Below are 57671 nucleotides of genomic sequence, written 5' to 3'. Positions count from 1 at the left end.
AGATGATCGGGCTCAACATCTTCCAGACCTCGGTATTCATCCTGTTCATCTCGGCCGGCAAGATCATCGGCGGTTCGACACCGATTCTGCGCAAGGGTGTGGAGCTTTACTCCAACCCGCTGCCGCACGTACTGATCCTCACCGCGATTGTCGTCGGCGTCGCCACCACTGCCGTCGGCCTGGCGCTGGCGATGCGCATCAAGGAAGCCTACGGCACAATCGAGGATGACCTGATCCACGACGACGAACCCGCGGCCGAAGACGAGGGCAATCGATGACGCTTGTCGAGCTGATGCCGTTCAGCGTGCTCGTGCCGCTGATCGCCGCACCCCTATGTGCGCTTCTGCCGGGACGCATCCTGCCGTGGCTGCTGGCCTTGGCCTCGGCGATCGCGAGTACGGTGATTGCCGCCCTGGTACTGCCGCAGGCCATCGACGGCCCGCTGTCGTATGCCTTCGGCAACTGGCCGCCGCCGATCGGTATCGAGTACCGCGTCGACAGCGCCAATGCCTTCGTCGCCCTGCTGGTCAGTGGCCTGGCGGTGCTGGCCACGCTATGGGGCCGCAAGAGCGTCAACGAGGAACTGGACCAGCCGCAGGGCGTGTTCTACAGCCTGTTTTTGCTCGCCCTGGCCGGCCTGATGGGCATCACGCTCACCGGTGATGCCTTCAACGTCTTCGTCTTTCTCGAGATCTCCTCGCTGTCGACCTACGCGCTGATTGCCCACGGCCCCGACCGGCGCGCCCTGCTGGCCTCGTTCCGTTACCTGATCATGGGCACCGTCGGCGCCACCTTCTTTTTGATCGGCGTCGGCTTCCTCTACATCATGACCGGCACGCTCAACATGGCCGACCTGGCCGAGCGCCTGCCCGAAGTCGCCGACACGCGCACGGTCCACGTCGCCCTGGCATTCATCATCGTCGGCATGGGCCTGAAGCTGGCCATGCTGCCGTTGCACCTTTGGCTGCCCAACGCCTACACCTACGCACCCAATTTCATCAGCGTATTCATTGCCGGCACGGCCACCAAGGTGGCGCTGTACGTGATGATCCGCATGATCTACACGGTCTTCGGCGCCGATTACAGCTATGCCGTGCTACCACTGACTGCCGTGTTCCTGGCACTCGCCCTGGCCGGCATGTTCATCGGCGCCTGGACGGCCATTTTCCAGGCCAATCTCAAGCGCATGCTGGCGTGGTCGTCGATTTCCCAGGTCGGCTACATGCTGCTCGGGCTCGCCCTGGGCACGGTGGCGGGGCTGACGGCCACTTTCCTGCACCTGTTCAACCATGCGCTGATCAAGGCCGCGCTGTTCATGGCCGTGGGCACGGTCGCCTGGCGGGTCGGGTCGGTCCGGATCGAGGCTTTTCGCGGCCTGGGCCGGCAGATGCCCTGGACAATGACCGCCTTCGCCCTGGCCGGGCTGTCGATCATCGGCATTCCGACCACCGCCGGATTCATCAGCAAGTGGTATCTGATCCTGGCGGCCATGGACGCGGGCCAGCCGTGGCTGGTGGCGCTGATCGTGATCAGCTCCCTGATGGCCGTGGTCTACGTCTGGCGCGTGATCGAGGCGGCCTGGTTCCAGTCGCGTCCGGCTGACGCCGAAACGGTTCGCGAAGCGCCATTGTCACTGCTCGTGCCGCTGTGGCTGATGGTCGGGCTCAACTTCTGGTTCGGGCTCGACACGCGCCTGCCGGTCGCCGGCGCCACGGCCGCCGCCGAAGCCCTGTTCGGGCCGACGGGGGTCACGCCGTGAGCCCGTTGACTGTCATCCTGATTCCGTTCGCCGGTGCCATCGCCATCGCGCTCGCCGCCGGCCAGCCACGACTGCGCGATACGCTCGGCTGGATCGCGGCGATTGCCTTCTTCATCGGCGTCGTGCAGCAAATCGGTCCCGTGCTCGACGGGGCCGGACGCGAACAGCTGCTCTGGACCATCCTGCCGGGCCTGGACCTGATGCTGCGCGTCGAGCCCCTGGGCCTGATTTTTGCCCTGGTGGCCTCGACGCTGTGGCTGGCGGCCACGCTCTACGCCCAGAGCTACATGAAGGCGATGAACTACCCGCACCTGGGGCGGTTCTTCGCTTGCTACGCCCTGGCCCTGGGCGCGACCGCCGGCGTGGCCTTTGCCGACAACCTGATCACGCTTTTCATCTTCTACGAGATCCTCACGATCTCGACCTATCCGCTGGTCACGCACTCGGGCAATGCCGATGCGCGGCGCGGTGGACGCATCTATCTCGGCTATCTTCTGACCTCCTCGATCGGCCTGCTGCTGGTCGCCATCCTGTGGACATACTTCGCCACCGGCACCGTGCAGTTCACCGAAGGCGGCATCCTCGCCGGCCACGTGGACGAAACCTGGCTGCCACTGCTGGCCGGCCTGTTCTTCTTCGGCATCGGCAAGGCCGCACTGATGCCCATGCATCGCTGGCTGCCGGCGGCGATGGTTGCGCCGGCGCCGGTCAGCGCCCTGCTGCACGCCGTGGCGGTGGTCAAGGCCGGCGTGTTCACGGTGCTCAAGGTCGCCGTCTACGTCTTCGGCATCGACCTGCTGGCCGAGACCGGAAGTGGCATCTGGATCTCCTGGTTCGCGGCTTTCACCATCATCGCCGCCTCACTGGTGGCGCTGACCCTCACCGACCTGAAGGCCCGGCTGGCCTACTCGACCGTCGCGCAGTTAAGCTACGTGGTGATCGGCGCCATGGTGGCCACCCCGCTGGCCATCATCGGCGCGGTCATGCACCTGGCGATGCATGCCGTGGCAAAGATCACACTGTTCTTCGGCGCCGGTGCCATCCAGGTGGCCCACAACCGCAAGACCATTCCCGAACTCGACGGTCTCGGGCGCGTCATGCCCTGGACCTTCGGCGCTTTCACCGTCGGCACGCTGAGCATCATCGGCCTGCCGCTGTTCGGTGGCATGTGGTCGAAATGGTACCTGTTGCTCGGCGCGCTGGAGACCCATCAGCTCGTCCTCGTCGCGGCGCTGCTGCTATCCTCACTGCTGAACATTCTGTACCTGCTGATCATCCCCATCCGGGCGTTCTTCGCTCCGGCAGCCGAAGGCGTTCCCACTGAGGGCATTCACGAGGCACCGTTGCCCCAGCTCATCGCCATGACGGTCTGCGCCGCCGGCTGCATCGCGCTGTTCTTCTGGCCCGACCCCCTGTTCCATCTCGCCGGGATGCTAGTGCAATGATCGAGAGACTCCGCAAACATGCCCCATGGCTGCTGATCGGCGCCTGCGCCGTGCTGGCCGTCGTTGGCCTGTTCTTCCGGGCCGACTCCGGCCCCGAATCCTGGCCGCTGTTCTACCCGATCCTGGGCAGCCTGGCCGTCATCGTCCCGGTGGCGCTGGTTCGGCTGCTTGCGCCCGTTCTGCGCATGGGCGGGGAAGATAAGCATGCCGATTGAGATGGCCCCGGTCGGAATCCTGCTTCTGGGGGCCTTGATCGCCGCCGTCGTACCCGCGCGCATCGCCGCGCTGACCACGCTGATCACACCCCTGGCCGCGGCCTGGGCAGCCCTGACACTGCTCAAGCCGGGCAGCACCGCGACATGGTCGATCATGGCCTACCAGCTCGAACCGGTTCGCGCCGACCACTTCAGCCTGGTCATGGTCGGTTTGTTCCTGTTCGCCGCGCTGGCTGCGGCCCTTTACGGCCTCGGCATTCGCGATCGCCTGCAACATGCCTCACTGCTGCTCTACATCGCCGGCGGCACGGGCGCGGTGCTGGCCGGTGACATGATTTCATTTTTCGTGTTTTTCGAACTCATCGGGCTGGGCGGAACCCTGCTTGTGCTGGCCGCGCGCACGCCCGAAGCGAGCGCCGCGGCAGTGCGCTACCTCGTCTTCCAGGTCACTGCCGGACTGACCCTGCTCGCCGGCATTCTCACCGTTGCATCGAGCAGCGGTGACTGGTCCTTCCGGGCCATGGATCTACAGGAATCGGGCGCCTGGCTGATGATGCTGGCTTTCGGCATCAAGGCCGGCATTCCCCTATTGCACGGCTGGATCGTCGATGCCTACCCCAAGGCGTCGCTCATCGGCCTGGCGGTGCTCGTGGCCGTGACCACCAAGGTGGGCATATACGGCCTGGCACACGTTTTCGCGGGGGAAGGCATTCTGGTCGGCGTCGGCACGGTCATGGCGCTCTGGCCCCTGTTCTATACGCTGGTCGAGAACGACCTCAAGCGTGTCGTCGCTTACGCCATGTTGGTTCAACTCGGCCTGATGGTTGCCGGTGTCGGCGTCGGTTCCGCCATCGCCCTCGACGGGGTGGCCATGCACATCGTCATGGACGTCCTGTTCAAGATGACCCTGTTCATGGCCCTGGGCGTGGTTCTCCTGCGGGTGGGCACCACGCGCGCCGACCGGCTCGGCGGACTGTGGCGGCACATGCCGCTGACCACGACCTTCGTGGCCGTGGCCGTGGCCGCCAACGTCGCCCTGCCGCTGACCGGCGGCTTCATCAGCAAGAAGACGCTGCTGGCCGGCATCGAGTACGGCGAGGTACCGGTCGTGGTCTGGGCCGTGCTGGTCAGCCTGTCGGCGATGGGCACGCTGTATGCCGGCGTACGCGTTCTGTGGGAGGGCTTCCTGAAACCACCGGGTTCGAGGCAGCCGGCAAGCATTGACGATGCACCGGCGCCGATGGCCGCGGCAATGGGGCTACTCGTTGTCGCCCTGCTACTGACCGGCACGGTTCCCGGACTGACCGACTGGCTACGCCCGCAGGCCAGCGACTACACGCCGCTTTACGCCGGCAAGATCATCGGCCATATGCAGATGCTGTTGTTCTCCCTGGCCGCCTACGTGCTGCTGGTGCGGGCCGGCTTTGGACTGCCGCGGTCACGACCGGCGACCTGGCTTGACGCTGAGTGGCTCTACCGCCGCGCCCTTCCGACGATCGCCGGGGTCGCACGCAGGGCGCTGATCTCGCTGCGCAACCGGGCACTGCAGATCATCGGAAGAATGTCCACACCCGGGCATGGTCGCGTCTCGGCCACGCTGGAACGAAGCTGGCCGATCGGCTTGATGGGCCTCTGGGCCGCCGCGCTGCTGGCCGCATTGCTGTTGTTCGGGATTCGATCGGCCTGACGGCCTGGACGCTCAGTCATCACGTTTTCGCTGGCGATGAACGACCCGGTACTCGACGTCGACCAGGCCGTCGTCGCGTCTTCGCTTGCCGGTCACACCCAGCCAGCGGCGCACGGTGAGCACGACGAAGCCGATGATCGCCGCGCCAGCGGCAATGGCCAGAAAGATGACGCCCACGAAAAAGCTCAGGGCGAGAACGCCGATTCCCAGAAGAACCAGCCCCAGCCGGGCCAGCGGGCTCGCCGGCGGCTGGTAGAATCGTTGCCATGGATCTTGCATGTATTTTCAGACCCCGTGAATGAACCAGTGTTCCTTTGCCCTTCCGACGATCTGACCGAAGGCCAGTACCGCGAATTCCAGATCGAGCAGGATGAGCAACCCGTGTGGTTGATCGTCACCCGGCAGGCCGGTCAGCCGCGTGGATGGCTCAATCTCTGTCCCCACCAGGGACGACCACTCAACTTCGCTCCGGATCGCTTTCTCACCGACGAGGACAATCGCCTCGTCTGTGCCCATCACGGCGCCGTGTTCGATCCCGCCAGCGGCGTATGCGTATCCGGTCCCTGCCAGAATGCCACCCTGCGCGATATCGCGCTGGACGAGTCTGACGGCCGGATTCTCGTCACTTTTCCAGCATAACAGCCGACACCATCGGACGCCGTCCGCTGCCCGCGCGGCAGTTTTCAGATCCCTCCCGGGAAGCCTCTAAAAGACGAGGTTGAGTCCCGCCAGCATCACGACCATGTACAGAACGCTCATGATGCCCCCGACGCGCACGAAGTCCTTCACCTTGTAGCCACCGGGCCCCATAATCAAGGCATTGACCGGATGCGTGGGCAGGATGAACGCATTGGACGTGGCCAGTGCGATCAGCAGCGCGTAGACCGCCGGATTGCCACCGGTGGCCAGCGCGATATTGATGGCAATCGGCACCAGCAGCACCGTGGCGCCGACGTTGGACATGACCAGTGTAAACAGGGTAGCCATGATGCCAAGCACGATCTGCACTACGAGCTTCGGAACGTCACCAAGCAGACCCAGCACCTGCTCGGCAAGCCAGGCCGCGGTCCCGGTCACTTCCATGGCGATGCCCAGCGGGATCAGTCCGGCCATCAGAAAGACAGTCTTCCAGCTCACCGCCCGGTAGGCCTCATCCATGCTCAGAACGCCGGTAAGCACCATGCCGATGGCGCCGGCCATCAGGGCGATGGACAGGTTGAAATCCGTAAAGAGAATCAGGAACAGGCTCAGCCCGAAAAAACTGACCGCATGGATGACCTTCTGCGGCCGCTGCTCTTCCTTGGGAATATCGGTGGCAACGATGAAGTCCTTGTCGCGCGCCAGGCTGGCCAGGTCGCGCCAGGTCGAGTGACTGACCAGACAGTCACCCACCTGCAAGACTTGCTCACGCAGGTCGTGCGCGATGATCTCGTTGCGGCGGTTGATGGCCAGCACCGAAATACCGAAGCGCGAGCGCAGACGTGCCTCGCCGATGGTCTCGCCGACCAGCCGCGAGCCCGGCGGAATGACCACCTCCGAAATCCCCGCGCGGGTCGGATTGAACAGGCTGCCGAAGGTTCTCAGCCGGGGCTGCAGCCGCAGGTTGTTCGCCAGGGCGAACTCACCGACCTGTTCGCGGGTTCCCATCACGCCCAGCACCGTACCCACCCAGATCATTTCGCCGGCCGGCGGCGCCAGGCGGGGCTGGTCGGTGTTCTGAATGGCGAGCATCAACGGTGCCCCTTCAAGGTTTTCCGCTTCCGCAATCCGCATGCCAACCAATGGCGAATCCACCGTCACCAACATCTCGTAGATGTCGCCCTCGATGCCGTAGACTTCCTTGAAATAGCTCTTCGTGCGTCCCGGCGCAGCCGGTCGCTTTTCTTCCCTTTTCGGCAGCAACGCCGCTCCGGCGACCAGAAAGTAAAGCAGCGTCATGGCCAACAGTGCCAGGCCGACGAGGGTCACGTCGAACAACTCGAACGGTTGCATCGACTCGGCCCCCGGCGGCAGGGAACGATTGGACGTCTCGATGAGATCGTTGAGCAGGATCAGCGGCGACGAGCCGACCATGGTCAAGGTGCCGCCGACGATGGCTGCGAAGCCCATCGGCATGAGCAGGCGTGAAAGCGGCATGTCCAGTCGCGCCGAGATGCGGCTGACCACCGGCATGAACAGCGCCGTTGCGCCGACGTTCTGCATGAAACCGGAAGTCACCCCAACCGTCGCCGACAACATCGAGCGAATGCGCGACTCCGAGGGCCCGCCCAGCTTGACGATGAACGAGGAGACCAGGTTCATCACGCCGGTCCGATCGAGACCGGCGCCGAGGATCATCACGGCGATGATGGCGATAACGGCGTTGGAAGCAAAACCGGAGAAAAGCTGATCGCCCGGAACCAGTTCGAGCAGACCGACCAGCACCAGGATGCAGATGGCGGCAACATCCAGACGAACGAGCTCGGTAACGAAAAGCGTGATCGTCAAACCCAGCAGCACCAGCACCAGAATCATGTCGCCGCTGAGAGTCAGGCCGCTTTCCATTCCGTTTGCGCTTTGGGTCCGTCTTTGATTACTGAGAATTTCCTGCCCGTTAACCTTACCCGAAGGCCGGAAGGATTGCGCGAATTTTCAGCACATTGGCGCCGTCCGTAGCGAACACCGGAAACGCCAGGACGTCATTCGTCGCGGCTGCGCAAGGAATCGGCCTGCTCGCGCAACTCGGCTGCGCGATCCGGATTACCGAGCGCTTCATGGGTATCTGCCAGCGAGTCCATGGCCTGGATGCGTCGGTGAAAGTCCTCACCGACCAGCTCGGCCAGGCGATCGATCGATGTCTGCAGATGATCGCGGGCGGCTTCCAGGTGGCCGGCAGCCAACTCGCTTTGCCCCAGGCCGAAATGAACCAACCCCTGGAACAGGTGCGTATCGGGCATGACGTTGCGGCGCGCAAGCGCCTCGCGATGCATGGCCAGGGCCTGGTCGATTTCCCCCATATCACGATAGGCATTGCCCAGGTTGTAGGTAAAGACCACCGATTGCGGATGTTCGGATCCGTAATGCTCGAGTGCGAGATTCCGTGCTCTTTCATAGAAGGGCAGCGATGCTTCGAGCTTGTCCTCACCACCCTGCTGCCGAAGGGCGCCGGCCAGGTTGCCATATTGCACGATGACCAGCGGATGGTCCTCTCCATACAATCGCTCGGTCTCTTCGACACCCTCGCGCACCACTTCTTCGGCCTCGGCATAGCGCTCCTGGCGCAGCAGGACGACGCCGCGGTCGTTGAGCAGGCTGACCATGGTTGCCCGGGCGGTGGGGTCGTCCCATTCGCGTGCCGCCTCCAGCGCGGCCTGGAACCACTGCCCGGCCTGGTCGAGCTCATAAAGCTCGGAATACGACTGGCCCATCTGTCGCATGACGTTGATGCGTATCGACCGCAGGGATTCCGACGGCTCGGGACCGATTTCGTCGAGAACGCGGCGGTAGATTGCAAGCGCCTCCTCGTGCCGCGCCTGCTCGGAACGAACATTGCCTTGGAGAGACAGCAGATCCAGCCACTCTTTCTGTGTTTCGGGTCGTTGCCGCTCGGCGACCTTGAGCAGTTCCCCGACGCGTTCGTCGGCCTGCTCGATCCGGGATTCCTGCAAATCGATCAGGCAAAGCTCGATACCGGCATTCAGATAAATCTCGAGCGGCCGTTCACTGGCCGGAAGGTCGAGAATTCCCTGCAGGTACTCGCGCCCTCGCTCGTATTGGCCGAGGCTGGAGTAGACCTGCCCGATGGTCAGTTCGATTTCGGCTCGAATGCCCGGCTGGCTGGCCAGTTCATCGCCCACCCGTTCGGCTGCGTCGGCCAGTACCCGGTCGAGCACGGGTGTATCGGCACCCTCGGCGTAGCGGGGATCGATCGAGGAGAGCATGCTGGTGGTAAATGCCGCGATCTGCTCGGCCCGATCGGCCTGGGCACGCGCCTCGAACAGGCCGTAGACGGCCACGACCAGCCCGACCACCAGCGCCAGCGAAACAATGCTTGTCGCCCCGACCACCAGGGCATTGCGGGCCAGGAACTTGCGCCAGCGATAGGCGCGCGTGTCCGGCACCGCCTCGACGACTTCATTGGCCAGGTAGCGGCGCAGGTCGGCCGCCAGCTCGGCCGCGGAATCGTAGCGTTCATCCCGGTCGGGTGCCAGCGCGCGGGCCAGGATCCAGCGCAGTTCCCGCGGCAGATGCCGGGCGCCTCTGGCCGATCGCACGACATCGGCATGCTCGCCTTCTCCCGTATGGGTGACGCCCACCAGCATGTGCCGAACCGTTTCGAGCGCGGCGGTGTTGTCAGCCGGCGGCGGACGCCGGTCGGTCAGCAGTTCGAACAGCAATACGCCGAGCGAATAGACGTCGGTGCGTGTGTCCACTTCGGAAGTCGGACCCGCCAGCAATTCCGGGCTCATGTATCCGCGGGTGCCGGCCCGGTCGGTGGTATCCGATCGAGCCCGGCCGTCGCGCTCGACGATACCCGTTGCCACGCCGAAATCGATGATCTTCGGCATGGAATAGTCGTCGACCCGATGAACCAGGATATTGCCCGGCTTGATGTCGCGATGAATCACGCCCTGCTGATGGGCATGCTGGATACCACCGCACACCCGCACGAACAATTCGAGCCGCTCTTCCCGTGAAAGACCGTGCCGCTCGACATGGTCGACGATGGGCTCGCCCCGTACCCACTCCATTGCCAACCAGGGACGGCCGTCCTCGGCCGTGCCGGCATCATAAACCTGGGCGATGGCCGGATGATGCATGCGTGCGAGCATCTGGCGCTCGACTTCGAACCGGGCGCCGGCCGTACCGTCGCGCCGACGTTCGCCGATCAGTTTGAGGGCCACTTCTCTTTGGACGGGTTCGAGCTGCTCGGCCAGATAGACCGCCCCCATCCCACCGCGCCCCAGTTCGCGGATAAGCCGATACGGTCCGATCCGCCCGGGCGCTTCGTCGTCCCGGCCTTGGGCGCCCGGGCCATCGATAACCGTGCGGTCGCCCTCTGGCGGGTTCTGCTCACTCATCGTGAAACGGCCCCTTTTGGCAAAATCAGGGCAGTATCTTACGGCTGGCCGAACCTTTTGTCAGCGGCGCCTGACACGGCTGTCCAGCCATGGCCACCGGCAAAGCCAACAAGGGCGATTCAGTCGTGCATGACGTAACGCGTGGGGTCGGACACGCCCGCCGATTCGAATCCGGCCCGTCGAAGCCGACAGGAATCGCAGCGGCCACAGGCAAGCCCATCGGAATCGGCCTGATAACAGGAAACGGTCATCGAGTAATCCACGCCCAGCGAAACGCCGCGGCGAATGATGTCCGCCTTGGACAGGCTGATCAGGGGCGCATGCACCCGGAACCGTTCACCGTCGACGCCGGCCCGGGTTGCGACCTGGCACAGCGCTTCGAAGGCGACGATGAATTGTGCGCGACAATCCGGATAGCCCGAGTAATCGACGGCGTTAACCCCCACGAACAGGTCGCGGGCCTCGATCACCTCGGCCAGCCCCAGCGCCAGGGAGAGCATCAGCGTATTCCGGGCCGGTACGTAGGTCACCGGAATGCCGCTCGATTCAGTCTCGGGTACATCGATGTCATCGGTCAAAGCCGAGCCGCCGATGGCGCGCAGGTCCACACTCACCACCCGGTGAGAGGCCGCGCCCTGCACGCGACTGATCTGTTGTGCGGCATCGAGCTCGGCCCGGTGTCGCTGTCCGTAATCGACGGCCAGCGAGTGACATTCATATCCGGCAGCCACCGCTTCGGCCAGCACGGTTGCCGAGTCGAGTCCGCCGGAGAGCAGCACCACGCCTTTGCGATTCCCCGAACTCAAAACGCCAGCTCCGAGGCGGATACAACCTGGTTCCTGCCCTGCGCCTTGCCGGCATACATGGCGTCGTCGACGCGCTTGATTACCTGGTTGAAGACGGCCCCTGATTCAATCTCGGTCACGCCGAAGGTCATGGTCATCGAAATCGACCTTCCGCCCACTTTCAGTGGCGAATTGTCCAATGCCCGCGCCAGGTTGCGAGACACGCTGTAGGCACCGGCCTCGCGCGTTCCGGGCAGAAGAATCAGGAATTCTTCCCCGCCCCAGCGAGCGGCAACGTCCACACCACGCAGATGATCGCCAAGCAGCCCGGCAATATGCACGAGCACTTCATCACCCACCTGATGGCCCAACGTATCGTTGACCTCCTTGAAGTTGTCGATGTCAGCCATGATCAGCGACGAAGGTTCGTCGTGCTCATCGCGCCTCAGAATCGCCCGGTCGATCCGCTCGGTCATGTCGCGCCGGTTGGACAGACCGGTCAGCGAATCGGTGCGGGCCGCCTTGTCTAGCGTTTTCGAGAGCCGCCGGCCCAGGCGGTAGCGGCTGTAGAGCAGACCCAGCACGAGCAGCAGGAGAACGACCATGACAATCGACGCGGCACTGATCATCTGCTGGCGCCGGGCGCGCTGCTCGGACACCTCCGCCCTGGCCCGCTGCAGGGCCAGTTCCTGCTCCAGTTGATCGGCCTGGAACGCCTGCTGCAGTTGTTCGACACGAGCGGCCAGATCCTCGTTGGCCTGGGCGTCATTGAGCGACATGAGCCGCTCGAGTCGCCGGAAAGCCGACTCGTAGTCACCGAGTTGTTCGTACGCCGTCATCTGCCGGCGCACCACTTGGCTGAGCAGACTGCTGTTGCCTTCGGGAACCAGGATACTGGCTTCGTCGAGAATGGCCAGAGCCTCGTTCGGCTGGCCCTGGGCAATGCGGGCTTCAGCACCGGTGATCAACGAGTTGATGACACCCACCGTATCGCCCACTTCACGCCGCAGTTCGAGTGACCGCCTTTGGTAGGTCAATGCCTCCTCGACCCGATCGAGCTCGACCAGCGCGCGGGCAATGTTGTCGGCCGCGTAGGCAATTCCGCGCGGGTTCTCCAGTTCTTCAAACAACTGCAAAGCTCGACGGTTGTAGTCGAGGTTCGCCTGGTGTTCAACGGCGGCCCTGTCTTCTTCGCCCGCTTGCGCGTATGACTCGCCCATCCGTTCGGCCAGGGCGCCGAGATTGACCAGGGTGCCCGCAATGCCCTCGCGCCAGCCGATTTCCTCGAACCCTTCCAGCGCCTGGCGGTGAAAGCTCCGGGCCTCACTCCAGTTGCCGAGCGTGTTGTGCAGATTGCCGATATTGCCGGCCGCCCGCGCGGCACCGCCGACATCCCCGGCCTCCCGACTGGCTTCCAGGGCGGTCAGGTAATGTTCCAGGGCCCGGTCGTGATCACCGATCTCCCAAAACAGGACGCCGGCAGTGCGGCGAACGGAAGCGATGCGGACCGGGTCTTCCACGCCCTCGGCCAGCGACAACGCAGCGTCGACGACTTCGATCGCCTCCTCATTACGGCCGAGGATGTGCAGGTTCGAGGCCACTGCCGCCTGCACTGCCATCCGGCCAGCCGGACAATCCATGCCGGCTTCATCGATCCGCCCCAGCAACTCGCGACCCTTCTCGACACCGGCAGCCGCGTCATGGTCCCGCATCGCCCGGATCGACTCCGCCCGCTCCGGCAACTCGCCGCAAGTCAGCGCCACCGCCGGCATCGAATGCAGACCGGACAGGAGCAGGAGAACGAGTATTACAGACTTGAATCTCATGGCCCGCAGTATAGCTGTCCAACCCGGAGGTGCGCATAGGGGCTGTCTTCCGGAGAACCCGAACACGAAGTCTGGTAATCCAAGCAGTGTGCATCGATGCTACGCTCGGCATGATCAATCCGGAAAAACCCACCATGTCCCAGCCACCGAATTCTCTTGCTCGCATACTTCTTCTCTGGGGTTCGCTCCTTGCGGCCTCGGTAGCCATTGCCGAAACCACTTATTTCCCCGATCCTTTCGACTGGCAGGCCGCTGAACCGGAAGCCGCGGGCTTCGATCCCGAAGCGCTTGAGTCAGCCGTCGCCTTCGCCCGCGATAGCGCGGAAACCGAACCCGGTGACCTTCACCAGGTCCTGCTCGACACCTACACCGATCGCGAACCCGACTATCGCGTACTCGGCCCGACGAAACCGCGGGCCGGCGACAGCGGCATGATTCTTTCGGAAGGCCACATCGTTGCCCAATGGGGCGACGTCCATCGCGTCGACATGACCTTCAGCGTGGTCAAGAGCTACCTGTCCACGCTGGCCGCGCTTGCCGTCGAACGCGGGCTAATCGAATCGCTGCACGATCCGGTCGGGCGCTATGTCACCGACGGGAAATTCGCCAGCGAACACAATAGCGAAATTACCTGGCACCACTTGCTGCAGCAGACCTCCGACTGGTCGGGCACACTGTGGGACACACCGGACTGGGCCGACCGGCCCGTGGGCGACGGCCCCGAACAGTGGCGCAACCGCGAAATGCACGAACCCGGCACGCACTTCAAGTACAACGATGTGCGCGTCAACCTGCTTGCCTACAGCCTGACACAGGTCTTCCGCAAACCCTTGCCGGTGGTGCTGCGCGAGACCGTCATGGATCCGATCGGCACCTCCAGTACCTGGCGCTGGCACGGCTATGAGAATTCCTGGGTGGAACTCGACGGACTGCGAATGCAGTCGGTATCCGGGGGCGGCCACTTCGGCGGCGGGCTGTTCATCAGTACGGCCGACCATGCCCGCTACGGCCTGCTCATGCTCAACCGCGGGGTCTGGGAAGGAACTCGCCTGATTCCCGACAACTGGTTCGAGCAGCTCAGACAGCCCACCGAAGCGCGCCCCGACTACGGCTACATGTGGTGGCTCAATACCGACCAGGAGCGCATCCCCGAAGCCCCCGAAAACGCCTACTGGGCAGCCGGCTTCGGCGGCAATTACATCTACGTCGACGAGTGCAACGACCTGGTCGTGGTACTGCGCTGGATTCCCGAACTGGAAGCGGTCATCGAACGCATTCTCGAGGCGAAGGAATCGGCACGGCAGTGCCGCAAGGCAGCGTGAGCGGCGCCGGAATGGGATAGGACGTACGAGCCGTCAAAGGCTTCGGGTCGCATATGTGCTAGATTGCCATTGAATGACTCGCCTCGCTGGGAAGGGGCAGGCGGGCACAGTTCCAGGATTGCACGAGTGACGCATGAATGCATAGAACGGTTCCATCCGGGGAAGACGCTAACGGCCCCGCCTTCGAGATTTTTCCCTGGAGCAAACACTTCGAAACCGGCATTGCCGATATTGACCAGCAGCACCGCAGGCTGGTGTCCCTGCTCAACCAGGTCGCCTCGGCCGCGGTCGACGATTCGACCGATATCAACCTGGACGAACTGCTCGATGAGTTGACCGCATACGCCCACTATCACTTCGAGGACGAAGAAGCCTTGTGGGCTCGCTACCTGGAAGGGGAGAAGGTACTGGCCGACCACCGCAAGTACCATTCCGGCTTCGTCGAAAAAGTCGGGGAACTCTATCAATCCAGAAAATGCCGGCGGGAGACCCTGCACGAAATTCTGTCCTTCCTGACGCACTGGCTGGCCCGTCACATCCTGCAGAACGATCGGGAAATGGCCCTGATCATCGAACAGATGGACCAGGGCGCCAGCGTGGACGAGGCGCGACTGGAAGCACATCGGCAATTGCGCCAGGCCTCACCGGTGATTCTCGACACCGTACTGAACATGCATCAGCAACTTTCCCGGCAAACGCTCGAGTTGATCGAGGAGCGCAAGGCCCGTTCGCGAGCCGAAGCCGAACTGGGTGAGGCACTGCAACGCCGTGCCGAAGATCGCTACCGGGCGGTATTCGATTCCAGTGCCGACGCCATCGTCGTGTTCGACGTCGACGCCGAACGGGTTCTGGATGTCAACGAGAGCGCCTGCAAACTATTCGGCCAAACCAGGGAGGAACTGGTCGGCCGTCATGTTACCGAGTTACATCCACCCGAATTGAAGGATGAAATAGGCAGTGAGTTCGACCGATTTATCGAATCGGCAACCGATTTTTTGCTGGTTGAAACACGGATCCGCCGCGGCGATGGCACGGAACTGCCGGTGGAAATCAGCGGTGGACAACAGTTTGCCGGCCCCTCCGGGCAGAACGCGGTCGCGATATTCCGGGATATCTCGTCACGCCTGGAAGCCCGGCGGGAACTGGAATACATCGCTTATCACGACCCGCTGACCGGGCTCGGAAACCGCGCCTGGATCGTCGAAGCGATCGCCGAGTCCATGGTCGATTTGCCTGAGGACAATGCATGGCTGGCGGTAATGGAGCTCGACATCGATCAGTTCAGGCACATCAACGACGTGCATGGCCAGGTGTTCGGTGATGAGCTTCTGGTCCGACTGGCACGACGCTGGGAAGCGCTGCTGGGATCCGAGGCCCGGCTCGCCCGTCTCGGCGGTGACGAGTTCGTGGTCCTGGTACCCAAAGTATCAGATCGGGGCGAGGTCCATCGGCTGGCCTCCCGACTGATGAAGGCCGGCGAGAAACTGCTCCGTATCGATGGAAAAACACTTTCCGTCTCTTTCAGTGCCGGCATCAGGTATTGTTCCGCCAACTCCCCGATCGAACCCGACCTCCTGCTGCGCCAGGCCAACCAGGCCATGTACCAGGCCAAACTGAAGGGGCGCAGCCGCTACGAGGAGTTTGATGTTGACCGTGAATCCATTATTCAGCAGCAGCACCTGACCATCAATGCGGTGCGTGCGGCTCTGGATAACCAAGAGCTGACAATCCACTACCAGCCCCAAGTCAACTCACGCACGGGCAGGATACTGGGTGTGGAAGCGCTGTTGCGCTGGCAGCATCCCGAACAGGGACTTCTGTCACCGGCGGCATTTCTTCCAGCCATTGAAAGCCATCCGTTTTCCATCCAGCTGGGTGAATGGGTCATCGAAACCGCCCTTCGCCAGATGCGGATCTGGAATCAGCAGGACCTGCATCTGGCCGTTGGTGTCAATATCGGCAGCCTGCAGTTGCAGGACAACGAATTTCCGAGCCTGGTCGAGCGCCTGCTGAACAAATACCCGGAGATCGATCCGCGGTCGATTGAGTTCGAAGTGCTCGAAAGCGGCGCCCTGGAAGATCTCGAACGGGCCATCGACAACCTGAATGCACTGCGCGCGCTCGGTGTGTCGATATCCATCGACGATTTCGGCACGGGCTATGCGTCACTGACCTATCTCAAGCAGATACCGGCTCACGTCCTAAAAATCGATCGCAGCTTTGTTCACGACATGCTCGAAGAAGCCGACGAACTGCCGCTGCTGCTGGGGATCATCACCATGGCGGACTCCTTCGGCATGGAGGTGCTGGCAGAAGGAGTGGAAACGGCCGAACATGCAAGGCTGCTGCTGGAGCTGGGCTGTGAGCAGGCGCAGGGTTACGCGATTGCCCGGCCCATGCCACCCGATCAGGTGCCGGCCTGGGTGGAGCAATGGGAGCCCGATCCGGGCTGGAAGGATGTGCTGCCAATCCTTCGCAGCGACCTCGCCGGCCTTTCCGCCATCAGTGCCCATCGCCGGTGGTTCAACGCATTGCAGTCGCAAGAAAACGAACCGCCGCGAGCGCAATCAGGTCAGGCACAGGACCCCTGTGAGCTTCAGGACTGGCTGAATTCGCTGCAGCCACGAAGTTCCTCCTCGCGGCAGGCCAGTTTGATCGACGAGACTCGCCGCTTGCACACACTCATGCTCGAAGAGGCCGGCAAGCTGGTCGGAGTAACCGTGGCGGATGACCGCCATGCCCGATTCGAACGAGTGCAGGCCGTGAACAATGAACTTGTCGACACGCTGCGAGCGCTTTTGCAATGGCGCGCTCGACGCGCCCTCGACTGAGAACCCGACTTGTAACAGATTAAAAAGTCTTACCGAAAGGTCTCATTGGATCGGCAGCCCCGCTGCCTTCCATTCGGGAAATCCTTCTTCGAAGCGCCTGACCCGGTAGCCGAGTTCTCTTAGCCGCTGAACGGCCTCGTGGGACAGCGCACAATAAGGGCCGCGGCAGTAGGCCACGATCTGCTTGTCCCGCGGCAGCTTTTCCAGCATGGCTTCGAGCTGTTCGAGCGGGATGTTGATCGCTTCGGGCAAGTGTCCGGCCTGGAATTCCTCGACCGGGCGCACGTCGAGCAACGCGACTTCTCCGCTTTCCAGTCCAGCCAGCAGTTCACTTTGCGAAACCGTTTCCAGGGCTCCGTCGGCATCGTCATCGGAAAACAGTCGGCTGACCAGCCGTTCCATTTCAGCCAGGTTGGTTTCGGCGACTTGCCGGAGCAGACTCAGCACGGTGATGATCCGCTCATCGGTGAGCCGGTAGATCATCTGCTTGCCGGAACGACTCGCCGTGACCAGGCCGGCACGCCGCAACTGCTGAAGATGCTGGGAAGCATTACCCACCGTGAGGCCGGTGGTGCTGGCCAGGGTGTCCACCGATGCCTCGGCCTGGGCCATGCGCTCGAGCAATGCCAGACGGTGCCCGTTGCCGAGCCCTCGTGCCACCTGTGCCAGCGTGTCAAGAAGGTCCTGTTGCGTTGTCATCCTGATTCACCACTTTGGGTTGAAATGGGCAGACTGATGCCTGCTAGTCGGTCTCGACACCCGTATCGTCCCTGCCGCGTGCGTTGATGGGGTAGCTGTGCGTGGGGCCATGGAAAGGCTGCCAGAGCATGCGGTCCAGGCGCAGCTCCCGCGGGTCGCGGAAGAGATTGATGCCGATGGTCATCGCGATGTGCCCGTCACGCGGCTGGGCCCGGTAGGTGCCGAAAATACGGTCCCACCAGGGCAGGTTGAACCCGAAATTGGAGTTGGTCTCGTTCGGATACCAGGAGTGGTGGACCCGGTGCATCTCCGGGGTCACGACGATCCAGCGCAGTATCCGGTCAAGCGGCTTCGGCAGGCGCACGTTGCCGTGATTGAACATGGAGGTGGCATTGAGCAGCACCTCGAATATCAGGACCGCCAGGGCCGGCGCCCCGAGCATCACGATGACGCCGGCCTTGATGAACATCGACAACAGGATCTCGACGGGGTGAAAGCGCAACCCCGTGGTGACGTCGAAGTCCAGGTCGGCGTGGTGCATGCGGTGAAGGCGCCACAGCAGCGGGACCGCATGGAAGAACACATGCTGCGCCCAGATCGCGAAGTCGAGGACTAGCACTGTGATGACGATCGTCAGCCAGTAGGGGGTATCGAGCAGCTGGAGCAGTCCCCACCCCTGGGTCTCGACGAACAGCGCAGTACCAACGGCAGCGGCGGGGAACAGAACTCGCACCAGCGCGGCGTTGAGCACGACAACGCCAAGGTTGTTGAACCATCGGTAGCCTTTTCGGACACGCCGCTGTCGGCGCGGCGCGAGAACCTCCCACACCGCCATCAGGCCAAAAATGCTGGCGAATGCGCCGATGCGCACTATGGGCTCCTGCGACAACAGTTCATTCATGACCCTGTCTTCCCCGTAACGGCCGAAAGACCAGTGGAGAGCGGATTGTCCCAGGATATGGCATCGCTTTTCACCTTTGCGTTGACGGGTGGAAGACGAACCACCTGATCGACTTCTGATTCTGCTATTCTAGCGTTTAATAGAATGATAGCAAGGAGCGCCGGAATGAAGACACTGATCATCATCAACGATCCCCCTTATGGGACAGAACGGCTCTACAACGGACTGCGGCTTGCCCATGCACTGATAAAGCATGACGGCGAGGTCACTGTCTTCCTCATGGGTGATGCCGTTTCGGGCGCCAAGCGGGGCCAGAAGACCCCGGACGGGTTCTACAATGCCGAACGCATGATCAAACGGGTCGTCGCCAAAGGGCAGGCCTTGCTGTGCGGGACATGTCTCGACGCTCGTGGAATCACCGAAGAGGAGTTGGTCGACGGCAGCCGGCGCAGCACCATGGACGAGCTGGCCAAGGCCACCGAAGAAGCCGACAAGGTACTGGTTTTCTGACCAGAGCATGCCTGCCGTTGCCCTGAAAGGTGAGGGGCGACAACCGACTGAGATTGCACAACTAGATTCGCATCGCACCAGGATTCGATGAGCGCAACCGGGCACCCGCTCCGCGGCCCCGCCGGTTTGCCAGGGGTCAAGCGCAGTGCACGGGTCCAGTAAAATCCCTTGCAACCCTCGCAGCCTCGTTTTGACTTTTCCTGATCTCGTGAAGCTATTTATCAGTGCCCAAAGGTCCGTGGAAAGCCTACTTCCGGGCCAGGATGCTGCGGCGCAATCAGCTCTGCGTGGCGCAGCCGTAAGGTAACCCTGCTACGATCTTTCAAGTATGTTGGGGATTATTCAGCAGCGCGGCATGAAATATGCATACATGGTTATGCCCAGTCGAGCAGACCTCGGCACAACTCATGCTGCAATCGGAGTATTTGATGGCCCCTCTTTCTCTCGTCGTGATTCAACGCATGGCAATCGTTGGGGGTGGCTACTTTCTCGGCGCCTGGTTCGGGGTGAACTACACGATCACCCCTGGCGGCATCGCGGTGCTCTGGCCGCCCAATGCCATGTTGCTTGCGGCCTTTCTGCTATGGCCGCCGCGCCAGTGGCCCTGGCTCGCGCTGGCCGCCCTGGCTGCCGAACTGGTTGCCGACATACCCGCATTCCCGCTCTGGGCCGCCATCTCCTTCGGGCTGATCAATGTCTTCGAGGTCACGCTCGCGGGTTTACTGATCCGCCATCTATGCGGTGAGCGCTTTACGTTCGGTCGCCTTCACGAGGGACGCGCTTTTCTCCTGAGCGGTCCGCTACTGGCCTCGGCGTTGGCGGCTGCGCTCGGTGCGACGATTTACGTCATACTTGGCCGTGCTGACGGCGGCTATGTCGGAGCATGGCGGACCTGGTGGTTCGGCGATGCGCTAGGCCTGCTGGTACTGACCCCGGTACTCGTCACGGCTACACGCTGGTTTGAACAGAATCGTTGGCCGCGGCCATCGCTTCGGCAGTTGATGGAGTTCCTGGCACTAGCTGGGCTCGTTACGGCAATGGGCGTGCTCACCTTCATTCAGAACGATCCGGGCGCCCTGCAGTTCTACTTCGCGCCAATCCTGCTGCTACCGCTTGGCCTTTGGGCGGCTCTGCGTTTCAAAGTGCACGTTGCTGCCCTGATCGCCGCTCTGATCTCCTTGCTGGCCGTGAGCCATCTGGTTGCGGGAATCTACCCCTATCCGCAGGTCAGTTCCGGACAGGCAGTCTGGTTGACTCAGGAATACCTTGGCATTGTCGTCGTGGTAACCGTGGGACTGGCAATCCTCATGCACGAACTCAGGGAGCAGCGGGAACAATTGTTGGTACAGGAGCTCGATCTGCATGCGTCCAACGTGCGGCTGGAAGCGGTTGTCGACGAGCGAACGAACGAGCTCAAGCGCACCAACGAAAAGTTGCACAAGGCAAATCAAAGACTGAAGGCTCTGGCGACAACCGATTTTCTCACCGGATTCTCGAATCGCCGCCATTTCGAGGAACTCGGTCAGCGTCAACTCAAGCGAGTAGCTGCTGCCAGCGAAAGCGCCTCCCTGATCACGTTCGATCTGGATCGTTTCAAGCAGGTCAATGACCGCTACGGTCATAGCATGGGGGATGAGGTTTTGCGGCAACTCTCCAATTCGGTCAACAATGAGCTACGCCCGTCCGACCTGTGTGGCCGCTCAGGCGGGGAGGAATTCGTCATTCTGCTGATGCAGGCTGACTCAAACCAGGCATGCCAGGTAGCCGAACGGATCCGGCTGGGCATAGAAGCGCTGAATATCGAGCATCAGTCACAGGTAATCCGGGTGACGGCCAGTTTTGGTGTGGCCGAATGGAACGGCCACGAAGCACTCGACACACTGATGCAAAAGGCGGATCGCGCCCTCTACCGCGCCAAGCGCCTGGGACGCAATCGGGTTGAGGCCGAGCAACGGGAAAGGTGATTCAGCGCCAGCACAGATCGATTGGGAACTGACATGAATGTCTTTTCATCTGTGTGTGGTAGCGTACAGCTTGATATGTAAATCCTGCGCAGTGTCAGCAGCTTTGAGCTGGACTGATGGATTTGAAGGGATTTCCATGGGGAAACATGCATTGATTGCTCAGCTGCCGGTTGCACCGGCGGTCGGCAATATCGAGCGGCCCGCTTTCCGGTGAGTGCTATGCTCTTTCAACGCCTTGTACGGCATCGCCGGTCGATACTCTTTCTCGCTGTGCTGGTCGCTGCCCTGGCGTGGCTGGAATATCGGACCACGGATCCGTTCTTCCTGACGCTTGCGATTGTGCTGCTGGGGACGGCAGCTGTCATCCTGCTGATCAGCATGCGCCGGCGCACCAGGCAGAAAATCACCGAAATCACCGACAGTATTCCCTGCGTGGTCTACCAGTTCCGGCGCCATTCCAACGGCGATTACCGCTTCACTTTCGTCAGCGCCGGCATCCGGGAACTCGTGGGGCTGGAGCCGGAGCAGGCCGTCGCCGATGTATCCCGCGTATTCGAACAGGTCCTGCCCGAAGATCTGGACCGCCTGTATGAAGCTATCGAGCATTCAGCCGAACGCCTGGAGCCGTTTCGATTCGAATTCCGCGCACGCCATGCCGATGGCAGCATCCACTGGATGCGCGCCAATGCCAACCCGCGTCGCAAGTCCAATGGCACGGTGGTCTGGAATGGCTACTGGGTTGACATTACCCAGCAGAAGGAGGCCCGGCGTGCGCTGACTTTTAGCGAACAGCACCGAAAGATGGCAGTCGAAGTGAGCGGGCTCGGGACCTGGACGTGGGATGTACCCAGCGGCAAGGTCACCTGGTCGGGCCGCACTTTGGAAATCTTCGGGATCGACTCTGCCGAGGAGCCGACGTTCGACCGCTTCCTGAAGCTCGTTCATCACGAGGACCGTGCTCGAGTCGAAAGCGCCATACAGGAGTCGATGGCTAACCATGCCGAGTACCAGGTGTCCTTCCGCCTCGTGCGCCCCGACGGCACCATTCGGTGGATTTCGGCTGCAGGCCGTGTTTTCTATGACAACCGGGATGAGCCCTTGCACATGGAAGGCATCGTGCTCGACATCTCGGAGTACAAGGTGATCGAGGAGCGCCTGGCCTCGAGCGTGGCGCTGCTGACCACCCAGCAGGAAGTGTCGCCGGACGGCATCCTGGCCACCGATTCTGATTTTCGGGTGATTTCCTTCAACCGCAGATTTGCCGAGATGTGGCAAATAGATCCGTCGCTGCTCGAATCGGGTTCCGGCCAATCTGTTCTGGAACACATGCGCACGAAGTTGGCCGATCCGGAGAGATTTTCCGGCGACGTTGATGAAGTACTCGACAAGTATCAGGGCAAGAGCTTTGAGGAATTCCAGCTGGCCGACGGCCGCATTCTCGAGGAGTTTTCAGCACCCATGCCGGATGCCGAGGAAAGAGATCGCGGGCGCGTCTGGTACTACCGGGACGTCACACACCGCAAGCGTTCTCAACAAGCCCTGCACGAAGCCAAGGAGGAGGCCCAGGCAGCCAACCGGGCCAAGAGCAATTTCCTGGCGACCATGAGCCACGAAATCCGCACGCCCATGAACGGGGTGCTCGGGATGCTCGAACTGCTGAGCTTGGGGGAACTCGACGCGGAGCAGCGCACCACGGTGCGGGTCATCCATGAGTCGACCCGATCCCTGCAACGATTGATCGACGACATCCTGGATTTGTCCAAGATCGAGGCCGACAAACTCGATATTCATCCGGAGCCTGCCTCTATCGAACAACTCATGAGCGATGTTCACGCCCTGTTCTCGGGCGCGGCGATCAGCCGGGGGCTCGATTTTTCCTGCTCGGCCAACCCGGATATCCCGCCGGCCGTTTGCGTCGACAGCCTGCGGCTGAAGCAGATTCTCAACAACCTGATTTCCAATGCGCTGAAGTTCACCCCGTCCGGAGAGATCCGGGTCCGTGCCGAGCGGGTCCGGTCCGATGACGAGAACGACCGTGTCCGATTTTCCGTCGCCGATACCGGCATCGGCATTGCGCCGGACGACCAGGCGCGATTGTTCGAGCCCTTTACCCAGGCCGACGAGACCATCACCCGCAATTTCGGCGGCACCGGGCTGGGTCTGACCATCTGCAAGCGCCTGGTGGAACTGATGGGCGGCGTCATCGAGCTCGACAGCGCGCCCGGTCGCGGCACGACCATGACATTCACCATGCCGCTGGAGCGCGCCGACGCGGATGAGTTGCCCGAGGACCACGATCCGGAAGATGTTGTATTGCCGGGCCCTTCCTTCAGACGTGGTCGCCCGACACCGTCTGTCCAGGCGGCCGAAGAGGAAGGCACCCTCGTGCTGGTGGTCGATGACCATCCGACCAACCGGCTGGTCCTGGTGCGCCAGCTCGATGCGCTGGGCTATGCCGCGGAAACGGCCGAGGACGGCGAGCAGGCGCTGGATTTATGGAAAACAGGGCGATATGGCCTGCTGCTGCTTGACGTGAACATGCCGCGGATGGACGGGTTCGAAGTGACCCGCAAGATCCGTGAACTGGAAGCCGATGATGATGGCGACTCGACTCCCGTGATCGCCTGGACCGCCAATGCGCTTCGCGGCGATGCCGAGGCCTGTTTCCTGGCCGGCATGGACGACTACCTGTCCAAGCCGGCCGAACTGGTCGAGTTGAAGGAAAAGCTGGATTATTGGCTGCCCATCAACGGCGAAGATGAGGGCGAAACGCCGGATTCGGGCGCCGCGCCGGCGGACGATTCGGGCCCGATAGACCGCTCAGTGCTGGCTGTTATTGCCGGCAATGATGCGGCTTCGGTTCGCGAAATTCTCAGCGATTTCGGGCAGGCCAACGAGTCTGACGTTACGAGCCTCGAACAGGCGGTGTCGGAGGAGGAAGCCGAGGCAGTGCGGCGCGCAGCGCATCGGATCAAGGGCTCGAGCCGGATGGTAGGGGCAAAAGGACTGGCTGAAATCAGCGAACAACTCGAGCATGCGGCGGGCGCCGCGGACTGGGAAGGCATTCACTCCGGACTCCGCGAACTCAAAAAAGAACTGGAGATTGTTGATGACTATATCCGAAGAGTCTGAACCTCGAGCGGTTATCCCGCCGGGATTGCGCCTTTTGGTTGCCGAGGACCATGATTTCCAGCGCCGGATGATCGTCGAAATGCTCCGGAATCTCGGTGCGGCTGAAATTCACGAAGCCGCTTGTGGCACCGAGGCGCTGGAAACGCTCGATCGTGTCGACCAGGCGGTCGACATCATCATCAGCGATCTCGACATGCCGGGCATGGACGGTATGGAATTGCTGCGCCATCTCGGTGAATCAGGGTGCCCCGCTTCGCTCATCATTGCCAGTTCCATGGACCGGTCACTGGTCCGCACGGTGCTGTCCATGGCGGGCGCCTACAATATCAATCTCCTCGGCGCCATTGACAAGCCGCCCGCCCCGGAAAGCCTGGCCCGCCTGATTGCATCGCATGACCCTGATCGCAATGTTCGTGCACGATCCCGGCCCCGGGGTTTGGCGTTCAGTCTGGATGAGGTGCGTACGGGCCTGGAACAGGAGCAGTTCGAGCCGTTTTTCCAGCCCAAGATCGCATTGGCCACCGGCGCGGTCACCGGGCTGGAGGCACTGGCGCGCTGGCGCCATCCCGAGCATGGTGTAGTCTCGCCCTACGCCTTTATCGAGACCATCGAGGAAAACGGCCTGGTCGGCAAACTGACCCGGACCATGGTTGATAAGGCAACGGGATGGTGCCGTTCCTGGCGCGACGGCGGCCACGATGTCAGTATCGCCATCAATGTTTCAATCCATTCATTGGCCAACCTCGGCCTGGCCGAACGGCTGACCCAGGATGTGGTCCGGCAGGGGCTCGAACCACGCCATGTCACGGTAGAGATCACCGAAACGGTGGCCATGACCGATGTCGGCAAGGTACTGGAAAACCTGAGTCGCCTGCGCATGAAGGGCTTCGCCCTGGCCATTGATGATTACGGCACGGGTTACTCCTCCATGCAGCAACTCGACAGAAGCGCAGCCTCCGAACTCAAGATCGACCGCGCGTTTGTCACCGGCGCCCATCGGCGGGAGTCGAGCCGGGTCATCCTCCAATCCAGCCTGGAAATGGCCGCCCGCCTCGGACTGGTGACCGTGGCCGAGGGTGTCGAGACGCAGGATGAATGGGATCTCCTGAGTGAATTCGGCTGCGACCAGGCCCAGGGCTACATGATTGCCCGCCCCATGCCGGCCGAAGAAGTCGGCGACTGGATCGCCGACTGGCATTCAAAAGGACGTTATGGCCTGGTGGGGAAATAGGCCCGGGGTTCTATCCCGATCGCACGGATGCTTTCCCTAAGGCCTTTTTCAGCCACAGGCACGTACGAAGCAAACGGCAATAATTGCTTGAGAAACAGGGGAATCTGGCGCGCCCGACAGGATTCGAACCTGTGACCTTCGGCTTCGGAGGCCGACGCTCTATCCAGCTGAGCTACGGGCGCGATGGGGCGGTATTGTAACCGATAGGCACAGTGCCAACACCTCAGTCCCGGGAAGTGGCTCGCCACGGTTGTTGCCCGCCAATCATCTGTGCAATTTCGTCGGCCTCGACCGGCCTGGCAAACAGGAATCCTTGGGCGAATGAACAGCGGTAGCTTGCCAGCAGGGCCAACTGTTCGTCCGTTTCGACGCCTTCGGCAACCGTCTGCATGCCAAGGTCGGCAGCCAGGCTGCAGATGGTTCGCGTAATGGCCTGGTCCTCGGGATCGGAGACGATATCCCGAACGAAACCGCGATCGATCTTGACCACCGAAATCGGGAAGTTCTTGAGATAGCTCAACGAGGAATAACCGACGCCGAAATCGTCGACAACGATGCGGATGCCGATCTCGTCGAGCTTGTGCAGCATGCGGCGGTTACTGGCGAGGTTTTCGATCAGCACTTCCTCGGTGATTTCGAGGTGCAGCTGTTCCGGCTCGATGCGATGCTGGTGCAGCAGTATGCTGAGCTGCTCGGCGAACCCGGCCTCGTGAATCTGCGCACCCGAGACATTGACGGCCAGGCCGGGCAGGTCCTCGGAAAGCGATTTCCATTGCGCCAGGTCCGAGAGCGCACGATCGAGGGCGAATTCTCCCAGCCGACCGATGATGCCGGTCTCTTCGGCGACCCGGATGAATTCCTGCGGCGGCACGGGATAGCCGTCACGGTGGTCCCAGCGCAACAGTGCTTCGACCCCGCTCATGGACAGGTCACGGACATCGACGATGGGCTGGTAGACGACCCGGAAGTTGCCGTCTTCGAGCGCGTGCCGGATATCACGGCTGAGGTTCAGTCGATGCTGCGCCTGGGCGAACATTTCGCGGGTGAAAACGGCGAACTGGTTGCGTCCGGCGTTCTTGGCCTTGAACAAGGCGGTGTCGGCGTTCTGGATCAGCTCGTTGACCGAGCGCCCCGATTCAGGATAGTAGGCGATCCCGATGCTGCCGGAAATGAACAGCCGGTGGTCCTCCACGGCGAAGCCGGCATCGAGTGCGTGCAGGATATTGCCGGCAAGCTGCTCGACCTGCTCGCGGTCGGCCCGCTCGACGGCGATCAGGAATTCGTCGCCGCCGTGGCGGCCGACGAAATCCCGATCGCGCAATATACCGGCGAGTCGGCGCGGCACCTCGCACAAAAGCTGGTCGCCGAGCTGGTGACCGAGGGAGTCGTTGATGTCCTTGAACTGATCGAGGTCGAGGAAAAGAACGGCCAGTTGGGCCTGGCGGTCACCGTGATTCTCGATCATGTCGGCGAGGAACTCTGAAATTCCCGAGCGATTGGGCAGACCTGTCAGGCTGTCGTGATTGACCAGGAAACTCAGTTCGCGCTCGGCGGCTTCCCGCTCGCCGATTTCCTGCTCAAGCCGGCGGTTGGCCCGGGCCATCACCCGTGCCTGATCGCCGGCATTGAGGCCCAGATAGACCACAGCCGCCAGCAGCAGGGACAACAGGATCCCGCTGACCAATACCACTTCCGGCATGGCCGAACTCAATTGTTCGCGAATATCATCGCTGACGGCAAATTCGAACAGAAACCCGGTCTCGTCGTCGTCGAGATCGACCGTAAAGCCGGCATCCCATTGCGACGGTGCGGCCTGTGGCGGATAGGGATACACGTCGCGCCCACGCGCGACGGCATGCAGGTCGAGCGATTCCCGGAACAGGGCGGGAATCATGGCATCGATGGCATCCGGAATGTCCATGGTCGTCGCCACGTAGCCGGCGTGCCGCTCATTGGTGCCGATCGGGATGATCAAGCTGATACCCGGACGTCCATCGGGCAGGAAGCGGGGTCGCGTGGCGGTTATTTCGCCGGTCGCCCGGGCGCGTGCCAGAGCCGGCCGGTACTCCTCGCCAACCGGAAAGATCTCGCCCGGCGCGACATGACCTTCACCGCGATGGCGAATCCACAACACCTCCAGCGCAGGATCCAATACCGCTAGGGTCCGATAGTAGCCGTAGTGGTCCAGAAACAACTCGGCATTGAGTTGCCAGCCCCCGGCGTCTTCAATCCCGTTATGGGCCAGGCGCGCGGCCATGCGTCGATGGGCGTTCATCTGCTCGCCCAGATCGGCGAGCATGTCGACTTCGATGTAATCGGCCAGATTGTCGACATAACGCGCCAGCGAATCGACTTCGGCCGACTGCAGCCCGCGATAGAGAAACAACGTGCCCGCGATCCCGGCCAACATCAGCAGGCCGGCCACCCAGGGACGCCATCGTTCCACGCGCTTCAATGACGCACCGAACTCGGAATCGATCAATGTCACGCGGTGACCTCCGCATACAGTGATGGGATCGGTGGCTGAATGGGCATGAAATGGCGAACCCTTTGGGGACCCGGGCTATGCTGGTTTGGATTCCGGATGAGGCGGCAGTATATCGCAACCGCCCAAAGCGACGCAGAGCCCCGGGGTACTGGTAGACTCAGCCGGGAATTCATCGATAGTGAGCGTGGATGCGCGTTCTCCTGGCCCTGTGCGCCGGCCTGCTCGTCAGCGTGATCCTCATCGAGGCGATCTCGGCCGGCCTGCTGGTTCTGCTTCCGGAATCGATTCTGCGAGTCGAAGCCGGCGATGGTTTCGGCCAGGCGCTGGTATGGCCGTTGTTGCCTGTTCCGGCCCTGGTCTGGATAGCCGGTGGCCTGTTCGGTGGCATGATGACCGCCGCCCTGGCGCCGCGTATCGGCTGGGGCCTGTGTACGGGCGCGCTTCTGGGCCTGCCGGCTTTTGTGCTGGTGGGGCTGACCACGCCCGGCAACCCGTTGGCCCTGTTGGCGAGCGCCCTGCCGCTCGCCGGGTCCGCCGCCGGAGTCGCTCTGGTTGCGCGGCTGCAAGATGAAGAGGCCACTGTATCCACAAACCACCAGGCGGTATAATTGCGTCTTTGCGGTCCTGCGACGGTGGGGCACATTCTTCTACTCAATTCAAGCGTGAGGTCTGTCCGGCGTGTCCGAGCAACATGATCGTCAATTCATCCAAACATTCAGCGCGGTGCTGGCCGGGCTGGTCGCCTTTACCGTGGTCATCATCGTGCTGGCTCTGATCATCCACAATCGCGAATTCGACGGCGAGCAGAGCGCCGCGCGCCAGGCTGCCGTGGAGGAACGACTGCAGCCGGTAGCCGGTGTATACGCTGGCGAGACCGGCCGGGCTGCCGCTCAAGCTGCGGCCGAAGAAGCAGCCGCCGAAGCCGAGCCACAGGTGGCCTTCGACGGCTCGACCGACGGGGAAATGATCTACAACCAGGTCTGCGCGACCTGCCATGACGCGGGCACGGCCGGCGCCCCCATGCTCGAAGCCGGCGACTGGAGCGATCGACTCGACAAGGGCCGTGAGACCCTGGTGACCCACGCCATCGACGGCTTCAACGCCATGCCGGCCCGCGGTGGCCGCTCGGATCTCAGCGACGAACAGGTCGCCGCCTCGGTCGACTACATGCTCGACCAGGTCGAGTAGAGCCGGGCCCGCTCATCCGCTACACGGCCCAGCAGGTCCGGGAACAGTTCCAGAAACGCTTGTTCGATGGCGGCTTCGTGCTCTTCGAGCAGGCGTGCGCCGTCGGCCAGTGGCCAGTGGCGACCGTGGCGACGGGCCAGCAGCCCGAAAATTTCCTCGAGCATGTCGCGCTCACCGTAGCGCTGCCACAACCCACGCCCTTGGGCCCACAGGCTGAACCTCACCAGCCTGGCCGGCAGCCGGGGTCGATGCCGCGCCAGCAACAGGTCGATCTCGCAACCGAGGCGCCCGAGATCGGTCGGACCGAATCGCGACCAATGCCGCGTGAGCATGTGATCGAACAGCACGTCGTAGATGACGCCGCCGTAGCGGCGCCACGGCGGATCGAGGCGCTCGAGCAGGCCGAGCACAGCCGGATGAGCATCGCTGATTGAATCGATCCTGCGGTGCAGCTCCACCCCGGCGGCCCAGCTGGCCGGAAGCTCGTCGAGGGCCTGCCGACCCTTGACGTGGTCGCCCAGGAACGCCCCGAGCCGAAGCCCTTCCTCGGGGCCGGCGAGCACGACATGTGCGAGATGATTCATGCCAGTCAGGATGACCTGCAGGGGCCGCAGCGGGTGAGTTATGATAACGCTCCCGCGCGAGCGGCGCTGGCAACCGTCAAGGACCCTTCATGGACACCGACCCGGCCCACTTCCCGAGCGAATCCACGGAATTTTTCATCACCGGCCCGGCCGGCCGCATCGAATGCCTGGCCGACGTGCCGGAAGGCGAGGACGAACGGCCCGCCACGGCCGTGCTCTGTCACCCGCATCCGCAACACGGCGGCACCCTGCGTAACAAGGTGGTCACCATCATGGAACGCAGCCTGCGCGAGCTCGGCCTGCGCACCGTCCGCTTCAACTTTCGCGGGGTGGGCGACAGCGAGGGCGAGTTCGACGACGGCGAAGGCGAATCAGACGACCTCTTGGCAGTGATCGACTGGGTTCGCAAGGTTCGGCCCGACGACGATCTCTGGCTGGGCGGCTTTTCCTTTGGATCCTATATCGTGCTCAAGGCCGCCCAGGATCTGCCGGTACGCCAGCTCATCTCCATCGCTCCTCCGGTGGAACGCTACGGCTTCGACGATCTTCAGCCGCCCAACTGCCCATGGCTCGTCGTTCAGGGCGACGAAGACGAAGTCGTCTCTCCCGAGGCCGTCTACGACTGGGCCGAAAAGCTCGGGCAGGACGCCAACCTCGTGGTCATGGAGGGTACGGGTCATTTCTTCCATCGTCGCCTGATGGACTTGCGCGGCCTGATCAAGAACCACGTCCAGCCCAACCTGCCCTAATGACCGAACGCGGTCCGCTCGCGCGCTACCGCGCCCTCCTCGAAAACGACCAGCTGCAGCCCGACGCGGCCCAGCAGATCGCGATCGAACGGCTCGAGCAACGCTACGCCACACTGGTGGACAAACGCACCGGGGTGATCGACCGCTGGCGCCGGCGGCATCCGCCGGTCGAGGGACTCTATGTGCACGGCCGGGTCGGACGCGGCAAGACGATGCTGATGGACCTGTTCGCCGAAAGCCTGCATCAGGCTGGCGTCGCGACCTGGCGCATCCATTTCCACCGTTTCATGGACCACGTTCAGGACACGCTCAAGAGGCACGGCCGCCAGCGCGACCCCCTGCCGGCCATGGCGCGCACCATCGCCGGACGTTGCCGGGTGCTGTGTTTCGACGAGTTTCACGTCAGCGACATCGCCGATGCCATGCTGCTGGCCGGACTGCTCCAGCCGCTGTTCGGGCGCGGGCTGTGCCTGGTCGCGACCAGCAACACCGAACCGCGCGACCTGTACGCCGGCGGACTCCAGCGCAAGCGCTTCATGCCGGCGATCGAGGCAATCGAGCGCCACTGCGAAGTTCTGGAGCTCGATGCAGAAACGGACTATCGCTTGCGCGAACTCAGCCGGCACCGGATCTACTATCACCCGATCAGCGATGACACGCGCGAGGAAATGGAAAGCGAGTTCGCCTCGCTCACCCGGGGCGAACCGTCCAGCAACCGGACCCTGGAAATCAGGGGCCGAACGCTCGAACCGCTTCGCCGCGCCGGGCCTGTCGCCTGGTTCGATTTCGAAACGCTATGCCTCGGCCCGCGCTCCAGCGGCGACTACATCGAACTGGCCCGTCGCTTCTCCACGCTGTTTCTCAGCGACATCCCGGCCATGGACGAAGCCGACAACGACGCCGCAAGACGATTCATTCACCTGGTCGACGAGTGCTACGACCGCGCCGTCAAGCTGGTTGTCTCGGCCGAGGTGGCCCCGGAAGCGCTCTACCGGGGCAAGCGGCTGGCCGCACCCTTCGAGCGCACCGTCTCGCGGTTGATCGAGATGCAGAGTCACGAATATCTGGGGCGGGAGCATCGACCATGATCGGTGGTCTGAAAGTTGGTTGGCTGGTTGGCTGGTTGGCTGGTTCGGCAGATTACGTTCCCCGGATTTCTTTCAAGCCCTTTTGTTGCCGCCGAATCATCGCGGCGCAGCCGCCCCGCAAACCCAGAAGTTGCCGAACTAGCGAACAAGCGAACAAGCCAACCCTCAAACCTCGATTAGGGTCTCGATCACGTGCTGGACGTAGGCGTCGAAGTCCGGCTCGTCCTTGTCCGGCACCAGGCCCTGCGCCTGGAGCTGCAGGTAGCCCACGTAGGAGGAGTACATCAGGTTCGCACGATGTCGCGCCTGGATGCCCTGCAGACCCAGTTCCTCGAGTGCGGCGCTCAGGTACTTGACGCGCCGTTGGGTCACACGCCGAAGCACGGGGCCGATACAGGGATGGTCGGGCGTGGCGCACAAGGCCACGTAGATCCGGTGAGTCAGCGTCTGCCGGCTGGTCCGCCAGACAAAGTCGGCCAGACGTTCGGCCGGGGCATTGCCGGCACTCAGCGACAGCTTGAGATGCTGGCGGTCCTGGCGCTCCCATCGCTCTAGCGCCTTGGCCAGCAATTCATCACGGCCGGGAAAATGCCAGTAGAAGCTGCCCTTGGTGATCCCCAGGCGTCGGGCCAGCGGCTCGACACGGAGCGCGGCGATGCCTTTCTCGGCGATCAGCTCCAGGGCTTCCTGCTCCCAGTCAGCCGGTGTCAACGAAGACTTTTCGCCGCCACCGTTACGCTTTGTACTTGATTTGGCCATGATGATCCGCGATGGTATCTCTTGGGGTTTGGTCGACCAATTCAGCACTTGTTAACGGGCCGCACCGAACCAATATGAAAGCTGATTGACTAAATAACAGGGTAAACCCATACTCTGCCGTATGGAAGCTGTACGCAAACTCAACGACGATATCCGCCGGCGCCAGATCTGGACCGATGATGGCATCCGCCTGAGTCTTCGCTATTACGGCGACGACCGGGCGCCGTGCGTGCTCATGGCCCATGGCTTCGGCCAGACCCAGTATGCCTGGGAAGAGACCGGACGACTGCTGGCGGCCGCCGGCTGGCAGGCGGTTAGCTACGACGCCCGGGGTCACGGCGAAAGCGACCGGGCGCCCAGCGGGGAATACGACTTCGAGCAGTTCATCGAGGACTTCCGGCGGGTGTGCGCTTCGTTGCCCAATCGCCCGGCCGTCATCGGTGCCTCCATGGGTGGCCTGACCGCGCTGCTCGCACATTCGGAAAAGCCCAAGGTCGATCTGACGTCGCTGGTGCTGGTCGACATCGCACCGCGCTGGGACGACAGTGGCGTGGAAGCCATGCTCGCGTTCATGCGCCAGAATCCGAAAGGGTTCGAGACGCTCGACGATGCCATCGAGGCCGTGCGCGGCTTTCTGCCGCATCGACGCCGCAACGGATCGAACGACGGACTGACCCGCAACCTGCGCCAGGCCAGCGATGGCCGCTGGTACTGGCACTGGGATCCGGCCATGCTGGCGCTGGCCGAAAAGAGCAGCAATCTGCAGTCGCGCCTGAAGTCGGCTTCGCGCCGGCTCAAGATTCCGACGCTCCTGGTCGCAGGCGGCCAGAGCGAGATGATCGGCCAGGAGCACATCGAGGAATTCCTCAAGCTGGCCCCGCACGCCGAACAAGCCATGGTGGAAGACGCCGCCCACATGGTGGCCGGCGACCGCAACGACCACTTCATGGGCGCCGTAACGCCGTTCCTCAAACGGCAGGCTGCGCAAGGAGCAACCTAGATCATGAGCCTCATCCTGTTTTTGCTGGCCCTGCTTGTCGCCGGGCTGGCTTGCGCCTATTTCCGCGCCTCCGCCACGATCTGGTCGGTCGTGACTGCCATCGTCGGGCTCGGTTTCACCATCGCGGGCGAGCCGGGCTGGATCAGCCTGACCCTGTTCTGGCTGATTTTCCTGCCGCTCGCGGCGTTACTCAACAACCGCAGCTGGCGGCGTGAATTCATCACGCGTCGCGTACTGGAAAGCTTCAAGGGCATGGTGCCCACGATTTCGGACACCGAGCAGGTCGCGCTTGACGCCGGCACGGTCGGATTCGAGGGCGAGATCTTCGGCGGCAATCCGCGCTGGAGCCGCTTCGTCAAGAAACCGCTCCACGAGCTCAGCACCGAGGAGCAGGCTTTCATCGACGGACCGGTCGAAGAGTTGTGCGGCATGATCGACGAGTGGGAATTCACCCACTACCGGGCCGGCACCTCCGACGAAGTCTGGGAACACCTGAAAAAGAACAAGTACTTCGGCATGATCATTCCGAAGGACTACGGCGGTCTCGGTTTTTCAGCCGTCGCCCACCGCGCCGTGCTCGAGAAGGTGGGCGGCCTCAGTTCCACCGTCGGCTCGATCGTCGCCGTGCCCAACTCGCTCGGCCCGGCCGAGCTGCTGCTGCACTACGGCACGGATGAGCAGAAAAATCATTACCTGCCCAGGCTCGCTTCCGGCGAGGAAATTCCCTGCTTCGGCCTGACCAGCACGGTGGCCGGCTCCGATGCCACATCCATCGCCGACTACGGCGTCGTGTGCAAGGGCCAGTTCAACGGCAAGGAAACGCTGGGCATCAAGCTCAATTTCGAAAAGCGCTACATCACGCTGGCACCGCTGGCCACCGTGGTCGGCCTGGCCTTCCGCCTCTACGATCCCGACGGCCACCTCGGTGATACCGAGGACATCGGTATTTCCGTGGCCCTGCTGCCCGCCGACACGCCGGGCATGGAGATCGGCCGCCGGCACTTCCCGCTCAACAACCCGTTCCCGAACGGACCGATCGTCGGCAAGGATGTATTCGTGCCGCTCGACTACCTGCTCGGCGGCACCGACTACGCCGGACATGGTTGGCGCATGCTGGTCGAGTCCCTGTCGGTGGGTCGCGCCATTTCGCTGCCGTCATCAACCACCGGCGGCGCCAAGGCGGCCACCATGGTGACCGGTTCCTACGCCCGTATCCGCAAGCAGTTCGGCCTGCCCATCGGCCGCTTCGAAGGCGTGGAGGAAGCGCTCGCACGCATGGCCGGCTACACCTATGCCATCAGTGCGCTGAGTCGCCAGACCGCATCGTCGGTGGACGACGGCGAGCGCCCGGCCGTGCCCGGCGCGATCGCCAAGTACCATTCAACGGAGATGAGTCGCGAAGTCCTTCGCGACGCCATGGACATCCACGGCGGCAAGGGCATTATCCTCGGCCCGAAGAATTACCTCGGGCGCGCCTGGGAAGGGGCGCCGATCTGGATCACCGTCGAAGGCGCCAACATCATGACGCGCTCGCTGATGATCTTCGGCCAGGGTGCGATTCGCTGCCATCCCTACGTGCTCAAGGAGCTCGAGGCGCTGCAGATCGAGGACGAAGAAGAGCAACTCGTCGAATTCGACAAGCTGCTGTTCGCGCACATCGGCCACTCCATTTCCAGCGCCACGCGCGCTTTCGTGCTGGGCCTGAGCTTCGCGAAGTTCGCGGCCGTGCCGGGCGACCGACGCACGCGCAAGTACTTCCGCAAGCTCAGCCGCTACAGCGCCGCGTTCGCCTATCTGGCCGACATCGCCATGCTGACCTACGGCGGCAAGCTCAAGCAGAAGGAAAAGATTTCCGGGCGCCTGGGCGACGCGCTCAGCCAGCTCTACATTGCCTCGGCCATGCTGCGCCGCTTCGAGCATGAAGCACGGCCGGCCGCCGACCAGCCGATCATGGCCTGGGCCTTCCACGACGCCATCCACAAGATCCAGCGTGCGTTCAGCGACACGATCGACAACTATCCCATCGGCTGGATGCGTCCGCTGCTGCGCCTGGTGGTCTTCCCCCTCGGCCAGCGTGAGCGCGCACCCAACGACCGGCTGGGCCACAAGGTAGCCGCGCTGCTGCTGTCGCCGTCGGACACCCGCGATCGCCTCACTCGCGGCTGCTACAAGACCGCCCGCGAAGGCTACTGGCCCGGCATCATGGAAGAACTGCTGCCCGACGTGATCGCCGCCGAGCCGATCGAGCGCAAGATGCTCAAGGCCGAACGCGCCGGCCAGATCACCGGCTACACCTTTGAGGAGCGCCTGGAGCAAGCGCGCGAGAAGGACATCCTGACCCAAAGGGAAGCCGACATGCTCGCCGATGTGCGCAAACGCAGCATGGAAGTCATCGCCACCGACGATTTCGACATCGCCGAGCTGCAGGCCGGCCTGACCGAACACGGCGACAAGGTCCGCGGCAAGCGCAAGCCCAAGGCCGCCTGACCAAGACCGCTCCGGTCGGCGCTGTCGCACCGACCGGCTCCTTGCGCTACAATGATTCGCGCCGGTCGGCATCGCCACCGGCGCTTTCTTTTGAAAGCTCAAAAACCGCAACAGGTGTTACGGGAAACCGGTGTGAGTCCGGTACTGCCCCCGCAACTGTAACCGGCGTCGGCGCAGGGCCGATGCGGCTGGAAGGATCCACTCCGCGCGAACAGCGGGGGAAGGTTCCAGCCCGGGCTTCTCCAACCGAGAGGCCTGCCGGAAGTCAGGAGACCGGCCTGCTGCATCGGCGGGAGCCTCGAGAGGCTCCCTGTACACAACCGGGTTGCGGCGGGCGACCGGTGTCGAAGACAATCGGGCTCCTGCCCTGTCCTTGGCTCCCTGCACGCTCTCCCCGGTTCAATGCGCGGGTGAGCGCAAGGAGCACAATTCATGCAAGGCAATCCCTTCGGCTTGCTGGCAACCGCCGGCATGCTCTTCATCGGCGGCCATGCCGTCGCCCAGACCACCTACGAGGGCGAACCCATCCAGGTCACGGCAACGCGTGCCGAACAGGCCGTCGACGACTCCCTGGCCGCCGTGTCGGTCATTACGCAGGACGAAATCGCGCGCAGCCAGGCACCCGACCTGCTGGAATTGCTGCGTCTCGAGGCGGGCATCGACATCGCCCGCAGCGGCGGCCCGGGCGGGCAGACCAGCGTATTCATGCGCGGGACCAATTCGAATCACATGCTCGTTCTGGTCGACGGCGTGCGCGTGTCTGCCGCGGGAACCGGCGGCTTCACCTGGGAAATCCTCGACCCGTCCATCATCGAGCGGATCGAGATCGTGCGCGGCCCGCGCGCAGCGCGCTGGGGCTCGGACGCCATCGGCGGCGTCATCCAGATCTTCACCCGCCTGCCCGACGGCGGTGCAGCGCGTGCGGCCTACGGTCGCTACGACGACCGGCAGCTTTCGGCGCATTTCGGCAACGGGTTTCTCGGGCTCAACGTCGCCGGCCGCAGCGTCGAGGGATTCTCAGCGCAAAACCCGCAGGGATCTGCGTATGACCCCGACGACGACGGTTTCGACAACCTCAGCGTCAGCGCCCGGGGAGATTACCGGCTCGGTTCGGGCGACCTCTCCTGGTCGGCACGCCTGGCCGACGGCGATGTCGAATTCGACCAGGGCGAGTCCGACTTCCTCAACTACGCGTTTCGCGGCGCCTACAGCAAGAACACCGATGGGCCCTGGGCCTGGAACGCCTCGGCGGCCTTCTACCGCGACAACCTGGAGACCGACAACGGCTTCAGCATCTCGGAGGCGGCCACCCGCCGCATCCAGACCGGCTTCCAGGCCGAACGCGAAGTCGGCAACGGCACGACCTGGCTGCTGGGTGCCGATGCCTGGCATGTCGAGGGCGACACCAGTGCCTCCTTCGACGAGGATCGCGAGAATGTCGGCATCTGGACCGGTCTCGACGGCACGCATGGCGTCTTCTCCTGGGAAGCCAGCCTGCGCGGCGATCACGACAGCCAGTTCGGATCGGCGCTGACCGGCAATCTCGCCGGCGGCTGGCGCATTTCCGAATCCTTGCGCCTGTCGGCCAGCCTGGGCCGGGCTTTCCGAGCACCGAGTTTCAGCCAGCTTTACTCACCCGGCTTCGGCGGGCAGTTCGCCGGAAACCCGGACCTCGACCCCGAAACGTCGCTCAGCGGCGAGCTCGGGCTCGACTGGTTCGGCCCCGGCGGTCACGGCCTGGGCCTGAGCGTGTACCAGAACGAAGTCGAGGACCTGATTGCCTTCTCCGGTCCCGATTTTCAGGCCATCAACATCGAAGATGCCCGCATTCGCGGCGCGGAGTTGAGCTATCGCTTCACTTCGGGCCACTGGCGGGCCGAGTCGAACCTGACCTGGCAAGACGCCGAGAACCGCACCCAGGCCAGCGATCTGCTACGCCGCGCCGACATCAAGGGCTCCCTCAGTGTCGACCGAACCTTCGGCAATGATGGCTGGCTGGGCGCGGAGATCGTGCATGTCGGCGAGCGACCCGATTTCGGCGTCGAACTGGCCAGCTACACGCTGGTCAACCTGCGCGCCGGCTGGCCGCTGGGCGCAGGCCTGACACTGGAAGGAAGGCTCGAGAACCTGACCGACGAGGATTACGAACCGCTTGCCGGCTTCAACGCCCATCGGCGCGCCGCCTTCGTGGCCCTGCGCTGGCAATCCCCCTGAGTTGGAACAATCGATCCGGGCCGGAACACTCCGGCCCAGACCAACTCAAAACATGCCGGTCTCGAGCCGGGCTTCCTCGCTCATCATGTGCTGGTTCCAGGGCGGGTCGAAGACCAGGCGAACGTCGACCTTGTCGATGGTGGGAATGCGACCGATGCGATCCTCGACATCGGCGACCAGAATGTCGCCCATGCCGCAGCCTGGTGCAGTCAGGGTCATGTCGATCGACACGTGCCGGGAATCGCCGTCGATCTTTTCGATGTCGCACTCGTAGATCAGGCCCAGATCGAGGACGTTAATCGGGATTTCCGGGTCATAGACGGTCTTGAGCTGGCTCATGACCAGTTCCTCGACGTCCTCATCGGTGGCGTTCTCGGGCAGCCTGGGCGCCGGCGGCGGTTCCTTGCCGATGGCATCGGCCTCATCGCCGGCCAGACGGAACAGCCGGCCGTCGACGTAGATGGTGAAACTGCCGCCCATCTGCTGGGTGATGTAGCCGACGGTGCCGGCAGGCAGCTCCACCGGCGCGCCCTCGGGCACCATCACCACCTCGCAGTCGCGCTCGAATTTCACCGGCGTGTAGGAATTGCCGAACATGGCCCACCCGAAACAGGATTGAATTGGTCCCTATTATATCTGGGCCTGAGCCGGTGCTTGCAACAGATCCGGAACGTGAAATTCGGAAACCACGGAAGACACGGAATTCACGGAAAGAGTGAGAAGCTCAAAATCCCGGTAACCTTGGTTCGAAAGTTCACTGGGTCAGGCACGATCTCAGGTCATCAATCCGTGTGCTTCCGTGTCTTCCGTGGTTCCTCAAGTCCACTTTATTCCTGGTCAATATCCAGGGCGCGTTCGGCCGCCTGGCGGGTCAGGGGGTGATAGCCGGGTCGGGCGCGTTCGTACACGTCGATGGCCCACTCGCGGCCCCAGTCGGTGTCGGCCAGGGCGGCATAGAGCGGGCGGGTGAACTTGTTGCGGCCGACCTCGAGCAGAAAGGCCTCGAGCCGCTCGATGCCGGGCTCGTAGCGCGTCTCGATCGAGCGCATCAGCCACTGGAACAGGATTTCGTAGTTGCCCGACTCGGTCAGGGCGAAAGCCGCGTCCAATTCGGCCATGCGCTCGGCGTCCAGCTTGTCTTCCAGGCCGATGAGGAAATGCAGCCACTGGTAGACGGACCACTCATCGGCCGGAAGTTCCCCGGTCTCGGCGTCCCCGGCCAGCCAGCGCTTGCGCCAGTCGTCGACGCGCTCGAAGGCGTCCGATTCCGGTGCGACAGCGAACTCGGGCAGGCCCGGCTCGTAAAGCCATTGATCGACGGCTTCCATGGTCAGGGCGTCATGCTTGGAGACCAGGTTGGTCTCCAGGTAACCGCGGAAGGTTTCGGTCGAGATCGACTGGAAGGCGAAATGATCGAAGTAGGCGCGCAGGAATTCGTCGATGGTCTCGCGTCCCACACGGTGCTCGATCCAGTCCAGGAAAAACCGCCCCTTCGAATAGGGCACGCTGCTGAAGGCCTGTTCGGGGTCGCGCTCGTCGACATCCATCACCAGGCTGGCCATACCGTCTTCGGTCCCTTCCAGTTCCTCGACCAGGTCCTCCCATTCGAGTACCGCGAGCTGGCGAGCGACTTCCTCGCCGTAGAGGGCTTCCATGATGCGCGACTCGAAGTAGACGGTGAAGCCCTCGTTGAGCCAAAGGTCGCGCCAGGCGGCATTGGTGACCAGGTTGCCCGACCAGGAATGCGCCAGTTCGTGCGCGACCAGGGCCAGCAGGCTGCCGTCGCCGGCAATGATGGTGGGCGTGACGAAACTCAGGCGGGGGTTTTCCATGCCGCCGAAGGGAAAGCTGGGCGGCAGTACCAGCAGATCGTAGCGGCCCCAGCGGTACTCGCCGTAGAGATCGACGCCGATATCGATCATTTCCTCGAGCACGTCGAACTCCTCGGCCGCGGCCTCGATCCACTCGGGTTCGGCGTAAACGCCGGAGCGTTCGCCAATCTCGGCGAATCGAAGGTCGCCGACGGCGATTGCCATCAGGTAGGACGGCACCGGCTGCGGCATGTGGAAGTTGTACTCGCCGGACGCGTTACGCTCGACTGGATTGCCACCGGCGCCCATGACGGCCATGAGATCTTCGGGCACGCGAACGGTGACGTCAAAGGTATAGCGCACCGCCGGGGTGTCCTGCAGCGGCACCCAGGTGCGCGCGTAGTGCGGCTGGCTCTGCGAGAACATGAAGGGCTTGCCCGAGGAGGTCTGTTCGCCGTCGAGCCACTGCAGGCCAAAGGCCTCCGGCGAACTGGAATAGTCGATGCGCACCTCGTCGATGCCGTCCGGGAGCAGGATGACGAGCGGTTGCCCCAGCGACCCTTCCTGTTCGCCGAGACGCCAGGACAAGGGTCGATGATTGCCATCGGACTCGGGCGCCGTAACGTCCCGGATATCCAGCCCGCGGGTATCGAGCACCAGGCGGGGATGATCAGGATCGACGCGCTCGAGATCGAGCGTGACGTGTCCGGACAGAACGTGCGCGTCCATGTCGGCATCCAGGTCCAGGCGCAGGTGCCCCACGCGCACCTTCTCGTACTCGGAAAAGCTGTGCGGGTCGGCGCCGGTCTGAACCTTCCATTCCTCGGCCGGCTCGAGCGGTTCATTCGAACGATCCCCCTGGCAGGCCGCCAACAGCAGAATCGACAACAAGGCCAGCGGCCATCCTTTCGTTTTTACGGTCATTCCTGTTTCCTTGGTCTCTGGCACAAAGCCAAGAAATCCAGCGGGACGCCAAATCGGCATTCCGTGCATTCCGTGACTTCCGTGGTTGTCTGGTTCAGCAAGCGGGACGCATGCGGTGGGGCGCGCTCTAAAGCGCGTCGTCACCTTCTTCGCCGGTGCGGATGCGCACGGTACGCTCGACGTCGGTGACGAAGATCTTGCCGTCGCCGATACGACCGGACGAAGCGGTCTCGACGATGGTCTCGACCACCCGCTCGGCATCGTCGTCGGGCACGGCGATCTCGAGCTTGAGCTTGGGCAGGAAGTCGACCACGTACTCGGCCCCGCGGTAGAGCTCGGTATGCCCCTTCTGACGCCCGAAGCCCTTGACCTCGGACACCGTCATGCCGGTCACGCCCACCTCGCCGAGCGCGTCGCGCACGTCGTCGAGCTTGAAGGGCTTGATAATGGCGGTAATCAGTTTCATGAATGGCTCACCCGTGAATTGCAACCGCAGATTAACGCGGATGATACCGGAACAGGAATCCGCGTCCATCTGCCATCTGCGATAATCTCCGGTCTCTGGTCAATCCCCTTCGAGACATCTCATGCGCCCCGACTTTCAGACCCTCGACGAAATCACCCGCAAGCTGGCCGCGGCCGTGCCCCGGGAAGTGCGAACCGCCCGGGCCGAACTGGAAGAACAGTTCCGCGCCGTGCTCGAATCCGCCTTCGACCGCATGGACCTGGTCACGCGCGAGGAATTCGAGATTCAGAAGAAGGTGCTTCTTCGCACCAGGGAGAAGCTCGAGGCGTTGGAGAAGCAGCTGGAGGACCAGCAATGATCAAATTCCAAGCACCAATTTTCAAACAAGAACCTAATGTTCGAATGACCCAATGATCAAACCCCTTAGCACCAGCATGGGCACCCCGCTTGGGTCATTCGGTCATTGAAAATTGAAAATTGTTTGAAAATTGGAGTTTGGTAATTGGTCATTCTCCAAAGAGCCATTCGAAGATCGCCATCCTCGCAAACACCCCCATCCTGACCTGCTCCAGGATCAGTGAGCGTTCACCGTCGGCCACGGTCGCGTCGATTTCCATGCCGCGATTGATCGGCCCCGGATGCATGACCAGGCAGCCCGGCGCGGCATCGGCGAGGTCGTCCTCCTTCAGCCCCCAGTCGGCAAAGTAGCTTTCCCGGTCGGGCCAGCCGGCGCGGTCCATGCGCTCGTGCTGGACGCGCAGCATCATCACCACATCGGCCCCGCGCACGGCATCGGCCAGGTTGTCGTGCAGGCTCGCCGACGGCACCGGGGGGTTGGCCGGCAGCAGGGAATCCGGGCCGGCCAGGCGGATCTCGGACACGCCGAGACGCTGCCACAGCCGTATGCCGGAGCCGGCCACGCGCGAATGGCGGATATCGCCGACGACAGCCAGCTTCAGCCCGGAGAAATCGACCCCACGCGCCCGCAGCACGGCCGCATCCAGCAGCGCCTGGCTGGGATGGGCGTGGGTCCCGTCGCCGGCATTGATCAACCGCAGACCGGAGACGACGTCGGCCAGTTGACTGACACGATGGCTTTCGGGATGGCGCAGAACCACGCCGTCCACGCCCATGGCCGCCAGCGTGGCCGCGGTGTCCTCCAGCGTCTCGCCCTTGGTGGCCGAGGAATGATCGAGTTCGATATTGACCACTCGCATACCCAGGCGGCCGGCGGCCAGTTCGAAGGACACGCGCGTACGTGTGCTCGGCTCGTAGAACAGGTTGGCGACGGTGGCTTTTATGGCCGCCGCGTCACCACCGGCGGCCAACCCGCAGGCCCGGTTGAGAATGTGTTCGATGTCGTCGTCGGCGAGCCGGTCGATATCGAGAAGGTGTCGCTCGTTCACGAATTCTCCCCCATCCAGGATTCCAGGATCACCGCTGCGGCCACGCTGTCGAGCCGTTTGGCATCGCTGCGTTTCGCCCGCCCCTGCTGGCGGCGGCTGGCGTGACGCTCGGCGGCGGCATGTGAGCTCAACCGCTCGTCCTGGAAGCGGATATCGATGCCCGGCTGCTGATTTTCCAGCCGGTCGGCGAAATCGCGCACGCGACGACTCATGTCCGATTCGCTGCCGTCGCCGGCCAGCGGCAGGCCGATGACGATCAAGGACGGCCGCCACTGGCGCATGACGCTGTCGAGACCGGTCATCAGGCTTTCGCTGTCGCGGTAGCGAATCGGATCGAGGGGGCGGGCCGAGCCGGTCAACCTGTGCCCAATCGCCAATCCCACGGTGCGCTCTCCGAAATCGATGCCCAGCAGCGCACCGGCCGCTTCAGGCATGCCCGCCCGCCGGTTGCAGGGTGGCCACGTCGATGCCGAGTCGTGAAACGGCCTGTTCCCAGCGATCATCGACGGGCAGGTCGAAGATGATCTCGGCCGAGGCCATCACGTTCAACCAGGCGTTTTCGCGCATCTCCTCCTCGAGCTGACCGGGCTCCCAGCCGGCATAGCCGAGTGCAACCAGGAATTTCTCCGGTCCCTCGCCGTAAGCGATGGCTTCGAGGACGTCGCGTGAAGTCGTCACGCTGATGCCGTCGCCGACTTCGACCGTCGCCTCCCAGCTTCGGTCACCGCTGTGCAGCACGAAGCCACGCTCGGGATGAACCGGGCCGCCGACGTAGACGGGCATCGTGGCGATGCGCTCATCACTGCATTCCAGATCCAGCTGTTCGAGCACATCCTCGAGGACATACTCGGACTGGCGGTTGACGGTGATGCCCAGGGCGCCCTCGTCGTTATGCTGGCAAAGCAGCGTCACCCCGCGCATGAAATTGGGGTCTTCCATGCCGGGCATGGCGATCAGAAATTGATGCTCCAGATAACTCACGGTTTCATTCTATCAGCGGTCCCGCCGGCAGATATGGGGACGATCCGGAAATCAACCACTGCGCAACACACCCGAACCGGAAAACTGCCAGGTCCGCGTGATGGTCAACACGTCCACCTCGCGCCGAATCTCTTCAGGCAGCGGCGAGAAAGGCGCGGACAGCCGGACGATACGCACGGCGGCTTCATCGAGCACATCGTGCCCGGATGACTGCAGTACCCGGATTCGCCCGACACTGCCGTCCTCGAACACATCGACGCTGAGCACGAGCGCACCCGACAGATTCTCGCGCCGGGCCCGCTCGGGATAATTGACATTCCCCACGCGCTCGACCTTTGAGACCCAGGAACGCATGTAGCCGGCATAGAGGTGCTCGCGGGTATTCGCCGAGACGAACTTCCGACGGGGTCGCTCGGGATAGTCGGCGGCGTCGCTGAGCCGCTCGGTGGACGTACGCGCCATCGTATGCGACTGCTCGATGATTTCGCTGGTCGACACTTCCACGTCCGGATCCACCTCGGTTTCCTCACGCTTCGCCGGCGCGGGCTCATCGCCTTCGACCCGGACGATTTCGTCAACCTGTTCGGGCTGCTCTCGTTCGGCGGCATCGGTGGCCTCCTGCTCCAGCGGCGCAACCGTCTCTTCGGGGCTGGTGGCCACCGGCTCGGCCGGCCGATCGACTTCCTCGGCCGTGCCGCCGCCGCGCTGTGTCGCCTGAGCCAGGAAATCGGCCTCCTCGGGCGCCTTCTCGGTGGCGAAATCGACCATGACAACGTCCAGACTGCTAGGCACATCGTCGGGTCGCGAGCCGAGAAACTCGAAATGCACCAGGCCGATCAGGGCCGCATGCAGCCCGACGGCCAGCGCCACGGCGATGGCCAGCGAGTCGCTACCGCGTGCGGCTGGCCGCGCTGTTCTCATGGGTCGACTGCATCGAAGAGATCACTACTGATGTTGATCCCGAACTGCGCATCCAGTTCCCGCACACAGGTCGGTGAGGTGACATTGACCTCCGTCAGGCGGTCGCCGATGACATCGAGCCCGGCGAACTCGATGCCGTACTCGAGCAGTACCGGCCCCACCGCCTCGGCGATGGCGCGGTCGGCATCGCCCAGCGGCCGGCCTTCGCCACGCCCGCCGCGCGCCAGGTTGCCGCGAAAGTCGTCCTGGCCGGGAATACGCGCCAGCAGTTTGTCGACCGGCCGACCATGGACAAGCAGGATGCGCTTGTCGCCCTCGGAAATGGCCGGCAGGTATTCCTGCGCCATTGCCAGCCGCTGCCCGTTGTCGGTCAGCGTTTCGATGACGACGTTGAGATTGCGGTCGTCGCGCTCGAGCAGAAAAATACTCTTGCCGCCCATGCCGTCGAGCGGCTTGAGCACGGCCCGGTCCGCTCCCTGGACAAAATCGCGCAACCTGGTCGCGTCAGCACTGACGACGGTTTCGGGAATCAGCTCCGGAAAACGCGCGATGGCCAGTTTCTCGTTGAAATCCCGCAGCGACTGGGGCCGATTGACCACCCGGGCGCCGGCCGTTTCAGCCAGCTCGAGCAGGTAAGTGGCCATCAGGTAGTTGTTGTCCACGGGCGGGTCGGCGCGCATCAGGACCAGGTCGTCGTCACCCAGCGGCCGGTCGGCCGTCTCGCCCAGTTGGTACCAGTCGCCGGCATCGTCCTGAACCCGAATCGAGCGCATGCGCGCGCAGGCCCGGGCACCGTCGAGATACAAATCGGTGTCACCGAGATACCACATCTGGTAGCCGCGGCGCTGACCCTCGAGCAGCATCGCGAATGTGGTGTCCTTGACGACCTTGATGGCGGCAATGTCATCCATCACCACGACGAGATTCTTGCGCATGCAGGCTCCATTGGGTCAGACTGGCTTGCACCAGGGGCATTGATCGGCGTCCGGGGATTGGAGAAATATCTGTATTCCCATGGACTTCTGTGACACAATTCTACTGGATTGGCAAATCCGTCAAAGATAGACTAACCTAGGTCGATAGGGTCTTAGGGTGTATTACGCCAGCAGCATCGGGTAGACAATGAGCGCAGATCAGAACACGGACAGCGGGGATAACGGAGCGACCGATCTGAGCGGTCTAAAGATCATGCTGATCGACGACAGTCGGACCATTCGTCGTTCGGCCGAGACCATGCTCAGCAAGGAAGGCTGTGAGGTTATCACGGCCAACGACGGCTTCGAGGCGCTGGCGCTGATCCACAAGCACGAACCCGATCTGATTTTCGTGGACATCATGATGCCACGGCTGGACGGCTACCAGACCTGCGCCATCATCAAGAACAACGCGCGTTTCAAGAACGTGCCCGTGGTCATGCTGACCAGCAAGGACGGTCTGTTCGACAAGGCAAGGGGGCGTATCGTCGGATCCGATCACTACCTGACCAAGCCATTCACGCGCGACGAGCTGCTTGCGGCCGTGCGCCAGCAGCGCGAACGGACCAAAGCGGCCTGACGGTGGCCGTCAGAGGAGATTCGAGAGGGACGATGCAAGGGGACCAGCAACTCGCGACTGCTACCGGATCCGGCCGCCTTTCGCTGTTTGCGCGGCTGGCCGAATATGAAAAGCGCAGTCTCGAGCACGATGTCGGTGAAGCAGCCCGCCAGCAGCAGATCAGTAACTGGGACGGCGTCGTCTTCCGTCTGGGTGATTACTATCTGACCTGCCGGATCGACCAGGTCGAGGAGATCATCGCTTTTCCACCGTATACCGCCCTCCCTGGCGCGAAGGACTGGTTGCTGGGCATCGCGAACGTTCGCGGCAACCTTGCGCCGGTCTCGGATCTCGGCTGGTATCTGTTCGGCAGCCGCACGCCCGTAACCAACCGCACGCGGTTGATCATTACCCGCATGCAAGGCCGATTGGCCGGGCTGGTCGTCGACGAGGTCTTCGGCCAGCGCCACTTCCACACCGACGATCGCAAAGACGAAGCCGACTGGAACGATACGCCGCTTTCCGGGCTGGTCTCGCAACAGTTCGAAACCAGCGAACGAACCTGGGGTGTGCTCAGGATCGACAAGCTCCAACGCAACCAGGAATTCATCAACGGCGCCCGAGAAGACTGAATCCAGGGGACGGATAAAGTGCAAGAAAATTTCCAACACATTTCGCACCGACAAAGCATACGGGCATTGATTCGAACCGCAGCAGATGGAGACGGCATCCGGTCTCAGGGCGTGGCTACCGGGTGCTCCGAAGTATTCAACAATGAGGTGAAGGCATGAGTAGCGTCGCGACACAAACAACACAGCAGCGACTTTCTCGCACACAGTCGCTGCTGTTCATCCTGCTGGTGCTCCTGCTGGGCCTGGTGGCCTACAATTTCTATCTGCTCAACCAGCGCAACGTTCAGGAAACCCAGTATCTCGGGCTGACGACCGAAATCCAGGTGCGCGCCCAGCAGCTTGCAAAGGCAGCCGGTGAAGCCGCCGTCGGTAACTTCGAGGCCTTCGACGAACTGGGCACCACGCGCAATACCATCGATGAATCGATCAATCAGTTGCGCGACGGCAATCCGGAATCCGGGCTGCCGCCGTCGCCCGACCGGGTCGACGCGCCGCTGTCGACGCTCGAGGAAATCTGGTCGGGCATCGACGACAACGCCACGAGCATCCTTGACCGTTCCGACCTGGTGGTCCAGCTTGCCGAGTCCGCGCAGGCCTTCTCGAGCAACATTCCGCGCCTTCAGGCCCAGGCCGACGAAGTCGTCCGGCGCATGATCGAAACCGGCGCGCCCAGCGTCCAGGTTTACGTCGCCAGCCGGCAACTCGCCCTCGCCGACCGCATGCTGCGGCGCGTCAACACGATCCTCGACGGCGGCCAGGGGTCGATCACGGCTGCCGACCAGTTCAGCCGCGACGCCAGCCTTTTCAACCGTGTACTCGAAGGCCTGATCAACGGCGATGAAGAACTCGGCCTTCAGGCGGTACGCAACAGTACCGTGATGGAGGCCCTGGCCGACGTGGTGCCGATCTTCGAGGAAGTGCGCTACGACGTCGACACCATCCTGACCGCCTCGACCGATCTGTTCGAGGTACGCGAAGCCTCCGACGAGATCTTCCTCGACTCGCAGGACCTCACCGACCAGGCGCGCGAGCTGGCCGACGACTACGCCAACCTGGGTGAAGGCGTCATCTGGCCCTCCCTGCTGGCCGGGCTGATCATTGCCGCCGCCGCCCTATTCATCCTGTTCATGATCGGTGCCAGCGCCTACTTCCAGCAGCGCCGCGCGGCCAGGCGAACCGCCGAGGTCAACCAGCGAAACCAGGAAGCCATCCTGCGCCTGCTCGACGAAATGTCCTCGCTCGCCGATGGTGACCTGACCGTACAGGCAACCGTGACCGAAGACGTCACGGGCGCAATCGCCGACTCGGTCAACTACGCCGTGGAGGCCCTTCGCGACCTGGTCTCGGGCGTCAACACCACGGCGCAGCAGGTGGCCGCCCAGGCCCAGGAAACGCGGGCGACGACCACCCAGCTGGCCGAGGCCAGCGAACACCAGGCCCAGGAAATTCGCTCGGCGACCGAAACGATCAACGAAATGGCCCAGTCCTTCGACGACATGGCCAAGCGCTCGAGCGAGTCGGCCGATGTCGCGCAAAACTCGGTCGAGATCGCCAACCGCGGCGCCGACATGGTGCGGCAGACGATCACGGGCATGGACAGCATTCGTGACCAGATCCAGGAAACTTCCAAGCGAATCAAGCGTCTGGGTGAGTCCTCGCAGGAGATTGGAGACATCGTCGAGCTGATTAACGGCATTTCCGAACAGACCAACGTACTCGCCCTCAACGCCGCCATTCAGGCCGCTTCGGCCGGCGGTGCGGGACGCGGGTTCGCGGTCGTGGCCGACGAGGTCCAGCGCCTGGCCGAACGCGCCACCAATGCGACGCGCCGAATCGAGGCCCTGGTGCAGACGATTCAGGCCGACACCTCCGAGGCCGTCACCTCGATGGAACAGACGACTTCCCAGGTGGTTTCCGGCGCGCGCCTGGCCGAGGACGCCGGTGAAGCGCTGGAGTCCATCGAGAACGTGTCGAACGACCTCGCCGGTCTGATTGCCGAAATCTCCAAGCAGGCCCAGACGGAGTCGAAGAACGCCACGCGCATCGCCGAGATGATGAACTCGATTCGCGACATTTCCATCCAGACAACGGAAGGGACCGGCCAGACCGCCAAGTCGGTGGCCAACCTCGCCGATCTGGTGCGCGATTTGCGCGATTCGGTGGCCGACTTCAAGCTGCCCGAAGACGAGGACTGAACGACCGCCGGTGGTCGGAGCGTCCAGCGCCCACCGCCGTGACGGCAACCCCCGGAGGCCGAATGACATGCGTTGTAGCCCGCTGAACAACTTGTCGACATGAGCAGCTCGAGTACCAACCAGTCCCTGCAGTGGACCCGCCCGCTGATCGACGAACTCGGCCAGGAAATTCTCCAGTCGATCGAGCAATGGAGCGAGGCCGGAACCGACCGCGATCCGGCCGACCTCGACAGCGCGATCGAGGCCAGTCGGCGCATTGCCGGCAGCCTGTCGGTGCTGGAGTTCGAAAGCGGGGATCTGCTCGGCGACGCCATGGTCGAAGTGCTCGAGGCCCTGCGCAAGGACGACTTCGGACGCGAAGAAGAGGCGCTCAACGCGCTCATGGAAGCGACGGCCGTCCTGCCCGACTACCTCGACTATCTCGAAAGCACCCAGCGCGACGCACCGCTGGTTCTGCTGCCGACCATCAATAACCTGCGTGCCGTCGTCGGCGCCACACCGCTTGACGAGTCGGAGTTCTTCCGCCCGCAGCTCGAGCATGTAGTGCTTCCCGAGGGCGGTGAAACACCACCCACCGCCGGTCTGCGCCGGAGCTTTCAGCAAGCCCTGGGCAAATTCCTGGTCAACAACGACGACGAGGACGCACTCGCCGAACTCACGCGCATTGGCCTTGCCATGCGCGACAACCCCGACCTGCCCGCTTCCGCCCGCCGAACCGGCTGGGCCGCAGCCGCCGTTTCCGCCTCGCTGCAGGCCGGCGAGCTCGAGAGCAATCCGACGATGGCCCGCCTTTACGCGCGCCTCGACGCCCTGCTCAAGACGCTAGCCGACGGCGGCACCGACATCGATGAAACGGCCGACGACCTCTGTCGCAGCTTCCTGTTCAACCTGGTGATGCACCGTCCGGCCAACGACCTGGCCGTGCAAGCCTATGACGCATTCCGGCTCGACGAGTACGCCCCGGATGCAACCGGGCAGTCGCGCGCTTTCCTGGCGGGAAAGAACCGCGGCCTGTTCGCCGCCGTCACCCAGGCCGCCCGCGAAGACCTGGCACAGATCAAGGACACGCTCGGCACGCAGCTGGAAGGATCGGCCGATCCCGACCTGCTGGAAAAGCAGACCGAACTGCTCGGCTCGGTGGGCGAGTCGCTGGCCATGCTCGGCCTCGACAACCTGGCCCGGCGCATTCACGCCCAGGCTGATCGCCTGGCCGACCTGGGTTCCGATCCGGAAGATCCCGCATTGCTGTCGGTCGCTCGCGAGTTGCTTATCGTCGAATCGCAACTGGAAGAGAACCAGGACGTCATCGAGGCCGAAGCCGGCGGCGAAGACGAAGAAGACACGGGTACGCTGCTACCGCCCTCGGAGTGGCGCCGCGTGTTGCGACAGGTTTTCCACGAGGCCGGTGAAGATCTTTCCCACGCCAAGAGCCTGCTCGACGCCGTCAATCGCGGCAAGGCTGAGCCCGATGCCGCCGGCGAAGCACACGAAATGCTCGACCGGATCGGCCACGTGCTCTACATGGCCGAACTCGAAGACGGCGCGGCCATGCTGGTGGCCGCGACGCACCTGATCGACGATCAGTTGATCGACAGTGACCAGCCATCCGAAGAGCGGCTCGAAACCCTGGCCGAAGCCTTGACCGTCTCCGAGTTCTACTTCGACGCCCAGACAAGGCTCGACGAAAAGGGGCGCCAGTATTTCGCCAACACGCGCCAGAAGCTCGAAGAACTGGGCTACTGGCCGGGCAGCGCCGAGGTCGAGGCAGGCCCGACGGCCGAGCCTGGCGCTGAAGCCGAGTTCGAAGCCCCGCTGGACGAAGAAGCGGCCGCCGAGCAAGCGGCGACGGAAGAAACGGAAGCGACTGAAGCACTGGCTGGCGACACCGAAGAGGAACTCGAATTCGAAACCGACTTCGAAATGGACGAGGAGCCGGGCGCCCAGCCCGAAGAAACAGCGGAAGAAGCCACCGAGTCGCCTGACGGGGAAACGCGGGAAAGCATCGAAGCCGAAACCGGGGAGACCGCGGAGACGCCGCCTGAAGACGCGCTCGCCACGATGGGTGGCATGGACGATTTCGATATCGTCGAAATCTTCCTGGAAGAGTTCGACCAGGAGCTCGAAACGCTACAGGCCACGCTGCCGGAGTGGCGCGAAGAGCCCGACAACAACGATGTCCTCACGACCATTCGCCGCTCCTTCCATTCCCTGAAGGGTTCGGGCCGGATGGCGGGCGCCGATGAGATCGGCGAATTCTCCTGGCAGATCGAGAATTTGATGAACCGCGTCATCGAAGGCCAGGTAAGCCCCGAACCGGGCGTGATGGAATTGGTCGAGTCGGCCGTGCGCATGTTGCCGAGCATGCGCGCCCGCCTCAGCGGACAGGGAGAGCAGGAATACGACGAAGCCGCCTGCGCAGAGCTCGCGCAGAACGTCGAACAGGTCGCTTCCGGCGAGGTCTCGCCTGCCGCGGCGGCCACGGTTGCCGAAAACGCGGAGTTGGAGGGCCTCGACCCGACCATGATCGAGCTGATGGTCAAGGAACTCTCGGAGAACCTCGAGACACTCGATCAATGGGTCGACCGGACTCAGGAAGCCGACATGCCACGGCCCATCGACGATCAGCTGGTCCGGGCCGTTCACACCATGAAAGGCACCATGCGCCTGGCGCCAATCGGCAATGAAAAAGACACGGCCCAAATCTTAGAGCAATATCTCGAGGAACTCGCCCATTCCGGCGAGGCGCCGGACGAGGCGGGTCTGAAAGTGATTCTCGAGTGCCAGGAGCTGTTCCACAAACGACTGGGTCGCCTGCAGGGCGAGTCCGTCGAAGACGAAGAGTTCGAGACCGGTGAATTGTCATCCGAACTGCGCCGCCTGCACGGCCTGGCCTATCGTGACCGCACCGAGGTTGAGCCGTTCTCACCGGCCGCCGGGTTCTCCGAAGAGGGAGCCCCGGAACCGGCCGAGGAGACGGCTGAGGAGACGACCGAGCCGTCGACCGACGAGGAACCCGTGTTCAGCTCGGACTCCGAGGAACCGGGCGACGAAAGCGACGAGGACGATATATTCGGACTGGATGAAGTGGCTTCGGAAGCGATTGACGAAGCGGCCGAAGCATTGGCCGACGAGGACGCGGAGGCCGACGAAGAGCTCGCACCCGAAGCTTCCGAGGGCGCCGAACGGGAATCCGACACGGAGCCGGAAGCCGAGATTGAGGACGAGACGGAATTCGAAGAGACAGCTTCGACCGATGTCGTTCCGGAAGAGGCAGCGGCCGAAGAAGCCGGGCCCGAAGCTGAAGCGTCAGCACCGGAGGCCGAGCCCGAAACGACCGAGAGCGAAGCGGAATTCGAGGCAGAGGCAGAACCCGAGCCCGAGATTGAAACCGAGCCCGAACCCGAGCCTGAACCCGAACAAGCAGCAGAGGAACTCTACGCCGATCTCGACGAGGATCTGCTGGAAGCTTTCCTGGAAGAAGCCGGGGAAGTGCTCGAGCACGCCGACGATGCACTTCAGCAGTGGCGCGAGTCACCGGAAGACAAGGCGCTGGTCACCAGCCTCCAGCGCGACCTGCACACCATCAAGGGCAGTTCGCGCATGGTCGGGCTCGACGCCATCGGCTCGGTGGCCCACGTCATGGAAGAACTGCTGGAAGGCATCGCCGCCGGCATCCATCGCACGACGCCCGAACGGATCGATGCACTCGAGGCCGGCTGCGATCACCTGCATGGCATGGTCGAGGCCGTCGAAAAGCGCGAACCGATGCCCGAGCGGCCCAGCGGCGGCCTCTTCCCGGAACAGGTCGAGGAACTCGAGGAAACCGAGATCCTGCCGGAGCTGGCGGAGGAAGACCAGGCTGCGACCGAAGAGGCGGAAGAAACCCAGGTCGCTCGCACGGAAACGCTGCGTGTGCCCGCCAATCTGGTCGACGATCTCGTCAACTTCGCCGGCGAGATCAGCATCTTCCGTTCGCGCCTGGAAGAGCAGGTCAACGTCTTTCGCAACAACGTGGCCGAAGTCGACGAGACGGTCATCCGCCTGCGTGACCAGCTGCGGAAACTCGAGATCGAAACGGAAGCCCAGATCCTGGCGCGCTACGAACGCGAGCACGGCCCGGCCGACGAAGCCTTCGACCCGCTCGAACTCGACCGCTATTCCACCATCCAGCAGCTGTCGCGGGCGCTGGGCGAGTCCGTCAACGACCTCACCAGTCTGACCAGCATCCTCGACGACGCCACGCGCCAGTCAGAAACGCTGCTGATGCAGCAATCGCGCGTGAACACGGAATTGCAGGAAGGCCTGATGCAGGCCCGCATGGTGGGCTTCAACACCTTGCTGCCGCGCTTCCGTCGCGTCGTTCGCAACGCCGCGCGCGATCTCGAAAAACAGGCACACCTGGAGGTCGACATCGAGGGCGACGGCCAACTCGACCGTTCGGTACTCGACCGCATTACCGCGCCGCTGGAGCACCTATTGCGCAATTCCGTCTCGCACGGGATCGAATCACCCGAACAACGGCGCCAGGCCGGCAAACCCGAGACCGGTTCCATCCATATCGATGTCAGCCGCGAGGCCACCGAACTGGTCCTGCGCGTGAGCGACGACGGCGCCGGACTCAACCTCGACGCCATCCGGCAACGCGGCATCGATCAGAATTTGCTGGACGATCCAGACGGTGCCAACGATCGCGAACTCGCCCAGTTGATCTTCCGCCCCGGATTCAGTACCGCCGATCAGGTCAGCGAACTGGCCGGCCGGGGCATCGGCATGGACGTAGTTGCCAACGAGGTTCGACAGATCGGCGGCAGCGTACGCGCCGACTCGGAAGCCGGCAAGGGTGCGCTGTTTACCATCCGCATTCCGCTGTCGCTGACGGTCATGCAGGCCATCATGGTGCGCGTGTCCGACCGGCAGTTCGCCATTCCGCTACAGGCCGTGCGCGGCGTGACACGCATGCTCGGTTCCGAGTGGGAGCGCCAGGTTCACTCCAGCGACCCGCACCAGGAATACGCCGGCGAGGAGTATCCGCTGCTCGAACTGGAGACCCAGCTCGGCTTTGATGTCGAGGAACACCCCGAAGGCACACTGTCGCTGCTGATGATCGAGTCCGGAGAACACCGGGCCGCGCTACGAGTCAGCGAGCTGCAGGGGCATCGTGAAATCGTGATCAAGCCCGTCGGCCCGCAGGTCAGCTCGATCACCGGCATCCTCGGCGGCACCATCACCGGTGACGGCCAGGTGGTGCCCATCCTCGACATGGGCCCGCTGATTCGCCGCGCCTTCGACAAGAACCTGCTGCCCGGTCACGAAGCCGAGTACGAACGCGCCGAACGCGCCGAAGAAATCAAGCGCACGCCGCTGGTCATGGTGGTCGACGACTCCATTACCATGCGCCGCGTGACGGCCCGCGTGCTCGAACACCGTGGGCTCGAGGTGGTCACCGCCCGCGACGGGCTGGATGCCGTGGAATCCATGTTCGAACGCGTACCGGACCTGATCCTGCTCGATATCGAGATGCCGCGCATGGACGGTTACGAGCTTGCCACTCATGTGCGCAACGATCCGCGCCTGAAGGATGTGCCGATGGTGATGATCACCTCGCGTAGCGGCGAGAAGCACCGTCAGCACGCCAAGCAACTGGGCGTCGACGGTTACCTGACCAAGCCTTACCAGGAAGGCGATCTCATCGAGGAAGTCTTCGGTCGGCTCCGCATGCCCGTGCCCCAAGGATAAGATCAGCCATGTCCGAAACCGAAATTCGCAGCGTATTGGTTCCCGTAACCGGCGTCGAATTGTTGCTGCCCAACGCCACCGTGGCCGAAATGGTCGGGTTTTCCGAACCCGACCCGATTCCCGAGGCCGTCGACTGGGTGCTGGGCACCATCCTCTGGCACGGCTGGCAGGTGCCGGTGATCAGCTACTCGCGCCTGATCGAGAAATCCGATGGAGAGGACCTCGACGGCGCACGCATCTGCATCCTCAAGACCCTGATCGACACCGACCGCATGCCCTACATGGCGATCGTCACACAGGGCCATCCCAGGCTGGTAACGATCACCGAGGACAACCTCGAGGAAATTCCGACGGACTCCAACCCGATTGCAGTCGCCGGCTGGGCCGAGATCGACGGTCAAGAAGCGGTCATCCCCGACCTCGACCGCCTGGGCCACCTCGTGGCACATGCGGCCTTTGGTGCATTGCCTCTTACGAGCTAGCTATCCGGCGAGCCGTGCCGATAAGACGGCACGGTGGTCGAAATTCGAAATACGAATATCGAAATCCGAAACAAGCACGAAGCACGAAGCACGAAATTCGAAACAAAACACTTCAGACCGCCGCGTTTCGTATTTGGGTTTTCGAATTTGTTTCGTATTTCGTATTTCGGATTTCGAGTTTTACCGATCACTAGAGCCTTCCCGATCGGATATCACGTCTTTAGCAGTTTCTCGAGGTAGTGGATGTTGGTGCCGCCCTGTCGGAAGCTTGAATCCTGCATCAGGCGCTGGTGCAGGGGAATATTGGTCACCACGCCCCTGAGGACGATTTCGTCGAGAGCCACGCGCATACGCTCGATGGCCGCCTCGCGCGTCTCCCCGAAGGTGATCAGCTTGCCGATCATCGAGTCATAGTTGGGCGGCACCTTGTAGCCGTCGTAGATGTGTGAATCCACCCGAACGCCCGGCCCGCCAGGCGCGTGGAAGGCCTCGATGGTACCCGGCCTCGGAATGAACTTCTCCGGATCCTCGGCGTTGATGCGACACTCGATCGCATGCCCCTGGAAATGCACGTCTTCCTGGCGAAAGGGCAGCGGCTCGCCGGCGGCCGCCAGAATCTGGGCCCGAATCAGGTCCAGCCCGGTCACGCACTCGGTCACCGGATGCTCGACCTGGATGCGGGTGTTCATCTCGATGAAATAGAACTCACCGTCCTCGTAGAGGAACTCGAAAGTCCCTGCTCCAAGATAGCCGATGCGCTTGCAGGCATCGGTGCAGATCTTGCCGATGCGCTCGCGCTCTTCATCGGTGATGCCCGGCGCCGGCGCCTCCTCGATGACTTTCTGGTGGCGGCGCTGCATCGAACAATCACGCTCACCCAGGTGCACGGCATTGCCGTGCGAGTCGGCCAGCACCTGGACCTCGACGTGGCGCGGGTTGGTCAGGAACTTCTCCATGTAGACCGTCGCGTCGCCGAAGCCGCTCTTGGCCTCCTGGCGCGTGAGGCTGATGGACCTGATCAGATCGTCGGGATCCTCGACCACCCGCATGCCTCGACCCCCGCCACCGGCGGCGGCCTTGATCAATACCGGATAGCCGATTTCGTCCGCCAGCTTGCGCGAGCGGCGGTCGTCCTCGTTGAGCGGACCGTTGGACCCGGGTACGCATGGTACGCCGGCCTGGTGCATGGCATTGATGGCCGAGACCTTGTCGCCCATCAGGCGGATCGTCTCCGCACGCGGCCCGATAAAGGTGAAGCCCGATTCCTCGACGCGCTCGGCGAAATCGGCGTTTTCGGCCAGGAAGCCATAGCCGGGATGAACGGCTTCGGCGTCGGTGACCTCCATGGCCGCGATGATGGCCGGCACGTTCAGATAGCTCTGGTTGGCCGGCGCCGGGCCGATGCAGACCGACTCGTCGGCCATGCCGACGTGCTTGAGATTGCGGTCCACCGTGGAGTGAACGGCCACCGTACGAATGCCCATGGCGTGACAGGCGCGCAGGATGCGCAGCGCGATCTCCCCGCGGTTGGCGATGAGTACCTTCTTGAATGGTGCCATGATGCCTCAGGCCTTGCGGATCACGAACAGGGGTTCGTCGAACTCGACGGGATGGCCGTCCTCGACCAGCACGGCAACCACTTCGCCGCTGAACTCGGCCTCGATCTGGTTGAACATCTTCATCGCCTCGATCAGGCAGAGCGTATCGCCGGAGGCCACCTTGCTTCCCACGTTCACGAACGGCTCCGACTCGGGGTTGGGCGAGGAATAGAAGGTGCCGACCATCGGCGAGCGAACCACTTCGCCTTCCGGCAGGGTTTCGCCCGACTCGGACGGCGGCTGTGGCCCGGCCGACAATTCTGCGGACGCCGGCTGGGGAGCGGGCGCCTGCTGTTGTGCCGGTGCCGAAACCGGCGCCTGGGCGGTCTGCGCCGCCTGCTGCGAGTAGTGACGGATCAGGCGCACCGATTCCTCGCCTTCGTGAATCTCGATCTCGGCGAGCTCCGATTCCTCGAGCAGCTCGATCAGTTTCTTGATTTTTCTGAGGTCCATGGTCTATCCCGAAGCATTGATCTTGTTGATGACAGCCTGCAGCGCCAGCAGGTAGGAATCGACGCCCAGCCCCGCGACCAGGCCCTCGGCCAGGTCGCTGAAATGGGAGTGGTGCCGAAACGGTTCGCGGCGATGCGGGTTGCTCAGGTGAATCTCTATGAAAGGCAGGGCGACCGCCGCCAGCGCATCGCGAACGGCGACGGAGGTATGCGTGAACGCGGCCGGATTGATCAGGATCCAGTCCGTGCCGTCTGCGGCCGCCGCCTGGATTCGGTCGACGAGCTCGTGCTCGGCATTGGACTGGAACGTTGACAGGTCGATATCGTTGCTGACCGCCAGGCGCGCCAGACGAGCATTGATGTCATCGAGCGTGTCCTGACCGTAGACCTCGGGCTCGCGCTGCCCGAGCAGGTTCAGATTGGGTCCGTGAACGACGAGAACGGCCGTCATGCCGGCTCCTGCCCTGAAAGAATGGCGAGTGTGCCCCATCTGGCGAAAAATGTCCACACGTTCGGTGAAGTTCGGCGAAGATACGGTGCCGAATGGAGTGTGAAGTGTGAAGTGTGAAGTGTGAAGTGTGAAGTGTGAAGTGTGAAGTGTGAAGTGTGA

The 57671-nt window shown here is 63.0% G+C and carries 46 protein-coding genes, 1 tRNA gene and 1 riboswitch (1 of these 48 running past the window's edge); of the genes, 25 read left to right on the top strand and 22 right to left on the bottom strand.

Annotated elements, in window-relative coordinates; all coding sequences use genetic code 11:
- The 5 genes in view from DZK26_RS01425 to DZK26_RS01405 are tightly spaced (each overlapping or abutting the next) and all read left to right on the top strand, a layout consistent with a single transcriptional unit that may run on beyond the window.
- Positions 1 to 278 carry the 3' portion of a cation:proton antiporter subunit C gene (locus tag DZK26_RS01425; RefSeq protein ID WP_181918261.1) on the top strand. 94 nt of this gene lie to the left of the window's left edge, so 278 of the gene's 372 nt are visible here — the last part of the coding sequence; the start codon falls outside the window, past its left edge; it ends in the stop codon at positions 276 to 278.
- A complete protein-coding gene (locus DZK26_RS01420; protein ID WP_181918260.1) occupies positions 275 to 1759 on the top strand; it encodes a monovalent cation/H+ antiporter subunit D family protein in 1485 nt (494 codons plus the stop codon). The genes DZK26_RS01425 and DZK26_RS01420 overlap by 4 nt, the downstream gene beginning before the upstream one ends.
- Complete coding sequence (locus tag DZK26_RS01415) at positions 1756 to 3204, top strand: proton-conducting transporter membrane subunit (RefSeq protein WP_116897130.1); 1449 nt, start codon at positions 1756 to 1758, stop codon at positions 3202 to 3204. The genes DZK26_RS01420 and DZK26_RS01415 overlap by 4 nt, the downstream gene beginning before the upstream one ends.
- On the top strand, positions 3201 to 3419 hold the full coding sequence (locus DZK26_RS01410) for a hypothetical protein (protein WP_116897129.1): 219 nt from the start codon (positions 3201 to 3203) through the stop codon (positions 3417 to 3419). Before DZK26_RS01415 ends, DZK26_RS01410 begins: the two co-directional genes overlap by 4 nt.
- Positions 3409 to 5106 carry a proton-conducting transporter membrane subunit gene (locus DZK26_RS01405; protein WP_116897128.1) on the top strand — a complete coding sequence of 566 codons (1698 nt, stop codon included), beginning with the start codon at positions 3409 to 3411 and terminating at the stop codon, positions 5104 to 5106. The genes DZK26_RS01410 and DZK26_RS01405 overlap by 11 nt, the downstream gene beginning before the upstream one ends.
- 12 nt (positions 5107 to 5118) lie before the next feature.
- Here the strand turns inward: DZK26_RS01405 and DZK26_RS14225 are convergent, their stop codons facing one another.
- Positions 5119 to 5385, bottom strand: coding sequence for a hypothetical protein (locus tag DZK26_RS14225; protein WP_181918259.1), 267 nt, complete (start codon positions 5383 to 5385; stop codon positions 5119 to 5121).
- 15 nt (positions 5386 to 5400) lie between these two features.
- Here DZK26_RS14225 and DZK26_RS14220 point away from each other — a divergent pair, with 15 nt between their 5' ends.
- Entirely contained in the window at positions 5401 to 5745 is a 345-nt protein-coding gene (locus DZK26_RS14220) for a Rieske 2Fe-2S domain-containing protein (RefSeq protein ID WP_181918258.1), read from the top strand.
- A 66-nt stretch (positions 5746 to 5811) separates the two neighbouring features.
- Here the strand turns inward: DZK26_RS14220 and DZK26_RS01395 are convergent, their stop codons facing one another.
- The 4 genes from DZK26_RS01395 to DZK26_RS01380 all read right to left on the bottom strand — a co-directional run bounded on the left by DZK26_RS01395 (position 5812) and on the right by DZK26_RS01380 (position 12777).
- The gene (locus DZK26_RS01395; RefSeq protein WP_116897126.1) at positions 5812 to 7650 is read right to left on the bottom strand and encodes an SLC13 family permease; all 1839 of its coding nucleotides are present in this window, start codon (positions 7648 to 7650) and stop codon (positions 5812 to 5814) included.
- 134 nt (positions 7651 to 7784) lie between these two features.
- Positions 7785 to 10166, bottom strand: a complete 2382-nt coding sequence (locus tag DZK26_RS01390) for a serine/threonine-protein kinase (RefSeq protein ID WP_116897125.1) — start codon at positions 10164 to 10166, stop codon at positions 7785 to 7787.
- A 119-nt stretch (positions 10167 to 10285) separates the two neighbouring features.
- Positions 10286 to 10948, bottom strand: coding sequence for a 7-cyano-7-deazaguanine synthase QueC (queC, locus tag DZK26_RS01385; RefSeq protein WP_220337023.1), 663 nt, complete (start codon positions 10946 to 10948; stop codon positions 10286 to 10288).
- Positions 10949 to 10968: 20 nt separating this feature from the next.
- Complete coding sequence (locus DZK26_RS01380) at positions 10969 to 12777, bottom strand: diguanylate cyclase (RefSeq protein WP_116897123.1); 1809 nt, start codon at positions 12775 to 12777, stop codon at positions 10969 to 10971.
- A gap of 134 nt (positions 12778 to 12911) precedes the next feature.
- On the opposite strand from DZK26_RS01380, the gene DZK26_RS01375 reads away from it, so the two are divergent.
- Together DZK26_RS01375 and DZK26_RS01370 are read left to right on the top strand one after the other, a co-directional pair.
- On the top strand, positions 12912 to 14099 hold the full coding sequence (locus tag DZK26_RS01375) for a serine hydrolase (protein WP_116897294.1): 1188 nt from the start codon (positions 12912 to 12914) through the stop codon (positions 14097 to 14099).
- 137 nt (positions 14100 to 14236) lie between these two features.
- The gene (locus DZK26_RS01370) at positions 14237 to 16930 is read left to right on the top strand and encodes a bacteriohemerythrin (protein WP_116897122.1); all 2694 of its coding nucleotides are present in this window, start codon (positions 14237 to 14239) and stop codon (positions 16928 to 16930) included.
- A 42-nt stretch (positions 16931 to 16972) separates the two neighbouring features.
- Here the strand turns inward: DZK26_RS01370 and DZK26_RS01365 are convergent, their stop codons facing one another.
- Together DZK26_RS01365 and DZK26_RS01360 are read right to left on the bottom strand one after the other, a co-directional pair.
- On the bottom strand, positions 16973 to 17629 hold the full coding sequence (locus DZK26_RS01365; RefSeq protein WP_116897121.1) for a metalloregulator ArsR/SmtB family transcription factor: 657 nt from the start codon (positions 17627 to 17629) through the stop codon (positions 16973 to 16975).
- Positions 17630 to 17672: 43 nt separating this feature from the next.
- The gene (locus tag DZK26_RS01360) at positions 17673 to 18530 is read right to left on the bottom strand and encodes a sterol desaturase family protein (RefSeq protein WP_116897120.1); all 858 of its coding nucleotides are present in this window, start codon (positions 18528 to 18530) and stop codon (positions 17673 to 17675) included.
- Between the two features lie 165 nt (positions 18531 to 18695).
- On the opposite strand from DZK26_RS01360, the gene DZK26_RS01355 reads away from it, so the two are divergent.
- From DZK26_RS01355 to DZK26_RS01340, 4 genes are all read left to right on the top strand, one after another.
- Positions 18696 to 19040: a DsrE/DsrF/TusD sulfur relay family protein gene (locus tag DZK26_RS01355; protein WP_116897119.1), complete on the top strand. Its 345-nt coding sequence runs from the start codon at positions 18696 to 18698 to the stop codon at positions 19038 to 19040.
- Between the two features lie 407 nt (positions 19041 to 19447).
- A complete protein-coding gene (locus DZK26_RS01350) occupies positions 19448 to 21004 on the top strand; it encodes a diguanylate cyclase (protein ID WP_181918257.1) in 1557 nt (518 codons plus the stop codon).
- 270 nt (positions 21005 to 21274) lie between these two features.
- Entirely contained in the window at positions 21275 to 24136 is a 2862-nt protein-coding gene (locus DZK26_RS01345; RefSeq protein WP_181935604.1) for a PAS domain-containing protein, read from the top strand.
- Positions 24114 to 25367 (top strand): EAL domain-containing protein, encoded by a 1254-nt coding sequence (locus DZK26_RS01340; RefSeq protein ID WP_116897116.1) that lies wholly within the window; start codon positions 24114 to 24116, stop codon positions 25365 to 25367. Before DZK26_RS01345 ends, DZK26_RS01340 begins: the two co-directional genes overlap by 23 nt.
- A gap of 105 nt (positions 25368 to 25472) precedes the next feature.
- Here DZK26_RS01340 and DZK26_RS01335 read toward each other — a convergent pair.
- Positions 25473 to 25549 (bottom strand) — tRNA-Arg (locus DZK26_RS01335).
- A gap of 41 nt (positions 25550 to 25590) precedes the next feature.
- Entirely contained in the window at positions 25591 to 27855 is a 2265-nt protein-coding gene (locus tag DZK26_RS01330) for a bifunctional diguanylate cyclase/phosphodiesterase (protein ID WP_147306589.1), read from the bottom strand.
- Between the two features lie 188 nt (positions 27856 to 28043).
- Between DZK26_RS01330 and DZK26_RS01325 the strand changes: the two genes are divergently transcribed.
- Both DZK26_RS01325 and DZK26_RS01320 read left to right on the top strand, forming a co-directional pair.
- Positions 28044 to 28463 (top strand): hypothetical protein, encoded by a 420-nt coding sequence (locus DZK26_RS01325; RefSeq protein WP_116897114.1) that lies wholly within the window; start codon positions 28044 to 28046, stop codon positions 28461 to 28463.
- A 70-nt stretch (positions 28464 to 28533) separates the two neighbouring features.
- A complete protein-coding gene (locus DZK26_RS01320; protein WP_116897113.1) occupies positions 28534 to 29043 on the top strand; it encodes a cytochrome c5 family protein in 510 nt (169 codons plus the stop codon).
- Here DZK26_RS01320 and DZK26_RS01315 read toward each other — a convergent pair.
- Positions 29019 to 29627, bottom strand: a complete 609-nt coding sequence (locus DZK26_RS01315; protein WP_116897112.1) for an ACP phosphodiesterase — start codon at positions 29625 to 29627, stop codon at positions 29019 to 29021. The two genes, DZK26_RS01320 and DZK26_RS01315, sit on opposite strands and share 25 nt — an antisense overlap.
- Before the next feature lie 89 nt (positions 29628 to 29716).
- Between DZK26_RS01315 and DZK26_RS01310 the strand changes: the two genes are divergently transcribed.
- Both DZK26_RS01310 and zapE read left to right on the top strand, forming a co-directional pair.
- Entirely contained in the window at positions 29717 to 30376 is a 660-nt protein-coding gene (locus DZK26_RS01310) for an alpha/beta hydrolase (protein ID WP_116897111.1), read from the top strand.
- Positions 30376 to 31464, top strand: a complete 1089-nt coding sequence (gene zapE / locus DZK26_RS01305) for a cell division protein ZapE (RefSeq protein WP_116897110.1) — start codon at positions 30376 to 30378, stop codon at positions 31462 to 31464. The genes DZK26_RS01310 and zapE overlap by 1 nt, the downstream gene beginning before the upstream one ends.
- A gap of 165 nt (positions 31465 to 31629) precedes the next feature.
- Here zapE and DZK26_RS01300 read toward each other — a convergent pair whose 3' ends face one another.
- Positions 31630 to 32223, bottom strand: coding sequence for a TetR/AcrR family transcriptional regulator (locus DZK26_RS01300; RefSeq protein WP_116897293.1), 594 nt, complete (start codon positions 32221 to 32223; stop codon positions 31630 to 31632).
- A gap of 121 nt (positions 32224 to 32344) precedes the next feature.
- On the opposite strand from DZK26_RS01300, the gene DZK26_RS01295 reads away from it, so the two are divergent.
- The 3 genes from DZK26_RS01295 (at position 32345) to DZK26_RS01285 (ending at position 37924) form a co-directional block, all read left to right on the top strand.
- Entirely contained in the window at positions 32345 to 33223 is an 879-nt protein-coding gene (locus tag DZK26_RS01295) for an alpha/beta fold hydrolase (RefSeq protein ID WP_116897109.1), read from the top strand.
- Positions 33224 to 33226: 3 nt separating this feature from the next.
- Positions 33227 to 35710, top strand: coding sequence for an acyl-CoA dehydrogenase (locus tag DZK26_RS01290; protein ID WP_116897108.1), 2484 nt, complete (start codon positions 33227 to 33229; stop codon positions 35708 to 35710).
- Between the two features lie 77 nt (positions 35711 to 35787).
- Positions 35788 to 36007: riboswitch (cobalamin riboswitch) on the top strand.
- 135 nt (positions 36008 to 36142) lie between these two features.
- Positions 36143 to 37924 (top strand): TonB-dependent receptor domain-containing protein, encoded by a 1782-nt coding sequence (locus DZK26_RS01285; RefSeq protein WP_116897107.1) that lies wholly within the window; start codon positions 36143 to 36145, stop codon positions 37922 to 37924.
- A gap of 45 nt (positions 37925 to 37969) precedes the next feature.
- Here the strand turns inward: DZK26_RS01285 and sufT are convergent, their stop codons facing one another.
- The 3 genes from sufT to DZK26_RS01270 all read right to left on the bottom strand — a co-directional run bounded on the left by sufT (position 37970) and on the right by DZK26_RS01270 (position 41125).
- Positions 37970 to 38521, bottom strand: a complete 552-nt coding sequence (sufT, locus tag DZK26_RS01280) for a putative Fe-S cluster assembly protein SufT (RefSeq protein WP_116897106.1) — start codon at positions 38519 to 38521, stop codon at positions 37970 to 37972.
- A 230-nt stretch (positions 38522 to 38751) separates the two neighbouring features.
- A complete protein-coding gene (locus DZK26_RS01275; protein WP_181918256.1) occupies positions 38752 to 40659 on the bottom strand; it encodes a M1 family metallopeptidase in 1908 nt (635 codons plus the stop codon).
- Between the two features lie 127 nt (positions 40660 to 40786).
- The gene (locus tag DZK26_RS01270) at positions 40787 to 41125 is read right to left on the bottom strand and encodes a P-II family nitrogen regulator (RefSeq protein ID WP_116897292.1); all 339 of its coding nucleotides are present in this window, start codon (positions 41123 to 41125) and stop codon (positions 40787 to 40789) included.
- A gap of 121 nt (positions 41126 to 41246) precedes the next feature.
- Between DZK26_RS01270 and DZK26_RS01265 the strand changes: the two genes are divergently transcribed.
- On the top strand, positions 41247 to 41483 hold the full coding sequence (locus tag DZK26_RS01265; protein ID WP_116897104.1) for an accessory factor UbiK family protein: 237 nt from the start codon (positions 41247 to 41249) through the stop codon (positions 41481 to 41483).
- 148 nt (positions 41484 to 41631) lie between these two features.
- Here the strand turns inward: DZK26_RS01265 and DZK26_RS01260 are convergent, their stop codons facing one another.
- From DZK26_RS01260 to gshB, 5 genes are all read right to left on the bottom strand, one after another.
- Entirely contained in the window at positions 41632 to 42531 is a 900-nt protein-coding gene (locus DZK26_RS01260; RefSeq protein ID WP_116897103.1) for an aspartate carbamoyltransferase catalytic subunit, read from the bottom strand.
- Positions 42528 to 42965, bottom strand: a complete 438-nt coding sequence (gene ruvX / locus DZK26_RS01255) for a Holliday junction resolvase RuvX (RefSeq protein ID WP_181918255.1) — start codon at positions 42963 to 42965, stop codon at positions 42528 to 42530. Before ruvX ends, DZK26_RS01260 begins: the two co-directional genes overlap by 4 nt.
- Positions 42958 to 43479 carry a YqgE/AlgH family protein gene (locus DZK26_RS01250; RefSeq protein ID WP_116897291.1) on the bottom strand — a complete coding sequence of 174 codons (522 nt, stop codon included), beginning with the start codon at positions 43477 to 43479 and terminating at the stop codon, positions 42958 to 42960. The genes ruvX and DZK26_RS01250 overlap by 8 nt, the downstream gene beginning before the upstream one ends.
- An 84-nt stretch (positions 43480 to 43563) precedes the next feature.
- Positions 43564 to 44433, bottom strand: a complete 870-nt coding sequence (locus DZK26_RS01245) for an energy transducer TonB (protein WP_116897101.1) — start codon at positions 44431 to 44433, stop codon at positions 43564 to 43566.
- Positions 44430 to 45368 (bottom strand): glutathione synthase, encoded by a 939-nt coding sequence (gene gshB, locus DZK26_RS01240; protein WP_116897100.1) that lies wholly within the window; start codon positions 45366 to 45368, stop codon positions 44430 to 44432. Before gshB ends, DZK26_RS01245 begins: the two co-directional genes overlap by 4 nt.
- A 187-nt stretch (positions 45369 to 45555) precedes the next feature.
- Here gshB and DZK26_RS01235 point away from each other — a divergent pair, with 187 nt between their 5' ends.
- From DZK26_RS01235 to DZK26_RS01215, 5 genes are all read left to right on the top strand, one after another.
- On the top strand, positions 45556 to 45987 hold the full coding sequence (locus DZK26_RS01235; RefSeq protein WP_116897099.1) for a PleD family two-component system response regulator: 432 nt from the start codon (positions 45556 to 45558) through the stop codon (positions 45985 to 45987).
- 32 nt (positions 45988 to 46019) lie between these two features.
- The gene (locus DZK26_RS01230; protein WP_116897098.1) at positions 46020 to 46598 is read left to right on the top strand and encodes a chemotaxis protein CheW; all 579 of its coding nucleotides are present in this window, start codon (positions 46020 to 46022) and stop codon (positions 46596 to 46598) included.
- Positions 46599 to 46753: 155 nt separating this feature from the next.
- Positions 46754 to 48793, top strand: coding sequence for a methyl-accepting chemotaxis protein (locus tag DZK26_RS01225; RefSeq protein ID WP_116897097.1), 2040 nt, complete (start codon positions 46754 to 46756; stop codon positions 48791 to 48793).
- A 99-nt stretch (positions 48794 to 48892) separates the two neighbouring features.
- On the top strand, positions 48893 to 54529 hold the full coding sequence (locus DZK26_RS01220) for an Hpt domain-containing protein (protein WP_116897096.1): 5637 nt from the start codon (positions 48893 to 48895) through the stop codon (positions 54527 to 54529).
- An 8-nt stretch (positions 54530 to 54537) separates the two neighbouring features.
- Positions 54538 to 55011, top strand: coding sequence for a chemotaxis protein CheW (locus DZK26_RS01215; RefSeq protein WP_116897095.1), 474 nt, complete (start codon positions 54538 to 54540; stop codon positions 55009 to 55011).
- A gap of 212 nt (positions 55012 to 55223) precedes the next feature.
- On the opposite strand, the gene accC is transcribed toward DZK26_RS01215, so the two are convergent.
- From accC to aroQ, 3 genes are read right to left on the bottom strand one after another with little or no spacing between them, the layout of a single operon-like run.
- A complete protein-coding gene (accC, locus tag DZK26_RS01210) occupies positions 55224 to 56570 on the bottom strand; it encodes an acetyl-CoA carboxylase biotin carboxylase subunit (RefSeq protein WP_116897094.1) in 1347 nt (448 codons plus the stop codon).
- Between the two features lie 6 nt (positions 56571 to 56576).
- Positions 56577 to 57062, bottom strand: a complete 486-nt coding sequence (accB, locus tag DZK26_RS01205; protein ID WP_116897093.1) for an acetyl-CoA carboxylase biotin carboxyl carrier protein — start codon at positions 57060 to 57062, stop codon at positions 56577 to 56579.
- Between the two features lie 3 nt (positions 57063 to 57065).
- Complete coding sequence (aroQ, locus tag DZK26_RS01200; protein ID WP_116897092.1) at positions 57066 to 57512, bottom strand: type II 3-dehydroquinate dehydratase; 447 nt, start codon at positions 57510 to 57512, stop codon at positions 57066 to 57068.
- Positions 57513 to 57671 lie beyond the last annotated feature (159 nt).

The organism is Wenzhouxiangella sp. 15190, from assembly GCF_003417465.1.
Taxonomy (GTDB): Bacteria; Pseudomonadota; Gammaproteobacteria; order Xanthomonadales; family Wenzhouxiangellaceae; genus Wenzhouxiangella.
This window is presented reverse-complemented; position numbering and strand designations above follow the sequence as displayed.

Bases quoted from the DNA above. Each gene is read 5' to 3' on its own strand.
- DZK26_RS01420 (WP_181918260.1), top strand. From the start codon at position 275: ATGACGCTTGTCGAGCTGATGCCGTTCAGCGTGCTCGTGCCGCTGATC.
- DZK26_RS01410 (WP_116897129.1), top strand. From the start codon at position 3,201: ATGATCGAGAGACTCCGCAAACATGCCCCATGGCTGCTGATCGGCGCC.
- DZK26_RS01405 (WP_116897128.1), top strand. From the start codon at position 3,409: ATGCCGATTGAGATGGCCCCGGTCGGAATCCTGCTTCTGGGGGCCTTG.
- DZK26_RS14225 (WP_181918259.1), bottom strand. From the start codon at position 5,385: ATGCAAGATCCATGGCAACGATTCTACCAGCCGCCGGCGAGCCCGCTG.
- DZK26_RS01395 (WP_116897126.1), bottom strand. From the start codon at position 7,650: ATGGAAAGCGGCCTGACTCTCAGCGGCGACATGATTCTGGTGCTGGTG.
- DZK26_RS01390 (WP_116897125.1), bottom strand. From the start codon at position 10,166: ATGAGTGAGCAGAACCCGCCAGAGGGCGACCGCACGGTTATCGATGGC.
- DZK26_RS01380 (WP_116897123.1), bottom strand. From the start codon at position 12,777: ATGAGATTCAAGTCTGTAATACTCGTTCTCCTGCTCCTGTCCGGTCTG.
- DZK26_RS01375 (WP_116897294.1), top strand. From the start codon at position 12,912: ATGTCCCAGCCACCGAATTCTCTTGCTCGCATACTTCTTCTCTGGGGT.
- DZK26_RS01370 (WP_116897122.1), top strand. From the start codon at position 14,237: ATGCATAGAACGGTTCCATCCGGGGAAGACGCTAACGGCCCCGCCTTC.
- DZK26_RS01365 (WP_116897121.1), bottom strand. From the start codon at position 17,629: ATGACAACGCAACAGGACCTTCTTGACACGCTGGCACAGGTGGCACGA.
- DZK26_RS01360 (WP_116897120.1), bottom strand. From the start codon at position 18,530: ATGAATGAACTGTTGTCGCAGGAGCCCATAGTGCGCATCGGCGCATTC.
- DZK26_RS01355 (WP_116897119.1), top strand. From the start codon at position 18,696: ATGAAGACACTGATCATCATCAACGATCCCCCTTATGGGACAGAACGG.
- DZK26_RS01350 (WP_181918257.1), top strand. From the start codon at position 19,448: ATGCTGCAATCGGAGTATTTGATGGCCCCTCTTTCTCTCGTCGTGATT.
- DZK26_RS01340 (WP_116897116.1), top strand. From the start codon at position 24,114: ATGACTATATCCGAAGAGTCTGAACCTCGAGCGGTTATCCCGCCGGGA.
- DZK26_RS01325 (WP_116897114.1), top strand. From the start codon at position 28,044: ATGCGCGTTCTCCTGGCCCTGTGCGCCGGCCTGCTCGTCAGCGTGATC.
- DZK26_RS01315 (WP_116897112.1), bottom strand. From the start codon at position 29,627: ATGAATCATCTCGCACATGTCGTGCTCGCCGGCCCCGAGGAAGGGCTT.
- DZK26_RS01310 (WP_116897111.1), top strand. From the start codon at position 29,717: ATGGACACCGACCCGGCCCACTTCCCGAGCGAATCCACGGAATTTTTC.
- zapE (WP_116897110.1), top strand. From the start codon at position 30,376: ATGACCGAACGCGGTCCGCTCGCGCGCTACCGCGCCCTCCTCGAAAAC.
- DZK26_RS01300 (WP_116897293.1), bottom strand. From the start codon at position 32,223: ATGGCCAAATCAAGTACAAAGCGTAACGGTGGCGGCGAAAAGTCTTCG.
- DZK26_RS01295 (WP_116897109.1), top strand. From the start codon at position 32,345: ATGGAAGCTGTACGCAAACTCAACGACGATATCCGCCGGCGCCAGATC.
- DZK26_RS01290 (WP_116897108.1), top strand. From the start codon at position 33,227: ATGAGCCTCATCCTGTTTTTGCTGGCCCTGCTTGTCGCCGGGCTGGCT.
- DZK26_RS01285 (WP_116897107.1), top strand. From the start codon at position 36,143: ATGCAAGGCAATCCCTTCGGCTTGCTGGCAACCGCCGGCATGCTCTTC.
- sufT (WP_116897106.1), bottom strand. From the start codon at position 38,521: ATGTTCGGCAATTCCTACACGCCGGTGAAATTCGAGCGCGACTGCGAG.
- DZK26_RS01275 (WP_181918256.1), bottom strand. From the start codon at position 40,659: ATGACCGTAAAAACGAAAGGATGGCCGCTGGCCTTGTTGTCGATTCTG.
- DZK26_RS01270 (WP_116897292.1), bottom strand. From the start codon at position 41,125: ATGAAACTGATTACCGCCATTATCAAGCCCTTCAAGCTCGACGACGTG.
- DZK26_RS01265 (WP_116897104.1), top strand. From the start codon at position 41,247: ATGCGCCCCGACTTTCAGACCCTCGACGAAATCACCCGCAAGCTGGCC.
- ruvX (WP_181918255.1), bottom strand. From the start codon at position 42,965: ATGCCTGAAGCGGCCGGTGCGCTGCTGGGCATCGATTTCGGAGAGCGC.
- DZK26_RS01250 (WP_116897291.1), bottom strand. From the start codon at position 43,479: ATGCCCGGCATGGAAGACCCCAATTTCATGCGCGGGGTGACGCTGCTT.
- DZK26_RS01245 (WP_116897101.1), bottom strand. From the start codon at position 44,433: ATGAGAACAGCGCGGCCAGCCGCACGCGGTAGCGACTCGCTGGCCATC.
- gshB (WP_116897100.1), bottom strand. From the start codon at position 45,368: ATGCGCAAGAATCTCGTCGTGGTGATGGATGACATTGCCGCCATCAAG.
- DZK26_RS01235 (WP_116897099.1), top strand. From the start codon at position 45,556: ATGAGCGCAGATCAGAACACGGACAGCGGGGATAACGGAGCGACCGAT.
- DZK26_RS01230 (WP_116897098.1), top strand. From the start codon at position 46,020: ATGCAAGGGGACCAGCAACTCGCGACTGCTACCGGATCCGGCCGCCTT.
- DZK26_RS01225 (WP_116897097.1), top strand. From the start codon at position 46,754: ATGAGTAGCGTCGCGACACAAACAACACAGCAGCGACTTTCTCGCACA.
- DZK26_RS01220 (WP_116897096.1), top strand. From the start codon at position 48,893: ATGAGCAGCTCGAGTACCAACCAGTCCCTGCAGTGGACCCGCCCGCTG.
- DZK26_RS01215 (WP_116897095.1), top strand. From the start codon at position 54,538: ATGTCCGAAACCGAAATTCGCAGCGTATTGGTTCCCGTAACCGGCGTC.
- accC (WP_116897094.1), bottom strand. From the start codon at position 56,570: ATGGCACCATTCAAGAAGGTACTCATCGCCAACCGCGGGGAGATCGCG.
- accB (WP_116897093.1), bottom strand. From the start codon at position 57,062: ATGGACCTCAGAAAAATCAAGAAACTGATCGAGCTGCTCGAGGAATCG.
- aroQ (WP_116897092.1), bottom strand. From the start codon at position 57,512: ATGACGGCCGTTCTCGTCGTTCACGGACCCAATCTGAACCTGCTCGGG.